This window comes from Nonomuraea sp. NPDC049480 (assembly GCF_044465905.1).
Taxonomy (GTDB): domain Bacteria; phylum Actinomycetota; class Actinomycetes; order Streptosporangiales; family Streptosporangiaceae; genus Nonomuraea.
This window is the reverse complement of record NZ_JBITMD010000035.1, coordinates 1-55,242: the sequence shown is the minus strand read 5'-3', so window position 1 is coordinate 55,242 and position 55,242 is coordinate 1. Positions and strand designations below refer to the sequence as shown.

At 71.3% G+C, this 55,242-nt stretch carries 50 protein-coding genes and 1 tRNA gene (1 of these 51 only partly in view); 23 read left to right on the top strand and 28 right to left on the bottom strand.

Going from position 1 to position 55,242, the window contains the following annotated elements:
• The 3 genes in view from ACIBX3_RS53750 to ACIBX3_RS53740 are tightly spaced (each overlapping or abutting the next) and all read left to right on the top strand, a layout consistent with a single transcriptional unit that may run on beyond the window.
• Positions 1 to 1,490: the 3' portion of a dipeptide/oligopeptide/nickel ABC transporter permease/ATP-binding protein gene (locus ACIBX3_RS53750; protein ID WP_397128550.1), read on the top strand. It extends 445 nt beyond the left edge of the window; only the last 1,490 of its 1,935 coding nucleotides appear in the window; its start codon lies off the left edge, out of view; it ends in the stop codon at positions 1,488 to 1,490.
• A complete protein-coding gene (locus ACIBX3_RS53745) occupies positions 1,483 to 2,475 on the top strand; it encodes an ABC transporter ATP-binding protein (RefSeq protein WP_397128548.1) in 993 nt (330 codons plus the stop codon). Before ACIBX3_RS53750 ends, ACIBX3_RS53745 begins: the two co-directional genes overlap by 8 nt.
• Entirely contained in the window at positions 2,472 to 3,404 is a 933-nt protein-coding gene (locus ACIBX3_RS53740) for a dihydrodipicolinate synthase family protein (RefSeq protein WP_397128547.1), read from the top strand. Before ACIBX3_RS53745 ends, ACIBX3_RS53740 begins: the two co-directional genes overlap by 4 nt.
• Positions 3,405 to 3,423: 19 nt before the next feature.
• Here ACIBX3_RS53740 and ACIBX3_RS53735 read toward each other — a convergent pair whose 3' ends face one another.
• Complete coding sequence (locus ACIBX3_RS53735; RefSeq protein WP_397128546.1) at positions 3,424 to 3,681, bottom strand: DUF1876 domain-containing protein; 258 nt, start codon at positions 3,679 to 3,681, stop codon at positions 3,424 to 3,426.
• 52 nt (positions 3,682 to 3,733) lie between these two features.
• Positions 3,734 to 4,789, bottom strand: coding sequence for a hypothetical protein (locus ACIBX3_RS53730; RefSeq protein WP_397128545.1), 1,056 nt, complete (start codon positions 4,787 to 4,789; stop codon positions 3,734 to 3,736).
• A 365-nt stretch (positions 4,790 to 5,154) separates the two neighbouring features.
• On the opposite strand from ACIBX3_RS53730, the gene ACIBX3_RS53725 reads away from it, so the two are divergent.
• A complete protein-coding gene (locus ACIBX3_RS53725) occupies positions 5,155 to 5,676 on the top strand; it encodes a phospholipase (protein WP_397128544.1) in 522 nt (173 codons plus the stop codon).
• A gap of 12 nt (positions 5,677 to 5,688) precedes the next feature.
• On the opposite strand, the gene ACIBX3_RS53720 is transcribed toward ACIBX3_RS53725, so the two are convergent.
• The 3 genes from ACIBX3_RS53720 to ACIBX3_RS53710 form a co-directional block, all read right to left on the bottom strand.
• The gene (locus ACIBX3_RS53720) at positions 5,689 to 6,789 is read right to left on the bottom strand and encodes a winged helix DNA-binding domain-containing protein (protein ID WP_397128543.1); all 1,101 of its coding nucleotides are present in this window, start codon (positions 6,787 to 6,789) and stop codon (positions 5,689 to 5,691) included.
• Positions 6,790 to 6,870: 81 nt separating this feature from the next.
• The gene (locus ACIBX3_RS53715; RefSeq protein ID WP_397128542.1) at positions 6,871 to 8,451 is read right to left on the bottom strand and encodes a clostripain-related cysteine peptidase; all 1,581 of its coding nucleotides are present in this window, start codon (positions 8,449 to 8,451) and stop codon (positions 6,871 to 6,873) included.
• Positions 8,421 to 9,203, bottom strand: a complete 783-nt coding sequence (locus tag ACIBX3_RS53710; RefSeq protein ID WP_397128541.1) for a hypothetical protein — start codon at positions 9,201 to 9,203, stop codon at positions 8,421 to 8,423. The genes ACIBX3_RS53715 and ACIBX3_RS53710 overlap by 31 nt, the downstream gene beginning before the upstream one ends.
• Before the next feature lie 354 nt (positions 9,204 to 9,557).
• Here ACIBX3_RS53710 and ACIBX3_RS53705 point away from each other — a divergent pair, with 354 nt between their 5' ends.
• The 3 genes from ACIBX3_RS53705 to ACIBX3_RS53695 all read left to right on the top strand — a co-directional run bounded on the left by ACIBX3_RS53705 (position 9,558) and on the right by ACIBX3_RS53695 (position 17,469).
• Positions 9,558 to 12,365: an AAA family ATPase gene (locus ACIBX3_RS53705; protein WP_397128540.1), complete on the top strand. Its 2,808-nt coding sequence runs from the start codon at positions 9,558 to 9,560 to the stop codon at positions 12,363 to 12,365.
• 28 nt (positions 12,366 to 12,393) lie between these two features.
• Entirely contained in the window at positions 12,394 to 15,621 is a 3,228-nt protein-coding gene (locus ACIBX3_RS53700; RefSeq protein WP_397128539.1) for a BTAD domain-containing putative transcriptional regulator, read from the top strand.
• 84 nt (positions 15,622 to 15,705) lie between these two features.
• Entirely contained in the window at positions 15,706 to 17,469 is a 1,764-nt protein-coding gene (locus ACIBX3_RS53695) for a protein kinase (protein ID WP_397128538.1), read from the top strand.
• Here ACIBX3_RS53695 and ACIBX3_RS53690 read toward each other — a convergent pair.
• The 3 genes from ACIBX3_RS53690 to ACIBX3_RS53680 all read right to left on the bottom strand — a co-directional run bounded on the left by ACIBX3_RS53690 (position 17,466) and on the right by ACIBX3_RS53680 (position 22,151).
• Entirely contained in the window at positions 17,466 to 18,122 is a 657-nt protein-coding gene (locus tag ACIBX3_RS53690) for a hemerythrin domain-containing protein (RefSeq protein ID WP_397128536.1), read from the bottom strand. The two genes, ACIBX3_RS53695 and ACIBX3_RS53690, sit on opposite strands and share 4 nt — an antisense overlap.
• Before the next feature lie 58 nt (positions 18,123 to 18,180).
• Complete coding sequence (locus ACIBX3_RS53685; protein ID WP_397128535.1) at positions 18,181 to 21,543, bottom strand: protein kinase; 3,363 nt, start codon at positions 21,541 to 21,543, stop codon at positions 18,181 to 18,183.
• A 95-nt stretch (positions 21,544 to 21,638) separates the two neighbouring features.
• On the bottom strand, positions 21,639 to 22,151 hold the full coding sequence (locus ACIBX3_RS53680; RefSeq protein WP_397128534.1) for a shikimate kinase: 513 nt from the start codon (positions 22,149 to 22,151) through the stop codon (positions 21,639 to 21,641).
• A 38-nt stretch (positions 22,152 to 22,189) separates the two neighbouring features.
• On the opposite strand from ACIBX3_RS53680, the gene ACIBX3_RS53675 reads away from it, so the two are divergent.
• Positions 22,190 to 22,471 (top strand): hypothetical protein, encoded by a 282-nt coding sequence (locus ACIBX3_RS53675; RefSeq protein ID WP_397128533.1) that lies wholly within the window; start codon positions 22,190 to 22,192, stop codon positions 22,469 to 22,471.
• Positions 22,472 to 22,484: 13 nt separating this feature from the next.
• Positions 22,485 to 22,868, top strand: coding sequence for a ChaB family protein (locus ACIBX3_RS53670; protein WP_397128532.1), 384 nt, complete (start codon positions 22,485 to 22,487; stop codon positions 22,866 to 22,868).
• Positions 22,869 to 22,892: 24 nt separating this feature from the next.
• On the opposite strand, the gene ACIBX3_RS53665 is transcribed toward ACIBX3_RS53670, so the two are convergent.
• Together ACIBX3_RS53665 and ACIBX3_RS53660 are read right to left on the bottom strand one after the other, a co-directional pair.
• On the bottom strand, positions 22,893 to 24,722 hold the full coding sequence (locus ACIBX3_RS53665; RefSeq protein WP_397128531.1) for a transketolase: 1,830 nt from the start codon (positions 24,720 to 24,722) through the stop codon (positions 22,893 to 22,895).
• A 73-nt stretch (positions 24,723 to 24,795) separates the two neighbouring features.
• Positions 24,796 to 25,749, bottom strand: a complete 954-nt coding sequence (locus tag ACIBX3_RS53660) for a TIGR03557 family F420-dependent LLM class oxidoreductase (RefSeq protein ID WP_397128530.1) — start codon at positions 25,747 to 25,749, stop codon at positions 24,796 to 24,798.
• A 71-nt stretch (positions 25,750 to 25,820) separates the two neighbouring features.
• Here ACIBX3_RS53660 and ACIBX3_RS53655 point away from each other — a divergent pair, with 71 nt between their 5' ends.
• Positions 25,821 to 25,970, top strand: a complete 150-nt coding sequence (locus tag ACIBX3_RS53655) for a GPGG-motif small membrane protein (protein WP_020543887.1) — start codon at positions 25,821 to 25,823, stop codon at positions 25,968 to 25,970.
• 210 nt (positions 25,971 to 26,180) lie between these two features.
• Here the strand turns inward: ACIBX3_RS53655 and ACIBX3_RS53650 are convergent, their stop codons facing one another.
• Genes ACIBX3_RS53650 through ACIBX3_RS53640 form a run of 3 tightly spaced genes read right to left on the bottom strand, consistent with a single transcriptional unit; the run spans position 26,181 to position 28,200 of the window.
• Positions 26,181 to 26,906 carry a metallophosphoesterase gene (locus ACIBX3_RS53650; protein ID WP_397128529.1) on the bottom strand — a complete coding sequence of 242 codons (726 nt, stop codon included), beginning with the start codon at positions 26,904 to 26,906 and terminating at the stop codon, positions 26,181 to 26,183.
• Positions 26,899 to 27,147 (bottom strand): BON domain-containing protein, encoded by a 249-nt coding sequence (locus ACIBX3_RS53645; RefSeq protein ID WP_397128528.1) that lies wholly within the window; start codon positions 27,145 to 27,147, stop codon positions 26,899 to 26,901. Before ACIBX3_RS53645 ends, ACIBX3_RS53650 begins: the two co-directional genes overlap by 8 nt.
• Before the next feature lie 45 nt (positions 27,148 to 27,192).
• Complete coding sequence (locus ACIBX3_RS53640) at positions 27,193 to 28,200, bottom strand: DNA topoisomerase IB (RefSeq protein ID WP_397128527.1); 1,008 nt, start codon at positions 28,198 to 28,200, stop codon at positions 27,193 to 27,195.
• Positions 28,201 to 28,254: 54 nt separating this feature from the next.
• Between ACIBX3_RS53640 and ACIBX3_RS53635 the strand changes: the two genes are divergently transcribed.
• Together ACIBX3_RS53635 and ACIBX3_RS53630 are read left to right on the top strand one after the other, a co-directional pair.
• Entirely contained in the window at positions 28,255 to 28,512 is a 258-nt protein-coding gene (locus ACIBX3_RS53635) for a hypothetical protein (RefSeq protein WP_397128526.1), read from the top strand.
• A gap of 7 nt (positions 28,513 to 28,519) precedes the next feature.
• Positions 28,520 to 29,527, top strand: a complete 1,008-nt coding sequence (locus ACIBX3_RS53630) for an SDR family oxidoreductase (protein WP_397128525.1) — start codon at positions 28,520 to 28,522, stop codon at positions 29,525 to 29,527.
• Positions 29,528 to 29,571: 44 nt separating this feature from the next.
• Here ACIBX3_RS53630 and ACIBX3_RS53625 read toward each other — a convergent pair whose 3' ends face one another.
• Positions 29,572 to 30,057, bottom strand: a complete 486-nt coding sequence (locus ACIBX3_RS53625; RefSeq protein ID WP_397128524.1) for a DUF1360 domain-containing protein — start codon at positions 30,055 to 30,057, stop codon at positions 29,572 to 29,574.
• A 70-nt stretch (positions 30,058 to 30,127) separates the two neighbouring features.
• Here ACIBX3_RS53625 and ACIBX3_RS53620 point away from each other — a divergent pair, with 70 nt between their 5' ends.
• Entirely contained in the window at positions 30,128 to 30,724 is a 597-nt protein-coding gene (locus tag ACIBX3_RS53620) for a nucleotidyltransferase (RefSeq protein ID WP_397128523.1), read from the top strand.
• On the opposite strand, the gene secA2 is transcribed toward ACIBX3_RS53620, so the two are convergent.
• The 3 genes from secA2 to ACIBX3_RS53605 form a co-directional block, all read right to left on the bottom strand.
• Positions 30,721 to 32,904, bottom strand: a complete 2,184-nt coding sequence (gene secA2, locus ACIBX3_RS53615; RefSeq protein WP_397128521.1) for an accessory Sec system translocase SecA2 — start codon at positions 32,902 to 32,904, stop codon at positions 30,721 to 30,723. The two genes, ACIBX3_RS53620 and secA2, sit on opposite strands and share 4 nt — an antisense overlap.
• A gap of 163 nt (positions 32,905 to 33,067) precedes the next feature.
• The gene (locus ACIBX3_RS53610) at positions 33,068 to 33,937 is read right to left on the bottom strand and encodes a DMT family transporter (RefSeq protein WP_397128520.1); all 870 of its coding nucleotides are present in this window, start codon (positions 33,935 to 33,937) and stop codon (positions 33,068 to 33,070) included.
• Positions 33,938 to 34,101: 164 nt separating this feature from the next.
• Positions 34,102 to 34,917, bottom strand: a complete 816-nt coding sequence (locus ACIBX3_RS53605; RefSeq protein WP_397128519.1) for an SAM-dependent methyltransferase — start codon at positions 34,915 to 34,917, stop codon at positions 34,102 to 34,104.
• A 231-nt stretch (positions 34,918 to 35,148) separates the two neighbouring features.
• Between ACIBX3_RS53605 and ACIBX3_RS53600 the strand changes: the two genes are divergently transcribed.
• From ACIBX3_RS53600 to ACIBX3_RS53590, 3 genes are all read left to right on the top strand, one after another.
• Positions 35,149 to 35,493, top strand: a complete 345-nt coding sequence (locus tag ACIBX3_RS53600) for a PRC-barrel domain containing protein (protein ID WP_397128518.1) — start codon at positions 35,149 to 35,151, stop codon at positions 35,491 to 35,493.
• A 103-nt stretch (positions 35,494 to 35,596) separates the two neighbouring features.
• Entirely contained in the window at positions 35,597 to 35,971 is a 375-nt protein-coding gene (locus ACIBX3_RS53595; protein ID WP_397128517.1) for a VOC family protein, read from the top strand.
• A gap of 154 nt (positions 35,972 to 36,125) precedes the next feature.
• Positions 36,126 to 37,016, top strand: a complete 891-nt coding sequence (locus tag ACIBX3_RS53590; RefSeq protein ID WP_397128516.1) for a DMT family transporter — start codon at positions 36,126 to 36,128, stop codon at positions 37,014 to 37,016.
• A gap of 43 nt (positions 37,017 to 37,059) precedes the next feature.
• Here the strand turns inward: ACIBX3_RS53590 and ACIBX3_RS53585 are convergent, their stop codons facing one another.
• On the bottom strand, positions 37,060 to 38,271 hold the full coding sequence (locus ACIBX3_RS53585) for an FAD-dependent monooxygenase (RefSeq protein WP_397128515.1): 1,212 nt from the start codon (positions 38,269 to 38,271) through the stop codon (positions 37,060 to 37,062).
• An 83-nt stretch (positions 38,272 to 38,354) separates the two neighbouring features.
• On the opposite strand from ACIBX3_RS53585, the gene ACIBX3_RS53580 reads away from it, so the two are divergent.
• Positions 38,355 to 38,909 (top strand): TetR/AcrR family transcriptional regulator, encoded by a 555-nt coding sequence (locus ACIBX3_RS53580; protein ID WP_397128514.1) that lies wholly within the window; start codon positions 38,355 to 38,357, stop codon positions 38,907 to 38,909.
• Between the two features lie 73 nt (positions 38,910 to 38,982).
• On the opposite strand, the gene ACIBX3_RS53575 is transcribed toward ACIBX3_RS53580, so the two are convergent.
• A complete protein-coding gene (locus ACIBX3_RS53575; protein ID WP_397128513.1) occupies positions 38,983 to 41,496 on the bottom strand; it encodes a hypothetical protein in 2,514 nt (837 codons plus the stop codon).
• A gap of 21 nt (positions 41,497 to 41,517) precedes the next feature.
• Entirely contained in the window at positions 41,518 to 42,096 is a 579-nt protein-coding gene (locus ACIBX3_RS53570; RefSeq protein ID WP_397128512.1) for a GNAT family N-acetyltransferase, read from the bottom strand.
• Positions 42,097 to 42,202: 106 nt separating this feature from the next.
• On the opposite strand from ACIBX3_RS53570, the gene ACIBX3_RS53565 reads away from it, so the two are divergent.
• The 3 genes from ACIBX3_RS53565 to ACIBX3_RS53555 are packed head-to-tail and all read left to right on the top strand — an operon-like array spanning position 42,203 to position 45,605.
• Positions 42,203 to 43,405, top strand: coding sequence for an acyl-CoA dehydrogenase family protein (locus ACIBX3_RS53565; RefSeq protein ID WP_397128511.1), 1,203 nt, complete (start codon positions 42,203 to 42,205; stop codon positions 43,403 to 43,405).
• Complete coding sequence (locus tag ACIBX3_RS53560) at positions 43,402 to 44,565, top strand: acyl-CoA dehydrogenase family protein (RefSeq protein ID WP_397128510.1); 1,164 nt, start codon at positions 43,402 to 43,404, stop codon at positions 44,563 to 44,565. The genes ACIBX3_RS53565 and ACIBX3_RS53560 overlap by 4 nt, the downstream gene beginning before the upstream one ends.
• Positions 44,562 to 45,605 carry an acyl-CoA dehydrogenase family protein gene (locus ACIBX3_RS53555; protein ID WP_397128509.1) on the top strand — a complete coding sequence of 348 codons (1,044 nt, stop codon included), beginning with the start codon at positions 44,562 to 44,564 and terminating at the stop codon, positions 45,603 to 45,605. Before ACIBX3_RS53560 ends, ACIBX3_RS53555 begins: the two co-directional genes overlap by 4 nt.
• Here ACIBX3_RS53555 and ACIBX3_RS53550 read toward each other — a convergent pair.
• Positions 45,576 to 46,175: a TetR/AcrR family transcriptional regulator gene (locus ACIBX3_RS53550; RefSeq protein WP_397128508.1), complete on the bottom strand. Its 600-nt coding sequence runs from the start codon at positions 46,173 to 46,175 to the stop codon at positions 45,576 to 45,578. The genes ACIBX3_RS53555 and ACIBX3_RS53550 overlap by 30 nt on opposite strands.
• 155 nt (positions 46,176 to 46,330) lie before the next feature.
• On the opposite strand from ACIBX3_RS53550, the gene ACIBX3_RS53545 reads away from it, so the two are divergent.
• Positions 46,331 to 47,122, top strand: a complete 792-nt coding sequence (locus ACIBX3_RS53545) for a nuclease-related domain-containing protein (protein ID WP_397128507.1) — start codon at positions 46,331 to 46,333, stop codon at positions 47,120 to 47,122.
• A 119-nt stretch (positions 47,123 to 47,241) separates the two neighbouring features.
• On the opposite strand, the gene ACIBX3_RS53540 is transcribed toward ACIBX3_RS53545, so the two are convergent.
• Together ACIBX3_RS53540 and ACIBX3_RS53535 are read right to left on the bottom strand one after the other, a co-directional pair.
• Positions 47,242 to 48,609 (bottom strand): VWA domain-containing protein, encoded by a 1,368-nt coding sequence (locus ACIBX3_RS53540; protein ID WP_397128506.1) that lies wholly within the window; start codon positions 48,607 to 48,609, stop codon positions 47,242 to 47,244.
• Positions 48,602 to 49,441, bottom strand: coding sequence for an AAA family ATPase (locus tag ACIBX3_RS53535; protein WP_397128505.1), 840 nt, complete (start codon positions 49,439 to 49,441; stop codon positions 48,602 to 48,604). Before ACIBX3_RS53535 ends, ACIBX3_RS53540 begins: the two co-directional genes overlap by 8 nt.
• 110 nt (positions 49,442 to 49,551) lie before the next feature.
• On the opposite strand from ACIBX3_RS53535, the gene ACIBX3_RS53530 reads away from it, so the two are divergent.
• Positions 49,552 to 49,625: transfer RNA gene (locus ACIBX3_RS53530), tRNA-Lys, on the top strand.
• Between the two features lie 59 nt (positions 49,626 to 49,684).
• Here ACIBX3_RS53530 and ACIBX3_RS53525 read toward each other — a convergent pair.
• From ACIBX3_RS53525 to ACIBX3_RS53510, 4 genes are all read right to left on the bottom strand, one after another.
• Complete coding sequence (locus ACIBX3_RS53525) at positions 49,685 to 51,547, bottom strand: esterase-like activity of phytase family protein (protein ID WP_397128504.1); 1,863 nt, start codon at positions 51,545 to 51,547, stop codon at positions 49,685 to 49,687.
• Positions 51,544 to 51,885, bottom strand: a complete 342-nt coding sequence (locus ACIBX3_RS53520; protein WP_397128503.1) for a hypothetical protein — start codon at positions 51,883 to 51,885, stop codon at positions 51,544 to 51,546. The genes ACIBX3_RS53525 and ACIBX3_RS53520 overlap by 4 nt, the downstream gene beginning before the upstream one ends.
• Before the next feature lie 257 nt (positions 51,886 to 52,142).
• The gene (locus ACIBX3_RS53515) at positions 52,143 to 52,637 is read right to left on the bottom strand and encodes a hypothetical protein (RefSeq protein WP_397128502.1); all 495 of its coding nucleotides are present in this window, start codon (positions 52,635 to 52,637) and stop codon (positions 52,143 to 52,145) included.
• 164 nt (positions 52,638 to 52,801) lie between these two features.
• Positions 52,802 to 53,566, bottom strand: a complete 765-nt coding sequence (locus tag ACIBX3_RS53510; RefSeq protein WP_397128501.1) for a hypothetical protein — start codon at positions 53,564 to 53,566, stop codon at positions 52,802 to 52,804.
• A 246-nt stretch (positions 53,567 to 53,812) separates the two neighbouring features.
• Here ACIBX3_RS53510 and ACIBX3_RS53505 point away from each other — a divergent pair, with 246 nt between their 5' ends.
• Positions 53,813 to 54,445 (top strand): hypothetical protein, encoded by a 633-nt coding sequence (locus ACIBX3_RS53505; protein ID WP_397128500.1) that lies wholly within the window; start codon positions 53,813 to 53,815, stop codon positions 54,443 to 54,445.
• Positions 54,446 to 54,488: 43 nt separating this feature from the next.
• Here the strand turns inward: ACIBX3_RS53505 and ACIBX3_RS53500 are convergent, their stop codons facing one another.
• Positions 54,489 to 54,779, bottom strand: coding sequence for a type II toxin-antitoxin system VapC family toxin (locus tag ACIBX3_RS53500; protein ID WP_397128499.1), 291 nt, complete (start codon positions 54,777 to 54,779; stop codon positions 54,489 to 54,491).
• Positions 54,780 to 55,242: the final 463 nt, after the last annotated feature.

Below are 55,242 nucleotides of genomic sequence, written 5' to 3'. Positions count from 1 at the left end.
TGGCCATGGCCTTCCTCTTTATGCCGTCCGTGGCACGGGTCGTGCGGGCCAACGTCCTCGCCCAGTACGGCGAGGACTACGTGGCGGCGGAGCGCATCATCGGCGCCCGCACCCCGCACATCGTCGTCCGGCACGTGGCGATCAACTGCGCCGCCCCGGTGCTGGTGTTCTGCACGGTGATGGTGGCCGACGCGATCGTGTTCGAGGCGTCGCTGTCGTTCATCGGCGCCGGCGTACGCCCGCCGAACCCGTCCTGGGGCAGCGTCATCGCCGACGGCAAGAACATGGTCCTGCTCGGCGGCTGGTGGGCCACGGTCTTCCCTGGCCTGCTGATCCTCATCACCGTGCTGGCCCTGAACATCCTGTCGGAAGGCATCTCCGACGCCTGGGCCGCCCCCGCCGCGCGCAAGGCCGTCCCCAAGAAGGACGACGCGTTCGAGCAGGCCCAGCCCGGCTCCGGCGAGATCGTCCAGCTGCCCGGCCTGGCCGAGGCCGCGCGCAGGCTGGCCGAACGCGCCCGCCCGCTCCCGCAGGGCCCGCCGATCCTGTCCGTGGAACGCCTGCGCATCGGGTTCCCCAGAGGTGTGGACATCGTCGACGGCATCGGCTTCGAGGTACGCCCCGGCGAGGTGCTGGGCCTGGTCGGCGAGTCCGGCTGCGGCAAGTCGCTGACCGCGCTCACCATCATGGGCCTGCAGCCCCGCGACGCCCGCGTCAGCGGCCACATCCGCTTCGACCAGCGGGAACTGCTGGCGGAGTCGCGTCGCGCCCGCCGCCGCCTGCTCGGCCACGAGATGGCGATGATCTACCAGGACGCGCTGTCCTCGCTCAACCCGGCCATGACCATCAAGGCCCAGCTCAAGCAGCTCACCCGGCGCGGAGGCCGGCGCACCCCCGCAGAACTGCTGGAACTGGTCGGCCTCGACGCTCGCCGCACCCTGTCGGCCTACCCGCACGAGCTCTCGGGCGGGCAGCGGCAGCGGGTGCTGATCGCCATGGCGCTGTCGCGTGAGCCGAAGCTGATCGTCGCCGACGAGCCGACCACCGCGCTCGACGTGACCGTCCAGGCGCAGGTCATCGAGCTGCTGCTGCGGCTGCGCGAGGAGCTCGGGTTCGCGCTGATCCTGGTCTCGCACGACCTCGCGCTGGTGGCCGACGTCACCGACCGCGTGGTCGTCATGTACGGCGGCCAGATCGTCGAGACCGGCGCCACCGCGACCCTGGTCGGCGCGCCCGCCCACCACTACGCCCGCGGCCTGCTCGGCTCGGTGCTGTCGCTGGAGTCGGGGGCCGAACGGCTGACGCAGATCCCCGGCGTGGTGCCGTCCCCGGCCGACTTCCCGGCCGGCTGCCGCTTCGCCGACCGGTGCCCGATGGCCACGGACGTGTGCCGTACCAGCGCCCCGGTGCTGGAGGGCGACACCGACCGGCACGCGGTGGCCTGCCACCACCCGGCCGTGAACCTCGCGAGGAGCGAGCAGCATGCTTGAGCTCAAGGACGTGCACGTCGTGCACAAGGCCCGCTCGGGCGGGGTGTTCTCACGCGACCGCGTCTTCGCGCTGACCGCCGCGAACCTCACCGTCGGCCCCGGCGAGACCGTCGGCGTCGTCGGCGAGTCGGGCTGCGGCAAGTCCACGCTGGCCAAGGTCCTCGTCGGCCTGCAACGGCCGACCGCCGGCACCGTGACCTTCCGCGACCGGGACCTGTGGGCGCTCAAGGAGACCGAGCGGCGGGCGCTGATCGGGTCGAGCGTCGGGATGGTCTTCCAGGACCCCTCCACGGCGCTCAACAGGCGCCTGCCCGTCCGGCAGGTGCTGCGCGACCCGCTCAACGTGCACCGGCGCGGCACCCCGGCCGAGCGCGACGCCCGCGTACGCGAGCTGCTCGACCTGGTCGGCCTGCCCGCGAGCGCCGGGGACGCGCTGCCGGGCCAGCTGTCCGGCGGGCAGCGCCAGCGGGTGGCCGTGGCCAGGGCGCTCGCGCTGGAGCCCGACCTGCTCATCGCCGACGAGCCGACCAGTGCGCTCGACGTGTCCGTCCGCGCCCAGATCCTCAACCTGCTGCTCGATCTGAAGGAACGGCTCGGGCTCGCGCTGGTGTTCGTCTCGCACGACATCCAGACCGTACGCAGGATGAGCGACCGCGTGGTCACCATGTACCTCGGGAGGATCGTCGAGCAGACGCCCGCCCAGGCCGTGCCGATGCGGGCACGGCACCCGTACACGAGGGCGCTGTTCTCGGCCACGCCCGGGCTGATCTCACCCATCAACCCGATCCCGCTCGTCGGCGTCGTACCCTCGGCCACCAGGCCGCCCAGCGGCTGCCCGTTCCGCACCCGGTGCTGGCGGGCAGATGACGTCTGTGCCGCGGAGATGCCCGCCGCGCGGACCGACGACGACCACCACCTCTTCCACTGCCACCACCCGGTGGCGGCGGGAGCGACAGATGTAGAGCTGATCCAGGAGCGCGCATGACGATGTCTGATCTCGCCGAGTCCGCGAGGGTGACCGGTGTCATCCCTCCGGTGTGCACCCCCATGACCCCCGACTGCCAGGTGGACGCCGCCTCGCTCGTCCGGCTGGTCGACCACCTGGTGGCGGGCGGGGTGGACGCGCTGTTCGTGCTCGGCTCGTCGTCGGAGGTGGCGTACCTGACGGACGCGCAGCGCCGGACGGTGCTGGACACCGTGGTCGGGCACGTCGGCGGGCAGGTGCCGGTGCTGGCCGGGGTGATCGACATGACCACGCCCCGCGTGCTCGAACACGCCAGGGCCGCGATCGAGGCCGGGGCGTCCGGGCTGGTGGCGACCGCGCCGTTCTACACGCGCACCCACCCGGAGGAGATCCGCACACACTTCCGCACGATCGCCGCCCGCGGCGGGCTGCCGGTCTACGCCTACGACCTGCCGGTGTCCGTGCACACCAAGCTGAGCGTGGAGCTGCTGCTGGAGCTGGCCGCCGAGGGGGTGCTGGCCGGGGTCAAGGACTCCAGCGGCGACGACGGCGCCATGCGGCAGGTCATCATGGGGCGCGAGGCTCCGTTCAGCGTGCTCACCGGGTCCGAGGTGACCGTCGACTCCGCGCTGTGGATGGGCGCCGACGGCGTCGTGCCCGGGCTGGGGAACGTGGACCCGCACGGCTACGCCGAGCTGTACCGCTGCGCCTCCCGCGGTGACTGGGAGGCGGCCAGGGCGGAGCAGGAACGCCTGGTCAGGCTGTTCGAGATCGTCCGGGTCGGCGGCACGCGCATGGGCGGCAGCTCGTCGGGCCTCGGGGCGTTCAAGGCCGCACTCCACCTGCGCGGTGTCATCGACTGCCCGATCACCGCGCTTCCCCAGATCCCGCTGAACGACGACGAGATCGGCCGGATCGGCAAACTCCTGGCCACCGCCGGCCTGCTCTAGGCCGGCCGGCGGCCGCTCCTCAGGCCGTACTGGCCAAATCGGCGACGTCCTTCGCGCCGTCCTCGATCAGTTTCGCCGCGAGGTTGGACAACGCCCGCCCGGCGGCCAGCTCGTCCCCGATCCCGGGCACGGGCCGGTCGTGCGGGTTGCGGCGGGCGTGCGCCACGCTCTCGTGCCGCTTGCCGTCCGGTGTGAACAGCACCGCCGTGGCCGTGGTCAGGGCGTCGTCATCGTCCTCGCTGATCCAGATCTGAATGTTCCACTGCTTGTACTCCATGACGACCACCTCCCTACCTTCAACCCTTCCCCAGGACGGCGCAGCCGTAAAGTCACCGCCCGGCGCCGCCCTCAGGCACGACCTTGGCCAGCCACTCCGCGGCCTCCTCGGCGGGCAGGACCCGCCGCAGGCGCACGGCGGGCCGCATCATCGGGTACATCCGGCCCGGGCTCCACGACCGCTCGTACGGCGGAGGGTCGAGGACGACGACCCGCGCCCCGTCCAGGCGGGGGATGTCGGCAGGGCGGCCCTCGTTCCAGATCCACTTGCCGTTCGCGTCCACCAGGTTGAACTGGCCGCGCACCGGCGGCGCGCCGGGATCCACGGGCCCGTCCGTGGCGGACCGCACCCAGTCCGGGTCCGGCCGGACCCCGTCGAGCAGCCCGTCGGCCTCCGGACCGCTGAGCGCGTCGGCCAGCAGCGTGTGCAGCTGGAAGTTGTCGCCGATCCCGCCGATCACGACCTCGTAGCCGCGTCCGCTCTCGCGGTGCAGGACGATCAGCCGCTCGTCGTCGAGCACCCGCAGCAGCCCGGCGAGGAACTCCAGGTCGGGACGCTCGTCGAGCACCGTCCCGAGCGCCGCGATCAGTCGCTCGCGGCCCGGCAGCGCGGCTCTGACCCGCGGCGACAGTTGCAGGATCGACATGACGGGCAGGGCGCGCAGGTGCGCGAGCGACCACGCGTCGGTCAGCTCGATCGCCTGCTCCCGGGTGAGCGGCCCGGCCGTCAGGCGATCGGCCGTGGCCTCCGTCCACGCGTGGTCGTCGTCCACGGGCTCCGGCGGCTCCTCGCCCGTGGCCGTCCGCCACGCCGCGGCGAACCCGCCGGCCAATTCCAGGACGTCGCTGAGCTCGTTCACCAGGGGCTCGGCCACCGGCGCCGGATCGCCGCCGAGCTCGGCCAGCGCGCCGCAGAGCACGCCCAGGCGGGCGCCGATCCTCAGCGGGACCCGCTCGAAGAGATCTCCGACCCGCGCCAGTGCGGCCGACAACGCCGGCTGCTCGGCGGTTTGGGCGGCGGCGTACAGCCGCGGCAGGACGGCGAAGAAGCGGGCGGGGTCCCGATCGTCCGCGGCCTGGAAGAGTTCGTCGAGAAGTTGATCGAGCATTGCGGCAGGTTACGACATTCAGGGTGACGTGCGGCGCTGTTTGGGGGTAAAGCCGGTTACGGGCGGCGGACGTTCGGGCGAAGGTTCGTCGCGGGGCAGGCGCCGCGGCGGCGCGGGCCGCGCCGCCGCGGCGGCCTTCTTGCTCGCTGAGATCCTCGACGGCACGAGGCCGAGGGCAGGGGCACGCATTGACTCGGTCGCTGACAGAAAATCGGCTCTTTGTAAAGGGCGACGCTCGGTGAAGGCCGCCGAAAAATTGAGCACAATCTGCTTCTGCGTTTTCCCGCTTTTCGCTTCATCGTGAGGGCGTCAGGTGAACCTTGCCATGACACACACCCGCTCCCGAGCAGAGAAGCAGGTTCCTCATGGTCAGACGCTCCCTCGTCATGCTCGCCCTCTCCCTCGGCGCCGTACTCGGGTTCGCGTTACCCGCCCACGCGGTGACCCTCGAGCAGAAACTCGCCGCACTCTCCGGATTCAGCCAGCCCACCGCCGCCAGCGCCGGTTCCTGGCGCGCCGCCTGGGAGAACCAGGCGTCCTGGGCCGACTACGCCTTCGACTGGTCGACCGACCTGTGTTCGAGCAGTCCCGACCAGCCGCTCGGCTTCGATTTCCGCATGTCGTGCCGCCGGCACGATTTCGGGTACCGCAATTACAAGGCCGTCAACCAATTCCCGGCGAACAAGTCACGTATCGACGACGCGTTCTACTTCGATATGCGCCAAGTGTGCGCCCGATACTCAGGAGTCTCCAAGTCCACCTGTGACGGGCTCGCCTGGACCTACTATCAGGCGGTCCGGCAGTTCGGCAGCCTGGTCGTCTCCGATGAGCAGATCCAGGAGGTCCAGCGGCAGGCCGAGCTGAACGCCCAGAGCTCCGCCGCCTGAGTCAGGCTCTGGTCAGGGTTTGGAGGGGCTGTCGAAGACCGCGATCTCGTGCCGGTCGCCCGGCGCCAGGAACTCCAGCAGCCGCAGCCCCTCCTTCTCCACCTCGTCCAGCACCCGGATCGGCTCCCACTGGTGGATGCCGAGCGTCGACACTCCCTTGGCGCGCGTCACCGTCCAGTCGCCGGCCGTGAAGCCGTCCACCAGGATCGTGCGCGGTGGCACGTTGGTGCCCATGAAGCCCCGCAGCGCCGCCAGCCCGGTCTCGGTGATGACCCTGGAGCGGTCGGCGTGCGACAGGAACAGGTTGTCGAAGTCGTACATCAGCCGCACCGGGGCCGGCACGTCGTCGGCCGGCCTCGGGGCGTCCGGCAGGTCGTACAGGATCCGGCCCGTCTCGTCCCTGAACCGCACCAGGTCCAGTGACTCCACCACCTCACCCAGCCGGGTCAGCCCCGACCACGTCTGCACGTCCATCACCGACGCGGGGCCGAACGCCGCCAGGTAGCGCAGCACCAGCTCGGCGGGCGTCATCGGCGGAGCCTCGAATCCCAGCCAGGACTCCGCGCTCGTGTGCGCGACCGGCCCGCTCCTGCCCCACAGCCCGCGCGGCGGCACCTGCACCAGCGGAACCAGCCACCGCACCCCCTGGCCGAGCGCGTGCGGGTCGTTCGACGGCCACCGCTCGGCCAGCGCCCGCCCCAGCTCGGCGAACGTCATGGGCCGCGCCTCCAGCAGCGCCCGCCCGGCCGCCGCCAGCTCGTCCAAGTCCACCCCGGCCAGCCGCTTGCCGTAGGTCGTCCGCGTCCCGCGCTCGGTGACCACCTGCAGCAGTGGCCGCATGGCCAGGCAGTCGCGGGCGCTGACCAGGTGGATGGTGGAGCGCTGCAGGGCGATGCGGACGAGCGCCCGCGACTGCAGCAGGTCGGCGGCGTGGGCCGGATCGAAGCCGGCGATGCGGTTCCACAGGCCGGTGTACCAGGTGTGCGGGGTCTGCGCCTGCAGGCCGCCGAGATGCTCCACGACGTCCACAACGCCCATGTCCGTGCGGCGCAGCAGGAGTTGCCGGTCGAGCGTGGCCCGGTTGAGCGCCCTCCGGCTGATGAGGGGATCCATGGCTCAAAGGTAGGGGCTATTGCGGCCGGTCCCGGGCCGCAATAGCCCCAGCGCCGCCGGCCGATGGCCGGCATGTGGCTCCTATCGCTTGATGGTACGCGCGCTCGCGTACTCTCTGAGGAACTCCTCCCACTCGGTGTGCTGGGCGATCTGGAGGTCCGCGTAGTAGCCCGAGATCGTGCGCTCCATCGGGAAGTACGCGCTCAGCCCGCCGCAGTCCTCCACCTTCTGGCCCTGGTGGGCCTCCTGGATCACGAATCCGCCCGGGCTGTGGATGGCCAGCAGCTTGTCGGCCACCGAGGCCAGCGTCGGATCGGTACGCGAGTCCGCGACCAGCGCCAGGCAGAGCGTACGCAGGTCGATCAGGGACCGGTCGAGATGGAACCGGGTGGCGACCGACTGGACGCTGTCCACGACGGACCGGTTGGTGAGCACCTGCTGCCGCAGGCCGCCCGCCAGCGTCTGGAACTCCCGCATGAACTCCCCGATCCGCGTCGCGTCGACCGCGCACTGGGTGACGGTCTGGCGGGTGCCGCGGTAGGAGTCGGCGTACTGCTCGACGATGATCCGCCCGAGCTCCCTGGCGTCCATGCGCGGATTCGCCGCCAGGGCGGAGACGATCTCGGTGTACGGCCAGCCCTCGTTCGGCTCCAGCTCCTCCGAGCCCACCACCGTGCCGGCGTGCTCGCGGATCTCGTAGCAGACCTCGAGGTTGCTCATCAGACAGGCGTCCATGCCCAGCAGGTCGATCGGCCGGCCGAGGTCGTCGTGGAGCCGCTCCATGACGTGACGCAGCTCGATGGTGTCCAGTGAGTGCAGCGTGCCGTCGTCACTGGCGATGGCGCGGTCCTGCGCGCCGGGCAGCTTCAGCACCTCTTCCAGCGACTTCGTGAACACCGCCTTGGTGATCTCCGGGGTCTCCGTCAGCCTGGCCAGCTCCGAGAAGGCCGGCTCCTCGTCGGCCACGGCCATGCGCGCGGTCCGCCGGACGTAGCCGCTCTCGACGTCGCGCCTGACCCGTCGGCCCCTGACCTGGATGTAGAGCTGGTCGAGGTCGTCTGGGGTCCAGCCGCCGCCGTGGTTCCAGATCACCAGCGCGTACCGCCGGGCGGGCGCGCGCCGGGCGGCCCAGCGGACGAAGTCGACGAGCGTCTGGGGATCGCCGGAGTCCGTTCTCCCCGGCAGTTCCTCGATCAGGTCGGGGGCGCCGCCCAGGCCGATCTCCATGTGCCTGGCGCGGCCGCCGGCGTCCTGCTGCTTGACGAAGGCCGTCACGCGTACCCCGTCGGACGACGGGACCGCTCGCAGCTCCGCCAGGTCGCGGCCCGCCGCGTCGGACAGGTTGTTGTTGCCTGCCATGTAGACCATGAAGGTCCACTCGGCCTGCTCGCCCGGGGGCGCCTCGGCGGGCCTTGGCCGCTCCCGCACTTCCCCGAGCGCCCGCCAGATGGTGGGGCCGGCCACGCCGTCGGCCGGGAGGCCCTCGCGTTGCTGCAGGTGGTACAGGGCGCCGTAGGTGGACGGGCCGAAGTACCCGTCGGCCGGCACGCGGTAGCCCCGGGCGCGCAGCAGCTCCTGAAGCCGCCTGACGTCTTCTCCTGTGCTGCCCAGTCGCAGCGTGGGCCCGGCCATCAGTCCGCGGCCCAGTGGAAGGTGAAGCACTTGGCGTCCGGCGACAGGTCGCCGGCCGGGATGACGTACATCGGGGTGCGGACGCCGAACAGCTGGGCCTTCCACAACACGATGTGGCCGCCGGTCTGCAGGGACCTGGAGTCGAAGCTCGCGTACGTCTCGCCCTCGGTCTCGACGAGGCAGATCCGCCGGTCGCCGTCGTCGGTGACCTCGACGCCCTTCCACCACTGGGCGTGGGGCGCCATACTGATCCGGATCTCCGTGGTGCCCGGCGGGGCGGGGGTCTCGGCCAGGTGGACGACGTCGCCGTCGCGCAGGCGGTGCGCGTTGACGAGGTCATTCCTGCCGATCCTGATGAGCTGCAGCGGGCCGCGGCCGGGCATCCGCTCGTAGCGGATCGGCGCGCGCTGGTCGCCGTGCACGATGGCCAGCAGATCGGGCAGCGCCGTGACGATCGCCGGCAGCGCGGCCTGCAGGATGGGGCCGAAGTAGCGCTGGTTGAGCTCGTGGTCGGTGACGCGTACGGGATGCTGGGCGCGGGCGCCGTGCATGGTCTGGAGCAGACCCGGCAGCACCTGCACGACGATGGGCGTGATCGTGCCGGCGAGTTGCGGCACGAACTGGGCGAAGCGGTCCTCCTCGTTCTGGTCGGTGTCCGCCTTGGGCGGTCCGAACGAGAGCAACTGCTCCACCAGCGGCGGCGTGATGGCCTGGACGACGGGCATGAGCACGGAGGCGACGTCCATGAAGGACCGGTCGGCGTAGGTCTCGAGGTGGTCCATGGGCCGGTGCTCCACCCGCGGGCCCATGGGCAGCTGCCGCGGGCGCGCGCCGAACTGGCCGGCCGCCTGATGGGTCAGCTGGAGGCCCTGGAGGATCTTGGGAAGAGCACGTTGAGGATCCGCGCCTCCGTCCCGCGCTGCTCCTCTGCGATGTAGGACGGCATGATGTTCTCCCGGTTCGAGGGCATTCATCACGCTGGACGCTATGAACGCGTTCTGCAGTGAGCATCAGGGAACGCCCTGGGGATAACCCCGGGGCGACTCCCTAATGACCGGAAGAGCTGACTCGGGTCAGACGGAGACTGGACGGTCGCCGGGCCAAGGCCCACCATGAATGGGCCAGGGGGTGAGTCCATGACAGCCCGCGCCCTTCGCAACGGACCCGAGCGCTCCCGGGACGAACAGTTCGTCGGCCGCTGCCGGGAACTGGCGGTGCTCCACGCCCAGCTCGGCCGCGCCTGCGAGGGCCGGTCGGGTCTCGTGGTGCTGGAAGGGCCGGCGGGCATCGGCAAGACCGCGCTGGCCGGGGAGTTCCTGTCCGCGATCGAGAACGCGATCGTGCTGGACGTGAGCGGGGAGGAAGGGGAGGCCGGGCTGCCGTACGGCGTGCTGGGGCAGCTCGGGGCGCAGGCCCAGCCGCTGCCCGAGGTGCTGGCCCGGCTGCCCGGTCCTGGCGCGGCCACACAGCCCGATCCGCTGATGGTCGGGGCCGCGCTGCTGGAGCTGCTCGGTCAGCTGCAGCGTGTCGCGCCGGTCGTCATCGCCGTCGACGGAGCCGGGTGGGCGGATCTGCCGTCGCTGCACGCGTTGACGTTCGCGCTGCGGCGGCTGCGTACCGATCGGGTGCTCGCCCTCCTCATCGCGAGGGAGAGCGACGATCCCCGGCTGCCCGACGGGCTGCGACGGCTGCTGCGCAGCAGCGTCGCGCTCCGGCTGCCGCTCAGCGGGCTGAACGCCCGCGAGCTGCAGGCGCTCAGCGCCCGGCTGGGACCCGTGCGGCTGACGCCGCAGGCCGCCGAGCGGCTGCACGAGCACACCAAGGGCGTCCCGCTGCACGCCCGCGCGCTGCTCCAGCAGGTACGCGCCGAGACCCTGGCCGACGTGGACGCTCCGCTGCCGGCGCCGCGCGCGTACACCACGCTGGTGCTCGACCGGCTCGGCCGGTGCGAGGACGCGGCGCAGCGGCTGCTGACCGCGGCCGCCGTGCTCGGCACCTCCGCGCCGCTGCACCTCGTGGCCCGCATGGCGGAGCTGGCCGAGCCGCTGCCCGCGCTGGAGCAGGTCGCCGGCGCCGGGCTGCTCGCCGAATGGCGCACCGGCGCCGGGGTCTCGGTCGGCTTCCCGAACCCGCTGGTCAGGGCCGCCATCTACCACGACCTCGGCCCGGCCACGCGGCGACGGCTGCACCTGCTGGCCGCCGACCTGGTGGACGACGTCGTACACCGGCTGCAGCACCGGCTCGCGGCGGCCGACCAGGTGGACGAGGAGCTGGTGCGGGAGGTGGCCAGGATCGGCCGGCGGCAGGCGGCGGCCGGGCGGTGGTCCAGCGCGTGCGGCTGCCTGACCAGGGCCGTACAGCTCACGGGGGAAGGGGCCGCCCGGGACCGGCTCATCGCAGAGGCGGTGGAGGCTCTCCTCGCCGCCGGCCGCCCGGCGGACGCGGGCGCTATGGCCGCGCAGGTGGCGCCCGGGGGCGATCCCGCGGTCCGTGACTACGCGCTGGGGTCGGTGGCGCTGGTGTCCGGGCGGCTGGAGGAGGCCGGCCGGCAGCTCGGCAACGCCTGGTCCCACGCATCCGGGGACCCGCGGCTGGCCGCGGGCATCGCGAGCCGCCAGGCGCTGGCGTCCTTGATCCATGGAGACGGGCCGGCGGCGGTGCGCTGGGCGGAACGCGCCGCGACCACCGGGCCCCCGGCACCCCGGACGTCGCGCCCGGACGCGAGTGCGCAGGCCGCCGCCGGCGGCGGTGGGTTGGTGCGGTTCGCTCGGCTCGCAGGGCTCGGGTTGGCGGGACGGGTGGACGAAGGGCTGGCGTTGTGCGGCGAGTTGCCCGCGCCCGCGCAAGGGGCGCCCGGCGAGCTCGACGCGCTGCTCGGAAGGGGGACGCTGCGGCTGTGGGCCGATGATCTGGCCGGGGCGCACGACGACCTCCTCGGTGTGCTGGCGGCCGGCGCCGACGGCGAGGCGCCGTTCCAGATGCTGGTGGCGAGCACGCTGGCGCAGGTCGAGTACCGGCTCGGCCGGTGGGACGAGGCGGCCGCGCACGCCGAGATCGGCGCGTCCATCGCCGACGACCTCGGCCAGGTGTGGCTGGCGAGCTACGCCCACGCGGTGGCCGCCCTGGTGCCCGCCGCCCGCGGCGAGTGGGACCGGGCGCTCGCCCACGTACGCGCCGCCCGCGCCGCGTGCCACCCCGACAACGTCCCGGCCCAGGTCAGTACGGCCGGCGCCGACGCGCTGACGGCGACCGCCAGGGGCGACCACGAGGCGGTCATCACCGCGCTCATGCCGCTGACCAGGGCGAACCTGCCGGACGAGCCGGCTGTCGTGCTCTGGCGCACGCTCCTGGCCGACGCCCTGGTCAACACGGGCAGGCCGGCGGAGGCCGAGGAGGTCCTGGTGCCGTGCGAGCTGCTGGCCCTGAGCAGGGAGCGCCGCAGCGTCCTGGCCGCGGCCGCCCGCGCCAGAGCCGGCCTGCTGGCGGCCAGGCATGAGCCGGCCGAGGCGGAGAGCCTCTACCAGGGGGCGCTCGGGCACTCCGCCAAGATCGACATGCCGTTCGAGGAGGCCAGGATCCAGCTCGCGTACGGAACGTTCCTGCGCCGCAGGGGACGGCGGTCGGCGGCGGCAGAGCAGCTCGAGGCCGCCCAGCTCACGCTGTCGAGGCTGGGAGCGCTGCCGTACCTGGAGCAGTGCGATCTCGAACTGGCCGCGAGCGGGCGGGCGGTGCTGCGGCCCCAGGACACCGCACGGCTGGGGCTGACGCCGCAGGAGCACACGGTGGCGGTGCTGATCAGCAAGGGGCTGACCAACCGGCAGGCGGCGCGCAAGCTGGTGCTGAGCGTCAAGACGGTCGAATACCACCTCAGCCACATCTACACCAAGCTCGGGATCGCCTCCCGGACGGCCCTCATCGGAAGGCTGAGCGATCTAGGGGAGTGAGCGGCGGCTGGCGTACCGTGTCAGCATCGTGCTGACCTTCAGCGTGCTCGGGCCGCTCGCCGCTCACCTCGACGGCGAGCCGGTCGGGCTGGGCCGGCCCCGGCAGCGTTCGGTCCTCGCCCGCCTGCTGGCCGCCGGCGGGCAGGCCGTCCCGGTGGACCGGCTCATCGACGACCTGTACGCCGACGAGGTCCCGCCCAAGGCGCTGGCCGCCGTCCAGTCGTACGTGTCCAACCTCCGCCGCGCCCTCGAACCGGACAGATCACCGCGGTCCCCGGCCGGCGTGCTGGTGACCCAGCCGCCCGGGTACGCACTGCGCCTGGCGGCCGACGCCGTGGACGCCTGGCGGTTCGAGAGCATGGTGAGCGACCCGGCCGCCACCCACGAGCGGCTGGCCGAGGCGCTGGGGTTGTGGCACGGGCCGGCGTACCAGGAGTTCGCGGGCGCCCACTGGGCCGACGCCGAGGCGTCGCGGCTGGAGGAGCTGCGGCTGTCCACGATCGAGCGGCATGCGGACGCGGTCATCAGGCTGGGCCGGGCGGCGCGGGCCGTACCGGATCTGGAGCGGCTCGCCGGTGAGCACCCGCTGCGCGAGGCGGCGTGGGCGCTGCTGGCCAGGGCGCTCTACCGGTGCGGGCGGCAGGGCGAGGCGCTGGGCGCGCTGCGCCGGGCCCGCGCGCACCTGGTCGAGGAACTCGGCGTCGATCCCGGGCCCGAGCTGCGGCGGCTGGAGGAGGACATCCTGGCGCAGGCCGCCCACCTGAGCGAGGCCGCGCCGCCGCCCGCACCGGTCGCCAGGGCCGTCGCCGTCGACCAGCCGTACGTCGGCAGGCGCGCCGAGCTCGCGGAGGTGACCGCGCTCAAGGGCGGCGTCGTGCTGGTGAGCGGCGAGCCGGGCGCGGGCAAGACGGCCTTCATCGAGCAGCTACGCGCCCGCCTGACGGAACGCGGCTGGACCGTCGGATGGGGCCGCTGTCCCGAGTACGAGGGCGCCCCGCCCGGCTGGGCGTGGGCCGAACTGCTCAGAGAACTGGCCGCCGGCTTCCCGCCCGCCGAGCCCGAGGCGCTCGCGCCCTTGCTGGTGGACGTCCCGGTGCGCGGGGACGTGCCGGGGGCCAGGTTCCGGCTGCATCGGGCGGTCAGCGCGTTCGTCACCTCGATCGGGCGGCCGCTGCTGCTCGTGCTCGACGACCTGCACCGGGCCGACGCCGAGACCCTGGCGATCCTCACACACGTGATCGGCGAATGCGCCGGGCTGCCGGTCCTGGTCGTGGGCAGCTACCGGCACACCGAGCCGAACGAGCACCTCGCCGACGCCTTGGCCGCCATCGCCGCCCGCGAACCAGTCCGCGTACGGCTCGACGGCCTGCCCGCGCCCGAGGTCGGGGAGTTGATCACCGTGACCTGTGGCCGCCGGGTCGCGCCGGAGACGGTCGCGGAGATCGCCGAGCGGACCGGCGGCAACCCGTTCTTCGTCAAGGAGAGCGCCCGGCTGCTCGACGCCGAAGGCGCGGACAGCATCCCGGCGGGCGTACGTGACGTGCTGCGCCGCCGCGTCGCCAGGCTGCCCGCGCAGGCGCAGACCATCCTGCGGCACGGCGCGGTCATCGGTCGCGAGAGCGACGTGGACGTGCTGACCGCCGTCAGCGGTGCCGACGAGGAGGCAGTGCTGGCCGCCATCGAGTCGGGCCTGGTCACCGGGCTGCTCACCGAGCCCGAGGCGGGGCGGCTGAGGTTCGCGCACGTGCTCATCCGCGACACCCTCTACGACGACCTGTCCCGCATCCGCCGCGCCCGCCTGCACCTGCGCGTGGCCAGGGCCATCGAGGAGCACGCCCCGGGCGACGTGGCCGCGCTCGCCCACCACTACGCCGCCGCGGCCGCCGACCCGGCCAAGGTCGTCCGGTACGCCAGGCTCGCCGCCGAACAGGCCGAGCGCCGCTTCGCCCACCACGAGGCCGCCGCGCTGTGGCAGCAGGCGCTGGACGCCTTCGACGGCAACCCGCGCGAACGGCTGGAGCTCACGCTGTCGCTGGTGGCGGCGCTGGCCAACACCGGGCAACTGGTCAGGGCCCGCACCCACAGGGAGCGCGCGATCCGCGACGCGCTCCCGCTCGGCGACCCCGATCTGCTCGCCAGGGTGATCGTCTCGTTCGACGTGCCGACGTTCTGGAGCAACAGGGAGTACGGCACGCTCGACACCGACCTGATCGACGCCGTCGAGGGCGCGCTGGCCGAGCTCCCGCCAGAGGACGGCGGGACCCGCTGCCGGCTGCTGACCACGCTGGCGTTCGAGCTGGAGGGGGAGGAGACCGAGCGCGGCTACCTCGCCTCGCGGGAGGCCGTCGCGATGGCCCGCCGCCTCGGCGACCGCGACCTGCTCGTGCTGGCGCTCAACGGCCGTATCCACCAGTCCTTCCGGTACGGGGGGCAGGACGAGCGCGCGGAGATCGGCGCCGAGCTAGTGAGGCTGGCGGACGGCGACGTGACGGTCGAGGTGCTCGGCCGTCTCACGCTCATGCAGGCCGCCATCAACCGGGCCCGGTTCGACGTCGCCGACCGGGAGGCCGCCAGGGTCCACCACCTGGCCGAGCTGTACGACCTGCCGCTCGCCCAGGCGGTCGCGGGCTTCTACGACGGGTTGCGTGCCGCCCTGGCAGCCGACCACGGGGAGGCCGAATCCCGCTGGCGGGCCGCCGCCGAGCTGTCGGGGCGTCTCGGGATGTGGCAGCACGAGGTGGGGTTGCTGATGCTCGCGCTGTACGGCATGCACCTGATGCGCGGCGACCCGACACCGATGCTGCCCGACCTGGTGCTCTTCGCCACCCAGGGGCCGTGGCAGGAGCAGTGCCTGGAGCTGTACGCGCTGGCTCTCTGCCACGCCGGGCGGGTGGAGGAGGCGCGGGCCGTGGTCGCCGGCCGGCTGTCGCGGATCCGGGCCGACTATTTCTGGCACATGCTGACGGCCGTGCGAGGGCTGCTCGGGGTCGCGATCGACGACCGGGTGCGCGTCGAGGAGGCGTACGAGAGGCTGCTGCCGCTCTCGGCCGAGCCGGTGGGCAGCACCGGGTACCTGGCCGTGTGGCCGACGGCCCAGGTCCTCGGCGACCTGGCCGCCTACCTGGGCCGGCCCGCGGAGTCCCACTACCGGGAGGCGCTGGCGGTGGCCGAGCGGGCGGGGGTGCGGCCGTGGATCGACGCGGCCCGCGCCGCACTCGGCGACCGGCCCGACGGGGAACGCCGCCTTCCGCATTGACTCGGGGTCGCACTCCGCGCAAGCACACGGCGGACATATCCGTGCAGATGACGGGGACAGCGGCTCGGCCCTACGCTGCTCTGCATGCACAGACGGGTGATCGACGGCCGCTTCGAGCTTGTGGAGCGGCTTGGTGGCGGGGGCATGGGCCTGGTGTGGCGCGCCCGGGACGTGGCCCTGCACCGCGAGGTCGCGCTCAAGGAGGTACGCCCGCCGGACTCCTCCATGGACGAGCACGACCCGACCCGGGCCCGGGAGCTGCGGGCCAGGGTGCTGCGCGAGGCCCGGGCGCTCGCCCGCCTGAACCACCCGCACGTGGCCACCATCCACCACATCGTCGACCCCGGCGAGCACGACTACCCGTGGATCGTCATGGAGCTGGTCACCGGCGGCTCGCTCCAGGACCGCCTGCAGCGCGGGCCGATGACGCCGGCCGAGACGGCCAGGCTCGGCCGCGAGGTCCTGTCCGCCCTGCGGGCCGCGCACGCCGTCGGCATCCAGCACCGCGACGTCAAACCCGCCAACGTTCTCCTGCGCGAGGACGGCCGGTCGGTGCTCACCGACTTCGGCATCGCGGCGGTACGCGAGTCCACCAGCCTGACGGCCACCGGGTCGTTCATCGGCTCGCCCGAGTACATGGCGCCCGAACGCATCAACGGTCACGAAGGCGACCCGGCCTCCGACCTGTGGTCGCTGGGCATGCTGCTGTACGTGGCGGTGGAGGGGCGGCATCCGCTCCGCAGGAGCACCACGCTGGCGACGCTGGCGGCCGTGCTCAACCAGGACGTGCCGCCGCCGGAGCGGGCCGGGGCGCTCGCTCCCGTGCTCTACGCCCTGCTCCAGCGCGACCCGGCGGCCCGGCCCGACCCCGAAACCCTGGACCGCATGCTGGCCGCGGCCACCGGCCCCGGCCCCGGCTTTCCTGACCAGGGAGCCGCTGGTCACGGGTTCGCCGGGAAGGGGCATCCGGCGCCGGTGCCGCTCGCCGGTCATGCGGGGCCTCCCGGGCCTCCCGGGATGGCGCCGCCCATGTCCGGACCTGCCGGGATGGCGCCGCCCATGTCCGGACCCGCCGGGATGGCGCCGCCCATGTCCGGGCACACCAAGCCGCCCGGCTACGGCCATGCGGCGTCGAAGCAGCCCGCGTGGGGTGCGGCGCCGATCTCGCAGGTGGGCACGGTGCGCTCGCACCGCCCCCGCCGCGCCGCCCGCAACGCGGTCGGCGCGGTGTCGATCGCGGCGGTCGTGGTGGCCGGCGTGCTGGTGTGGCGGTTCCTCCCGCCCACGACCACCGCCAACACCGAGCCCACCGGCACCAACCAGCCGCTGGCGGCGGACGACACCCCCACCGCGACCACCGACACCGAGACCCCGGCCGAGACGGAAACGGAGAGCCCTCAGCCCGAGAACCTCCTGACGCCCGCCGGCATGAAAGCCATGATCACCAAGGTGAAGGCGGCCATAGGCGGCAGCAAGGTCGTCGGGATGACGGTCTACCCGACCTACGCCTCCATAGAGGCGCCGCTCAAGAACGACAAGAGCCTCTACGACATGTACGCCTACCGCGACGGCGCCGTCACCCATTCCGGAAAGGGCCGCGAGGTGGACGGCCCTCTGGTGGACCTGGACAAGTTCAACTGGAACGCTCTTCCCGCGCTCATCAAGAAGGCGGACAAAGACCTGGGCGTTCCTGAGCCCACGACGCACTACGTGATCGTGGAGAACGACAACGCCTTCGTGACCCCGGGCCAGGTGCTGCTCGTCTACGCCTCGGACGACTACGGCCGAGGGGGATACCTGGTCGCCAACCTCCAGGGCAAGGTGGTCAAGACGTACCCGGACAGCTAGCCGAAGACCACGCGCTCGCGCCGGGCGTACCGCCCCTTGGTCAGGGCGACCAGGAGCCGCAGAGGCGCACCCGCGCCCGCCAGCAGCCTGGCGGCCTCCTCGGGGGTGGCGTAACGGATCAGCCACGGCGCGGTGAAGGTCAGCTGCCCGAGAGACGCCCGCCTGGCGACCTGCTTCTCCGCCCAGGCGTACGCCTCGTAGGGCACGAACCTGCTGATGATCGGGAACAGCCTGGACTCCTCCTCGGCGATGTGATCGTCGAGGAGGTCGAGCAGGTCGGCGAGTGCCCGGCCGAGTTGCCGGCGGTCGCCGTGGAGGCCGGTGTGGCAGCGGTCGAGCACGGGGGCGAGCGCCTGGTGGTCGTCGGTGTAGGGGGCGAGGTCCACGGCCTGGCTCGCGGTCCGTTCGATGATCGGCCAGAGCACGTCGTCCTCGTTGGCGTGGTGATGGTGCACCTCGGTCAGCAGCAGGGCCGTGTACTCGCGTACCGCCTCGTCCCTGGCGGGCTGGAGAGGGGTGGTGCCGCCGAGGAGGTCGGTGAGCCGCCGCAGGTCGGCGAGCATGGCGCGGTGGATGACGTACATCGAGGTGAGGTCCGGCTCGCGGTCGCTCTCCTTGCGGGGCGAGACGGCCGGGATCTGTACGGTTCGCATGCCGACAGCATGGGCGCGGCCGCTTTCCGTCCTCTGGTCGCCGACTTGTCGCCGCCCGTCAGCACACGTCCCGATAGCCGCTCTCCGGGATCAGCCGGGACCACTCCGCCCTGCTCAGCGACCCGCCCGCACGGGCGCACACCTCCTTGGCCGTCAGCACCGGATCGACCGGGCTCTCGCGCACGGTGCCGTCCAGCGCCACGCCGCGCAGCCGCTTGCCGTCCTGGCTGAAGGCCAGCCCGGCGGCCCACGAGGCGACCTGGCCGACCTCCCGCAGCGTGCGCACGTCCCACAGCGACGTGCGGCCGGCGTCGATGGCCAGCAGGTCGCCCCCCGGTGAGAAGCGCAGTTCGTCCACCGCCGACGTGCCCGTCTCGATCGTGCCCAGGCGCCCGCGCCCGTCCAGGTCCCAGAGCAGCACCCGGCCGCCGTCCAGCCCGAACGCCAGCGTGCGCCCGTCGGGGGAGAAGGCGAGCGCGGTCGGCACCGGAGCGTCCGCCGCTGCGCCGGTGCGCAGGTCGAGTGGCGTGACCCTGCCGGTGCGCAGGTCGAGCAGGTGGGCGCCGGCGGCGAGCGTGGCGCCGTCCGGGCTGAAGGCCAGCGCCAGGTCGCCCGCGCCCGCGTACGTCCGGACGCGCCGCCCCGCGCGTACGTCCCACGTCTCCAAGGTGCTGCCGCGCGTGGTGGCCAGCAGGTCGCCGTCGGGGGAGAGCGCCACGGCCAGCACGTCGCCGCCCGCGTCGATGGTGGCCACCAGCCTGCTTCCGGCCACCTCCCACACGGTCACCGGGTCGCCGGCGACGGCCAGCAGGCTGCCGCCCACGTTGAAGGCGAGGTCGCCGGCCGCGGCGATCCTGCCCAGTTTCCTGTGCCCCTCCGTGTCGGTGAGCTCGGTCGCGTCGCCGACCTCCTTGGCCGCGAACCGGCCGTTGCCGGAGAAGGCGGCGACCTCGTGCTCGTCGGCGGGCGTGGGGAGGCCGGACACGTCGAGCGAGACGACCGAGCCGGTGCCGCTCAGGTAGCGCAACGAGCGCCCGTCGGCGGAGAAGGACAGGCCGGGCTGGGGGTCCTTGAGCGGGTAGGAGCCCGCGAGGCGCCGTTCGGCCACGTTCCAGACGCGTACCTCGCCCGAGCCGGGCAGGGCGAGCAGGCGGCCGTCGGGGCTGAAGACGGGGACGTCCGACGAGGTTCCGTGGGGCGCGGCCGAGAGTTGCTCGGTGCCGGCGTTCCCGGCGGGGCGGGCAGCGGACGTCTCCAGCTCGCGGGTCCGCCCGGTCCGCCGCGGATCGTTCGCTTCCCCGCGCTCGGCGGCGCGATCGGTCTGGCGGGGCTTCCGGCCGTCCGGTGCGGCGGGGTCGAGCTCGCCGGCCGCCGCCTTCTCCGGGTCCACCAGCGTGACCCCGTTGCGTCCCGCCACGGCCAGCACGGTCCCGCCCGGGTCGAACGCCAGCGACGGCGCGGCGGCGGCCGGAGCGCGCGGCGGCCGGACCGTGACGGTCGCCGTCTTCCTCCGGCGCGCCAGGTCCCACAGCTCCACCCGCCCGTCCAGCCGGGAGATCGCCGCCCGGGCCCCGTCCGAAGCCAGGGCCACCTTGCGGCCGGAGACCTCGAAGAGTACCTGGCCGCCCCGGTACACCCTGGTCCTGTCGCCCCGGCTGATCGCGTACACGCCCGCGGCCGGCGTCCGCCCCGTCGCCACCTCGAACGGCCGGCCGTCGACCCCCTCCGCGAAACGCCCGTCGTCGCTGAGCGCCGCGTTGCCCGGCGGCAGCCCGTACGAGGCCACCCGCCGCCCGTCCGCGACGTTCCACACGGTGACCGCGTCGGCGTCCCCTTTGACCAGCTCGTCGCCGCGCAAGAGGTACCGGGCCCGCGAGTCGGGCGCGGGATCGGTGAACACGCCCAGCTCCGGTTGCACGAGCGAGGCCTGGAGAGCGGCCCGCGCCTCGAACACCGGCGACAGCCGCCAGGCGGCCACGCTCAGGCGCATCGCCGTCCGCGGGTCGGACGTCCGCAACGCCTCCGCCCGCGCCGCCACCGCCCGCGCGTTGGCCTCGACGAGCTGCTCGCGCAGCTCGTTCTGGCCCTGCACGGTGACCACCGACATCGACACGGCGACGGCCAGCACCGCGCCCAGCGCCGCCAGCGACGGCCACAGCACCTTCCTGCGCTGCTTGGACAGGGTCACGCTGTCGTTGATGAAGTCGCGTTCGAGCTGGTTGAGCCGCAGGTGGCGGCGCTTGGTCGCGGCCCAGCCGAGCGCCGTGTCCAGCTGCTCGCCGCGCAGGAGGCGGCTCCGGTCACGCCGGTGCTCCGACCAGTGCCTGGCCGCCTCGCGGATGGCCCGGTGAGCCCGCATGCTCTCGCGCTCGTCCGCCACCCAGCCACGTAGCCGGGGCCAGGCGCGGTACAGCGCGGCGCTGGCCGGCGCCACCCGGCCGTCGCTGACGGCCACCAGCTTGCCGACCGGGGTCTCGGCCGGCGGCACGCGTACGCTGCGGCGTACCAGCAGGCCGGCGTTCAACAGCGGGGCGAGCACGGCGCCCTCGTCGTGCGGGCTGTCGCCGTCCAGCAGGCGCAGCAGCAGCCCGGGCACCTCCTCCTGCTGACGGGGGGTGAGCGCCAGGTACGCCTCCTCGGCCACCTCGCCGAGCGAGCGCGGCCCCGCGTGCCCCTCCGGCGGCCGCAGCCCGGCCGTGTTCTCGATCCTCAGCTCGCCGGCCGCGGGCCGGTGCGCGGGATCCTTGGCCAGCGCGCGCCCGACCAATTCCAGCAGCGGGTCGGGCAGGCCGCTCAGGTCGGGGTCCACGGCCAGCACCCGGTGCATGACCCCGCCGAGGCTCTCCCCGCGGAACGGGTCCCGGCCGGTGGCCGCGAACAGCACCACCGCGCCCCACGCGAACACGTCGGCCGCCGCTCCGGCCTCCTGGCCGGTCAGCACTTCGGGGGCCAGGTACGTGAACGTGCCGTCCACCGATCCGGCGGCGGGCAGGCCCAGCTCGATCACCTTGGGGCCGCCGGCGGCCAGCAGCACGCTCTCCGGGTTCAGCCCGCGATGCGTCAGCCCGGCCTCGTGCAGCGCCCGCAGCGCGGCGGCCAGCGCGCCCGCGAGCGCGACCAGATCGTCCCCCTTGTACGGTCCGTGCAGCTCGACCGCCCGCCGCAGGTCGGGCCCGTCGACGTACTCGCTCACCACGTAGGGCACGCCCTCGTCGGCTCCGACGGCCACCACCTCGGCCAGATGCGGGCAGGTCACGCGCTCGAACCGGCGCCGCCCGGCCACCTCGCCGCGCGGGACCGTGACCGCGTACCTGCGGCCCTCGTCGTCGTAGGCGTCGTAGACCACGCCGCGTCCGCCCGCGCCGAGGCGGGCCGCCAGCCAGTAGCCGCCAAGCCTTTCGGGATCGCCGGGCACCATCATCACTGATGCTTAGATGCATGGCGCGGGTGGTTGGTTGTCCGGAATGACACCACAGGTCCCCCCGCGTGTCTCGGGGGACCCACGCGTGGTGATCATTATGCCGGATCGCGGGGAGCGGGCCGGCCCAGCTCCCGCAGCACCGTGTCCCGGACCTGCTCGGGCCGCATGACACCGACGTCGCACACCAGGTCGGCCACCTCGCGGAAGTAGGGCTCGCGGCGGGCCCGCATGGCCGCGGGGTCGAAGTCGGGGCGATGGTCGCTGGATTTCATCCGCTCGGCCAGCACCTCGTCGGAGGCGTCCACCCAGACCACGAACGCCGCGCGCAGCGCCGCCCGCACCAGGGGATCCTCGATCGTGCTTGCGGCCGCCGCGATGACCCGGGGCTCCCCGGCCAGCTCGTGGAGCACGTGCTCGGCCTCGTACCGGTGCAGGGTGTCGGCGCCCTCGCGGGCGGCGATCTGTGCGGCGCTGCCGCCGTACTTCGCCTTGAGGAACGGGTCGCTGTCACTGAAGTCCAGGCCCAGCGCCTCCGCGATCAGCACGCCGGCCGTCGTCTTGCCCGAGCCCATGAGCCCGATCACCACGACTGGTTTGTTTTTCGACATGTGGATAGAGGTTCCTTCGTGTCAAGGAGGTAAATCTGATGACCATCGCCGGAAGCATCATCCTCATCATGCTCGGCGCGATCCTCACCTGGGCCGTCGAATTCGATCTCGCCGGCCTCGACATCAACGTGGTGGGGGTCATCCTCATGCTCGGGGGCCTGGTCGGACTCGGGTTCGGGCTCTACCGGATCAGCGTCACCCGCAGGGCGGTCGGCCCGATCGACGAGCCTGTGCACCGCCATGAGATCTACGAGGAGCCTGAAACCCGCAGGACCACCGTGTACGAGGACCGCCGCCACTACGACGAACCACCGCTGTAGGAGGTGAATCGGCATGCCCGCCGTCGAAGAGCTGCCGTCGACCATCAAGCGTTCGCCGAAGAAGGCGCAGAACACGTGGATCAAGGCGCACGACAATGCCGTGGAACAGTACGGCGAGGGTCGGCGCGCCCATATGACCGCGTTCGCGGCGTTGAAGCACTCCTTCGAGAAGGTCGGCGACCACTGGGAGCCGAAGTCGAAGAAGGGCCCTTCCGACAAGGGCGCGACGGACCGCTCCGGTCGCACGGCCGAGGGCGTGGACGCCAACGCCAGCAAGGAGCACCTGCAGGGCGTGGCCGCCAGGCTCGGCATCCGCGGCCGGTCGAAGATGACCAAGCAGGAGCTGGTCGACGCCATCAAGAATGCCAACAGGAAGGCCACCGCCAAGGCGCGGTGACGCCGCCCGACATCACGGACGCCGTCACAACAACCGCTTGACCGCCGCGACAATCGCGCGGCGGTCAATGCGTGCGTCGGCCAGTTGCTCCTCCGGCGTCGCCGAACCGGGCAGCCCCGTCACCCCCAGCTTGACCATCCGGGGCCCGAGCTCGCTGACGGCGTCCATCACCGCGTCGCCGAGGCCGCCCTCCAGGCGGTGGTCCTCCACCGTGATCAGGTTGCCCGTGGTGGTGGCCGCCTCGGACAGGGCCGCCGCGTCGACCGGCTTGACCGAGTACAGGTCGATGACGCCCACCGGGATCCCCTCCGCGGCCAGCTCGTCGGCCGCCGCCAGCGCCTCGTGCACGGTCACCCCGGCCGCCACGACCGTGACCCGGTCACCGGGGGAGTGCCGCAGCACCCGCGACCCGCCGATGGGGAAGCGCTCGCCCGGCTCGTAGATCACCGGCGTGCTCCCGCGCGTGGTCCGCAGGTACGACACGCCGTCGGCGTCCGCCATCTCGGCGATCAACGCCGCCGCCTGGTTGGCGTCGCACGGGTAGAGCACGGTGCTGCCGTGCACGGCCCGCATCATGGCCAGGTCCTCCAGCCCCATCTGCGACGGCCCGTCCTCGCCGATGGCCACGCCCGCGTGCGAGCCGACCAGCCGGATCGAGGCCCGGCTCACCCCGGCCATCCTGATGAAGTCGTGCGCCCTGGTCAGGAACGCCGCGAACGTGGCCGCGTACGGTTTCCAGCCCCGTACCTGCAGCCCGACGGCGGCGGCCACCAGCTGCTGCTCGGCGATGTACATCTCGAAGAACCGCTCGGGGAACGCCTCGCCGAACGTCTCGGTCTTGGTCGAGTCCGCCACCTCGCCGTCCAGCGCAACGACGTCGCCCCGCGCCGCGCCGAGCGCCGCCAGCGCCTCCCCGTACGCCGTCCGCGTGGCCACCGACTCGCCCACCACGTACCGCGGCAGCTCCAGCTTCCCGCCCTCGAACCGGTACGGCGCGGGCGCCTCGTCGGGTGTGCGCACGTCGACCCGTACGTTCCGCGGCCCGCCCAGCTCCTCGACGGCCTTGTCGGGGTCCTTCAGCGCCTTGCCGTGCGCGCCCTCGCGGTTCTCGACCTCCAGGACCCCTTCGCCCTTGCGGGTCTTGGCGAGGATCACCGTGGGCCGCCGGCGCGTGTTGCACGCGTCCGACAGCGCGAAGTCGATCTGCCCGGGATCGTGCCCGTCGATCTCGATCGTGTGCCATCCGAACGCGCCGAACCTGCGCGCGTACGCCCCGGTGTCCCACCCGTGCCGGGTGGGCCCTCGCTGTCCGAGCCGGTTCACGTCCACGATGGCAGTCAGATTCGCCAGCCCCTCGTCCCCGGCGTGCTCGGCGGCCTCCCAAATCGACCCTTCGGCCAGCTCACTGTCGCCGCAGAGCACCCAGACCCGGTACGGCAGCCGCTCCAGCCGCCCCGCCATGGCCACCCCGACGCCGATCGGCAGTCCTTGCCCGAGCGACCCGGTGGCCACGTCCACCCAGGGCAACCGGGGCGTCGGGTGACCTTCCAGCCGGCTGCCCCGCTTCCTGAACGACAGCAGCTCCTCGTCGTCGACAACCCCCGCCGCCTTGTAGAGCGAGTAGAGCAAGGGGGAGGCGTGTCCCTTGGAGAAGATCAGGTGGTCGTTGGCCGGATGGTGGGGATCGGTGAAGTCGTAGCGGAGATGGCAGGCGAACAGCACGGCCATCAGGTCGGCCGCGGACATGGACGAGGTCGGGTGGCCGGAGCCGGCCGCGGCGGCGGCCCGCACGGAGTCGACGCGTAGCTGCGCGGCCAGCTCGGCCAGGTATTGAAGATCGCGCTCGGGCATCATGACCCTCCTCGAGACGGTTTCAGGCCGCCTACCCCCACCGCTCCGCTTAACTCGGCTCGGCGAGGCCGTCTCGCTAGCGCACTCTGGGCAGGACCTCACGCGCGTAGAAGTCGAAGAACGCGTCCTGCTCGTCGCCGATCTGGTTGACGTAGACCTCGTCGAAACCGGCGTCGACGTACTGCCTGATCGCCTGGGCGTGGACCTCGGGGTCCGGGCCGACCGGGCTGCCGCCGACGGCCTCCTCCTCGGTGACCATCTGCGCGAGCTGCTCGAAGTGCCGCGGCAGCGGCAGGAGCTGTGACGCCTCGCCCTTGATGCCCTGAGTGGGCCACAGGCGGTGCACGGTCTTGCGGGCCGCCGACTCGTCAGCGGCGTAGCAGGCCTTGAGCCCGCCGAGCGCCGGCTTGCCCGCGCCGCCCGCCTGGCGGAACCGCTGGACGGATTCGGCGCTCGGGCCGGTCGAGATGTAGCCGTCGGCGATGCGGCCGGCCAGTTCGATGGACTTCTCGCCGAATCCCGACATGAGGATGGGGGCGGGCTCGTCCGGCAGGGTGTAGAGCCGGGCCGTGTCCACCCGGTAGTGCCGGCCCCGGTGCGTCACCAGCTTGCCGGTGAACAGCTCCCGCATCAGGCCGACGGCCTCCTCCAGCATCTCCAGCCGCTCGGCGAGCGGGGGCCAGCGGGACTCGATGACGTGCTCGTTGAGCGCCTCGCCGGTGCCGACGCCGAGCCGGAAGCGGCCGTCCGTGAGCGCCGCCGTGGTGGCGGTGGCCTGGGCGATGACGACCGGATGGGTGCGGACGAGCGGGCAGGTCACGGCCGTGGTGATGGGCAGGGACGTGGCCTCGGCCAGGGCTCCGATCACGGACCACACGAACGGGGACTCCCCCTGCTCGTCGAGCCACGGGTGGAAGTGGTCGGAAATCCAGAGCGCCTCGAAGCCGGCGCGTTCGGCGGCCTTGGCCTGCCGGACCAGCTCTTTCGGGCCGTGTTCCTCGCAAGACAGGAAATAACCGAATGTCGTCATACGCTGGCTCCTGCCCCTTAGGGCGGGGAAAAACATGTTATGTGGCTGGCCCTGAGGGCAGTTGCGAAAGCATGGCTACTTTGCTCTGGATCATCGCGGTAATACTCGTCATCGCCGGGATCTACGTGATTCTGGCCCGGCGCGACCTCCTCTGGGGGATCGTGCTGATCGTCCTCGGATTCCTGGTCGGGCCCGGCGGCGTCAGCATCTTCAATGTCTAGGGATATCGATCACGCGAATCCCCGTCCGACTACGCCGCTGGACCGATCCCTCGAGAACGGTCCAGCGGTTCCATAGTTGTGCTGATATATCGTACAAACCCGGCGCGGTCATGATCTGGAAAGAAAAGGCCTGGACCCTCTGGTCCAGGCCTCGCGCTTTCGCGTCGGCGACGATCCGGAGGAACTGATCGACCCGGCGCGGGTGCTCTGTCAGAACTCTTCGCCCAGCCAGTAGACGCCGTACGAGCGGCCGAGCACCGGCAGGGCCACGTTGCGCACCCTGATGCCGCCCGGCGTCATGCCCTTCTCGCTGCCCTTGTGCGCGTGCCCGTGGAGGATCAGATCGGCGCCGGCCGTGTCGACCGCCTCGGCCAGCAGGTAGCTGCCGAGGAAGGGGTAGATCTCCGGCGGCTCGCCCTCAAGCGTCTCCTTGATCGGGGAGTAGTGCGACAACACCACGCGGTGGTCGGCCACGATCTCCTTCAGCGCGACCTTCCACGCCTCGGCGATGTAGCGGGTGTGGGCCACGAAGTTCTTGATCTCGCGCTCGCCGAACTCGCTCGCGCACTTGCCCGCGTACCCGCCGCCGAAGCCTTTCCCGCCGACCACGCCCACCTTCTTGCCACCGACCTGGATGACCACGCCGTCATCGTCGAGCACGATGACGCCGGCGTCGCGCAACTCAGCGGCGATCTCGTACTGCAGGTCGGAGTGGTAGTCGTGGTTCCCGAGCACGGCTACGACGGGGATGGGCAGGCCGCGCATCTCGTCGGCCACCAGCTTGCCCTCCTCCAGCGTGCCGTGCCTGGTGAGGTCCCCGGTCAGCATGAAGACGTCGGCGCGGTCCTCGATGCCCTCGAGTCTCTTGCGGTATTTGCCGCGCATGTCCTCACCCAGGTGGATATCTCCCACGGCTGCTATGCGCAGTTCAGTCAAGGTGCTCATCCTCCCCGGGCTCGGTGGCGTCCACGACTTGGATCTCGTTGTGCACGCGGAGCTCGGGAGCGGCCTCGTGAGCCACCTGGCCGAGCCGTTCGCGCTGCTCGGCCCCGCTCACCTGACCACGCAGGAACAGCTGGTCGCCTCTTATGTCCACGCGAATGCCGAGCTCGTGCGTACGTGTGTCCTCGGCCAGCGCCTGCTGGACGCGGGCCGCGACGTACTGCGGAGCTTCCATCGCTCGCCTCCTTCTTCTGTCGCCGCATGCCCGGGCACGAACCGCTCAAACGGTGCGGATGAGGTCGATGACCGCCCGCTCGACCGTGCCCGCCGTGGCGAGCTGGCCGAAGTCCGCGTCCGCTCCAAGCTCGGTCAGCACCGCGGCGATGGTCTTGTCCTGGTCGTACGCCTCCACGACGCGCGGGTCCACGTACGACGCCCGGGCCACGGTGGGGGTGTTGCCCAGGTACTCGGCGACCTCCCGCATGACACGGGTGACCGCCCGTTGCTTCTTGGCCGGTCCCTCCGCGCCGGCCGGGCGGGAGACCGCCAGCCCCACGGCCGCCAGGACCGTGGCGTGCCAGGTGCGGAAGTCCTTGGCCGTGACCTCGTACCCGATGATCTCGCGGAGATAGTCGTTGATCTCCTCGCTCCTGACGTCGGCCCAGCCGCCCTCGTGCCGGTAACGCAGCAGCTCGCCGTCCGTGCCGAGCGCCTTGAGCGAGCGCACCACCGCGCACGCCCCCGGGTCGGCCACCTCGACCTCTCGCATGACGTCGCCCTTGGCCTGGTAGGAGCAGATGATGGTGCCGTTCTGGCAGGTGACGTGCTCCATCCTGAGCGTGGCCAGGCCATAGGTGTCGTAGCTCTCGCCGCCGACGCGGAAGAAGCCGATGTCGAGCAGGCGCGCCGCCGCGGCCAGCACCCGCTGCCTGGTCAGGCCGCGCCCCTGGAGCTGGTCGTCCACGGCCTTCCTGAACGCCGGCAGCCGCTCGGCCACCTCCAGCACGCGGTCGAACTTGGCCCGGTCCTGCTGCTCGCGCCACACATCGTGATAGCGGTACTGCCTGCGCCCGGCCGAGTCCGTGCCGGCCGCCTGCAGGTGGCCGTACGGCGACGTGCAGATCCACACGTGGGTCCAGGCCGGGGGGATGGCGAGGGACTTGATCCGCGCCAGCGTGGCGTGGTCGCGCACCGGGCGGCCGTCCGGACCGATGTAGCCGAACCCGCGCCCGCGGCGCCGCCTCACGATTCCCGGCTCGCTCTGGTCACTGGGATGCAGCTCGGGCACGGAGGGCGGCTACCCAGGACGTTAGGTGACAAACAGGTGGGGCAGATGGGCGCCATGTCTGAAAACGGAAGATGGCACGAGGAGCGGGACCGCAAGGGCCACGCCATGGTGCCCGCCACACCGCGCGACGTGGTGCACATCAGGGTGGGGTCGTTCTTGCTGGTGTTCCTGTTCGCGTTCACAGTGCTGGGCATCCTCACCCAGGCGCCCGTGATGACGGGTGTCGCCGTCGCATTCGCCGTGGTCACGGTGGTCGACATCGTGCTGGCCATACGACGCCAGAAGCAGCGGAGCGACGGAGAGGCGGGCTGATCTCGACATGGCACCACTTCGTGGGCGGGTCGTGGTGGTGACGGGCGCCAGTGGCGGGGTCGGGCGCGCCGTCGTACGTGAGCTCGGGCAGCAGGGCGCCAAGGTCGCCCTGATCGCGCGGGGGACGGCCGGGCTGGGAGCCGCGGCCGTGGACGTGGGCGTCGCGGGCGGCACCGGCCAGGTCTATGAGGCGGACGTGGCGGACTACGAGCAGGTCAGGCGGGCGGCCGAACAGATCGAGACGGAGCTGGGGCCGATCTCGGTCTGGATCAACATCGCTTTCTCCAGCGTCTTCGCCAAATTCACCGACATCACCCCGGACGAGTACGAGCGCACCACTTCGGTGACGTATCTCGGCTACGTCTGGGGCACCAAGGTCGCCCTGGACCTCATGAGACCGCGCAACGCGGGTGCGATCGTGCAGGCGGGCTCGGCGCTGTCCCAGCGCGGCATCCCGCTGCAGTCGGCGTACTGCGGTGCCAAGCACGCGATCAAGGGCTTCACCGAGTCGGTCCGCACCGAGCTGCTGGCCGACCGGAGCAACATCCACGTCACCCTGGTCCAGCTGCCCGCGCTCAACACCCCGCAGTTCGACTGGGTGCTGTCCAAGCTCCGCCGCCACCCGCAGCCGGTGCCGCCGATCTACCAGCCGGAGGTGGCGGCCGGCGCCATCGTGTACGCGGCCGAGCACCCGGAGCGCAAGGAGTACTGGGTGGGCACTCCCACGGTCGCCACTCTCCTGGCGCAGCGCGTGGCCCCGGCGCTGGTGGACCGGTACGTGGCCCGGACCGGCATCCGCTCGCAGCAGACCGACGAGAAACCGCCGAACGACGCGGCGAACCTGTGGGAGCCGGCGGACGAGACCACGGACTACGGCGCCCATGGGGCGTTCGACCGGCGCTCCCACGGGCGCAGCCCGCAGGTGTGGTTGTCCCAGCACCGCCGCGGGGTCCTCCTGGCCCTGGCCGGGGGCGCGGCCGCCGCCACCGTCGCCGCGTTGCGCCGCCGGGCCTGATCCGTCCGATGCGCTCCGGTGCCGCCCGGCCTGGGACCACCTGCCTAGGACGCCGACTTCATGAGTTTGGCGTAGGCGAGCTGCAGCCAGTCCGAGATCGCCACCGCCGTCATCGTCGCCCCCACGAGCCGGGTGACCTTCGGCGCCAGGACCAGGCCGGCGGCGTATCCGGTGGCCACCCACTGCGAGACGCAGAACGGGCAGGCGAGCAGCTCGCCGATCGGGCCGCGAGGGCTCTCCTGGACCTCGGAGGGGCCGCCTTCGCCTTCGTACCGGGTGAAGGGGGCGCGGAGCGGACTGGTGACGGGATCCTTGGCGACCAGCCGCGACACCTTGTGCGTGCACGCCGCCATGAGCAGCAGATCCATCACCCCGACGTGGTCGGGAGCCCGCCGCCCGGCCAGCGCGGCCGCGGCGGCGGCCACGGCCACCGTCCCGCCGTAAGCGCCGAGGATTCCGGCGTAACCGCCGAGCGGCCGGTCGTGCTCACCCTCGTAGGTTCGTTCCGTTTTCTCCGCGATTTCGGTCATAGCCCTTGGCGCTACCCTCAGGACCTCGTCATCAACGCCTACTCGACCATCGGCTGGGTAGCCCGATTTTATGAGTAGCCACGGCCATGCGGTCACCGACGCCATCCTCGACACGCTGAAGCGTGCCAGCTCCGGGCTGAAGGATGCCGGAGTGAAGTTCGCGCTGGCCGGGGGCTGTGCGGCGTACGCCAGAGGCGCGGCGCCCTCGCTGCACGACGTGGACTTCGTGCTCACCGAGCACGACGTGCCGGCCGCGCTGGAGGCGCTGCGCGGCATCGGCTTCCAGACGGCCAAGCCGCCCGAGGACTGGCTGGTCAAGGCGTACGACGAGGGCCGGCTGGTGGACCTGATCTACCGGGTGTCCGACCTGCCGATCACTGACGAACTGCTCGACCGGGCCGAGCCGCTGAAGGCGTCGGCGGTGATCGTCCCGGTGCTGGAGGCCACCGACCTGGTCATCTCGTGGCTGCTGCCGCTGTCGGAGCACGCCTGTGACTACGGGGCGCTGCTGGCCCAGGTGCGTGCGCTGCGCGAGCAGGTCGACTGGCCGCGCGTGGCCGCCGTGGTCGAGGACTCGCCGTACGCGAGCACGTTCATCACCCTGCTGGAACGCCTCGGCGTGCTGAACGGGCCGGTCGAGCCGTCCGGCGACCCGAAGTGGCCCTAGCCGCGCCGCGTGGCGTTCTTGACGCGTCTGAGGATGCGGTCCCACTCCGTGCCGAACGGGTTGTCCTGCACCAGGTAGGTCCACGTCGCCGCCGGCCGCTTGAGATCAGGCTCCGGCGCCTCGAACGCCGCCAGCGACCGCCGCTCCACCTCGGCCAGCAGCGATTTGTACTCCGCCACCGCCTCACGGTGGAATTCGTCGATCGGGCTCATCCGGCCCAGCGCCCGCAGGTGGATGCCCTCGCGCAGGTCCGTCAGGAACGCCAGGTGCTCGGTCCAGCAGGTGTCGATGGCGTGCAGGACGATCTGCCGGGCCGTCTCGTCCCTGGTGTCCTCGGGAAGCGACTCCCAGCGCTCGGGGTCGGCCGCGGCCAGGGCCTTGGCGGCGGCGTCGCCGTGCAGGACCTTGTCGCGCCACTCCAGGATCAGCTCCCGCTGGTGCTCCAGCAGGCGGGTGTAGCGCCACGTGTTGCGGTGGATCTCCAGGTTGACGCCCTCGGCGACACGCTGCGCGTGGCCCACGATGTACGCGCCGCGCCGGTGGCGTACGAGCCCGTCGGGGTCGGCGGCGGGCGGTCGCTCGTCGGGCACGAACTGGGTGATCAGGTCGTCCTGCGTGCTGACGAAGAACACCGAGCCGCCCGGGTCGCCCTGTCGGCCGGCGCGGCCCCGGAGCTGGTCGTCGAGGCGGCTGCTGGCGTGGCGTCCCGAGCCGATCACGTAGAGGCCGCCCAGCTCGGCCACGCCGTCGCCGAGGCGGATGTCGGTGCCGCGCCCGGCCATCTGGGTGGAGACGGTGATCGCGTCGCGCTCGCCGGCCTTGGCGATGATCGCGGCCTCCTCGGCGTCGTTCTTGGCGTTGAGCACGACCGGCTCCAGGCCGCGCCGCTGCAGCAGCATGGCGAGGTTTTCCGACTCGGCCACGTCGAGCGTGCCGATGAGGATGGGCCGGCCGGTCGCGTGGACCTCCTGGATCTCCTCCACCAGCGCGGCGTCCTTGTCGGGGACGGTCGGGTAGATGCGGTCCGGCTCGTCCTCCCTGACGCAGGGGCGGTTGGGCGGGATCACCGCGACCTTGAGCCCGTAGAACTCGCCGAGCTGCTCGCTGACGGCCACGGCGGTGCCGGTCATGCCGCAGATCTGCGGGTAGCGGCGGATCAGACCCTGCACGGTGATCGAGTCGAGGATCTCGCCCTTCTCGCTGGGCGAGAGCGCCTCCTTGGCCTCCACGGCCGCCTGCAGGCCGTTGGGCCAGCGCTGGAGCACCGCCACCCGGCCGCGCGAGGGGTTGATCAGCTGGACCTTGCCGTCGCGCACGATGTAGTCGACGTCGCGGGCCAGCAGCGCGTGGGCGTGCAGAGCCAGGTTGAGCTCGATGAGGGTGCCCGGCTCGTGCTCGTCGTAGAGCTCGACGCCCAGGAGGTTTTCGACGCTGTCGGCGCCCTTGGGGGTGAGGTAGACGTTGCGCGCCTGCTCGTCGATCTCGTAGTGGTAGCCCCTCACGAGCTGCCTGACCAGCGCCGCCATCTCGGGCACCGCGTCGCCGGGGTCGGCCGCGCCGGCCATCACCAGCGGCACGCGGGCCTCGTCCACCAGCACGGAGTCGGCCTCGTCGATCAGCGCGACCTCGGGCGCGGGCACGATGATCTCGCTCGCGTCGGTGCGCAGCCGGTCCCGCAGCACGTCGAACCCGATCTCGCTGACCGGCCCGTACGTCACGTCCTTCGCGTACGCCTCGCGCCGCTCGTCCGGCGTGGAGTTCTGCCCGACCCAGCCCACGCTGACGCCGAGCGCCTCGTAGAGCGGCCCCATCCACTCGGCGTCGCGCCTGGCCAGGTAGTCGTTCACGGAGATCACGTGAACCCGCTTGCCCTGCAGCGCGTAGCCCGCCGCGGCCATGGCGCCCGACAACGTCTTGCCCTCGCCGGTCGCCATCTCGGCGACCTTCCCGTCGAGGAGCGCGAGCGTGCCGAGCAACTGCACGTCGTACGGCCGCAGTCCCAGCGTCCGGTCGGCGGCCTCCCGCGCGACGGCGCAGAACTCGGCGAGGTCGTCCATGCCCGGCTTGGGCAGCTTGTCGAGCTCGCGCACCTGGTCGGCACGCGCGCCGGCCGCCGTGACGACCTTCTGGTAGGAGGTCAGGGGCACGCCGCCCGGACGGTCCAGGAGATTCCTGAACATTCCCTTGATTGAGGCCACAATTCCTCCAACGCACGCTTCGCCGACACCGTTCCCTCGACTCCCTCGACGGAAGGACAGGAGCGGAGCGACGATACGGCAAGCGCCGCCGTAGGGGAGGTTAGCCCATCCGGCGCTCTGAACCGTCACACCGCTCCTGCCCGAGTCAGCCCGCTTCGGCCCGTGCCGCCAGGACCGCGACCGCCAGGAGCAGCAGGACGCACCCGCACCAGGCGAGAGGTGTGAGCCGCTCGCCGAAGATCGCGACACCGAGCAGGGCCGCGCCCACGGCCTCACCCAGGGAGATGATCGAGACCGTGGTGGCGCGCAGCGCGGTCAGAGCGCGGAAGAACAGCCCGTACGCCAGCGCCGTCGGCACCGCGCCCAGGTAGAGCAGCAGCGCGACGGAGGCCACGCCGGCCTCCGGCACCACGCCCTCCGCCAGCGCGAACGGCGCCAGGCACACGGCCCCGACGACGAACCCGCCGATCGACATGCCCCCCGGGTCGTCCCGGTGGCGGCGGGAGAACAGGGTGACCCCGGCGTATCCGGCCGCCGAGACCAGGGCGAAGCCGATGCCGGCGATGGAGGACGCGCCGGCCTGCAGCACGCTCTCGGCCGTCAGCAGGGCGAGCCCGGCCAGCGCGGTGGCCAGCGAGCCGAGCGCGACCCCGCCGAGGCGCTCGCGCAGGAGGAAGCGGCCGCCCAGGGCGGTGAAGACCGGTGTCGCGCCCATCGTGACCACCGTCGCGACGGCCACGCCGGAGTGGGCGATCGCGGCGAAGTACGCGGTCTGGTAGACGGCCATCCCGGCGCCGACCGGCAGGACGCGCCAGCTCAGCCGGGTGAGATCGGCGGGACGGGGAGCGAGGACGAGGAGGAAGGCGGCGCCGATGAGGTAGCGCCAGAGGGACACGCCGACGGGGCCGAGGCCGCCGGTCTCGAACAGGAGCGAGCCGGCCGCGCCGCCGGTGCCCCAGGCGGTCGCGGCCACGGACACGTACACGGCGCCCCGCCGGGCGGAGACATGGGTCATGACAGGAGCTCTCCGGGTGGAGTGGTGGGAATGGGCCCGGTACGCGGGCAGCAACCACCCCCGGATCGGTCAGACCCGGAGAACTCGTGAAAGGCCGCCCGCTACTGGGCGGGCGGCGGAGAGCAGATCAGTCGTCGCGGCACGATCATCACCTTAGCCCGATGTCATGGCTTGCGGGCGACGCCGCCCAGCACGATCTCCTCCCAGGGCGCCAGCGGTCCCGGGAGGCGCTCGTCCGGCCGCCATTCGGGGAAGTGCACCACGCCCGGCTCCACCAGCGTCAGGCCGTCGAAGTAGGCGGCGATGACAGCCGGGTCGCGGAAGTACCCGGTGCCCATGGTGATCTGGAGCATCGTCTCCAGAGCCTTGGCCTTGGGGCTGGGGGAGCTCATGAAGTTGGAGGCGGCGAGGTAGCTGCCCGGCGCCAGCGCGGCCATGTACCGCCTGACCAGCCCGTGCGGGTCCTCCTGGTGAGGGAACAGGTGCAGCAGCCCGATGGCCAGGATCGCCGTGGGCTGTGACAGGTCGATCAGCTGGGTCAGGGTCGGGTGCCCGAGTACGGCGTTCACGTCGCGGGCGTCGGCGGTGAGGGCGCCGGCGTTCGGGTTGCCGTTCAGGATCGCGCGGGCGTGCGGCTCCACCATGGGGTCGATGTCGACGTACACCACCCGGCACCTGGGGTCGGCGAACTGCGCGACCTCGTGCGTGTTCTCCACCGTGGGCAGCCCCGCGCCCAGGTCGATGATCTGCCGGATGCCCGCCTCGCGGACGAGGAAATCGACCACCCGGCCGACGAAGGCCCGGTTGCACCAGACCAGGTCCACCACCTCGGGGACCGCGTCCTTCAGCCTTCTGGCCACCGAGCGGTCAGAGGCGAAGTTCTCCAGGCCGCCGAGCAGGGCGTCGTGGACGCGGGCCACGCTGGGCTGCTCCGGATCGACGCCGGGAGGAGCCCACTCGTGTGCGCTGTGCAGAGTCATCTGGCCCCCTTCGCGATAGGGTCCGTTGACGCGGATGGTATCCGCACCTGGGGCTCCCAGGAGCACCTGGCAGGCGGTTGTCAGGAGAGTCAGGTCAGCGTGTCGGGTGTCCCGCCACCAGCACGCCGAGCGCTGCGCCTGCCTGCAAGCTCTTTGCAATGGGTTTACGCGGCCGTGCCCGGGTAGCGGGAGCTGTGCCCGAGAAGACGGAAGAGAGAGGAACGAGCCCCTATGGAGCTCTGGGACTATCGACCTGACGTCTACGACCGCGGCCAGAGCCTGGACCTCGTGGGCTACCACGTCCAGGCGACGGATGGGCGGATCGGGTCCGTCGACGAGGCGACGTACGAGGTCGGCGAGAGCTACATCATCGTCGACACCGGTCCGTGGATCTTCGGTAAGAAGGTCATGCTCCCGGCGCAGGTCGTCACGAGCATCGATCCTCAGGAACGCGTGGTTCACGTCGCGCGTACCAAGGCCGAGATCAAGGACGCGCCTGAATTCGACGCGGGCACGTTCAAGGAGCCCGAGTACCGCGCCCGGATAGGGGACTACTACGGCCGGTTCCCCGGGTGACCTCCACGTGCCCTGAAAGGAGGGCCGCGCCCCTGGCTGGGCGCGGCCCTTCTCGTTTCGGTACCTGACAGGAGGTGGCAGGTACGCCTGGAACGATGAGGTCATGACGACGAAAGCGAAGCTCCTGGCTGTCACCCTCGACTGCGCGGAGCCCAAGAAGCTGGCCGCGTTCTACCACGAGATCACCGGCTGGGAGATCCAGTATTCGGAGGACGAGTACGCAGCCGTGGGCGACGGCACCACCAATATCTACTTCGGCCGCGTCCCCGAGCGCACCCCGGTCACCTGGCCCAGCCCGGACAAGCAGTTCCACTTCGACTTCCGCGTCCCGGACGTGGAGAAGGCGGCCGAGGAGTGCATCGCGCTCGGCGCCACCAAGCCCGAGTTCCAGCCGGGGGTCACGGAGGAAGGGGTGCGCTGGATCGTGATGCAGGACCCGGAGGGCCACCTGTTCTGCCTGTGCCCTGAGGCGTCCTGACCTGCGGCGGGGGCCTGCGCCGGGGCTACATGCCCGTACCGGTCGCAGGTCTCAATTAGCCAATGATCAGCCTAAAGTATGATTCCGCCGCCCCGCTCGCCCCATAGGCTGGAGCAATGCTCTTGGAAGGATCCATGGCCCTTGGGGGGCGATCATGACCTGGGTCGGCCTGATCATCGCCCTGGCGGGGGCGCTTGGATACGCGCTCGGCGCGGCTCTGCAACAGTACGAGGCCGTGGCCGAAGGCGCCTCGCTCAAGCTGGTGAGACGCCCTCGCTGGTGGATCGGCGGGGCCATCGGGTTCACCGGCGCCTGCCTGCACGCCGTGGCGCTGAGCTTCGCGCCGCTGGTCGCCGTCCAGCCGATCAGCGTGGCCACGCTGGTGTTCGCCGTGCCGCTGGCCGCGTTCATGTACGGGCGAAAGCCGTACAAGGCTGAGATCTTCGGCTCGATCGCGGTGGCCGTGGGGCTGCTCTGGCTCATGCTGCTGGTGCCGCCGCACCACGTGACGCCGCGGCTGAGCGACGGGGCCGCGCTCGTGTTCCTGGCCGTGATCGGCGTGATCGTCCTGATCACGCAGCTGTTCGCGACCCGCGTCCACGGCCCTGGCCGGGCGTTGCTGCTGTCCGTGGGCGCGGGGGTGGTCACGGCCAGCGTGTCGACGTTCGTGCGCGTGGTGGGCGGCGGCATGGAGGGGGACTGGGGGCGGCTCGTCCACTGGTTCACGCTCGCGGTGCCCGTGCTGCTGGTCTGCGCGGTGGTGCTGCTGCAGCGGTCGTACGCGGTGGGATACTTCGGGATCGCGTACGCGGGCGTGCAGGTCATCGACCCGATCACCTCGGTCATGGCCGGCGCGATCCTGCTCGGGGAGCCACTGCCGACCAGCCCGTCCACCGCGATCCCGGCTCTGCTGGCCGGCGCCCTGACCATCGGTGGCACCATCACCCTGGGCCGCCTGGCCCCGGACCACAGCCTCCCGGCGCCCGTCGAGCTCGCCCCCGCCGCCCCGCCCCGCCCGGTGACGGCTTCCTCAGAAGCAAGCTGACTGCGCTCTCAGGCGTCCGCGGACGCCGTCGGACATCGGACCGTCAATTCCTCCTGGGCCGGAGGACAGCAGGGCCCTGATCCTGGTCGCTCCCATCAGCCGTCACCGGCGGGTGCCAGCGCAGGACCTCGTCCATGGACTTCAGCATCATGTCCGGCAGGGCCCTGGCGGCCACGGACATTCCGAGGTCACGCAACCAGATCGCGACCGGATTGCGGAGTTTGGTCATCCTGCAGATGCTCATCGACTGCCGCATCACCTTGGACGTCCGCTCCAGCCGGGCCGCGGTGTAGGCGGCGAGGTAGCCGTGGCCGGGATCGGCCGTTCCGCGGGCGCGGCCGGCCAGGTGGGCGAGGACCACCGCGTCCTCGATCGCCTGGCACGCCCCCTGTCCGAGATTCGGCGTCATCGCGTGCGCGGCATCGCCCACCAGCGCCACTTTCCCGCGATGGAAGGCAGGGAGCGGCGTGTCGAAGGAGTAGACGTCGTTCCTGATGATGTCCGCGGGATCGGCCGCCCGCAGCAGGCCGGGAATCGGTTCATGCCAGTCACCGAACCTCCGCAGCAACTCCTCCCTCTCGTCCCCGAACACGGTCCCGGCGGGCAGCACATCGGTCGCGTACACGTACACGACGTCCCCGTTCAGCGGGTGGACCCCGAAGATGAGCCCCCTGCCCCAGCTCTCCATGCTCCGGACGTCCAGATCCCCCCGAGGTATGAGCCCGCGCCAGGCCGTGACCCCTGAGTACGCCGGACCGGGGTGCTGCGGAAAGAGCATGTGCCGGGTCTTCGAGCGGATGCCGTCGGCGGCCACGACCAGATCGGCTTGGAGATCCCCCTCGTCCGTGTGCACGACACCGCTGTCGGCGTCCACTCCCGACACGCTGACGCCCAGTCGCAGATCATCGTCCCCCAGCGCGCCCGCGAGCACCTCCATCAGCGTCGCCCGGAGCATGACGACCGCAGAGTCCCCGTAGCGGGCCTCCGCGGCATCGGGAGTGGTGTGCACCAGCCACCGCCCGTCCCGCCGGCGGATCCCCACCTGCCCCTGGATCTTGGAGAGTTTTCGTATGCGGTCGCCGAGACCGACCGTGTCGAGAGCTTTGAGGGCGTTGGCCGCGATCCCCAGCCCCGAACCGACCGGATCGATCTTCGGCGCCCGCTCCAGCACGGTCACGTCCCAGCCTTGGCCGCGCAGCGCTATCCCGCTGGTCAGCCCGCCGATACCGCCGCCGATCACTACAGCTCTGGGCATCTCGGAACCCTTCTCACTACGTCTGTAGTGTCACCATACTACGCCTGTAGTCGGGTTGCACTACCCCTGTAGTATCGAGTTCCGTGAAGCGCTCTGAGACCGTTGCGGACACGGCCATCACGCTGCTGGCCGAGCGAGGCATGCGCGGCCTCACCCACCGGGCCGTCGACGAGGCGGCGGGCCTGCCACCGGGATCCACGTCCAACCTGGCCCGCACCCGGGCAGCCCTGCTGGAGCTGACCTTGGCGCGGCTCACGGAGCTCGAGATGCGGGCCCTGGCGCCGGCGTACCAGAGTGAGGCGCTGGAGCTGTCCCACCTTCCCGGCCGGATGGCGGAGGGGCTGCACATCCAGTTGCAGGACCGCAGACGCACGCTGGCCCGCTACGAACTGGCGCTGGAGGCGACGAGACGCCCCGAACTGCGCGAGATCTACGACGCGGCCGGCCGCCGCTTCCGCGACCCCGCCGTCGCGATGCTGGCCGCGCTGGGGTCGCGTGATCCGGTACGGCACGCACGCCAGCTCGTGGCCTTCGGCGAGGGTCTCATGTTCGACGCCATAGCGGGCGCCGGCGCCGTGCCCACCCTGGAAGAACTCAACGAGGCCATACAAGATCTCCTGGCCGGCATGCTCCGCTGACTTGTCCTCGGCACCAGCCCGCCGTGGCCGGTGGTGGCCGTCATGGCTTCGCCATTGTGCCCGCGTCCCAGGCTCAGCACACGTCGCGGTACGGCAGCTCCGGCAGGTGCCTGGCCCACTCCTGCGGGGAGAGGCCGCCGTACCGGGTGCAGATGTGCGTCGCATGGTCGGCGGGCGGTGGCTCGGGGGCCAGGTCGATGGTGAGAACGACGCCACGTCCGGTCAGCACCCGCAGCAGGCGGCCGTCCGGTGTGAAGACGGCCTGCGCGCGGCGATCCACACCGGCGGCCGTCACCGGGCGATCGACGATCAGCATGCCGCCGCCAGGTGTGGCGCCGTCGTCGAGCCCCGCGCCGCCCTCCGGTTCGGCCGCGTCGTCCGACCGGATGCCGTCGGCGAGGCGCCAGACCCGTACACGATCGCTGTCCGTGCCGGCCAGCAGCCGCCCGTCCTCGCTGAAGCGCAGGTAACCCGGCGACGGCCGCAGCCGCCCGTAGTCCGTGGGCACCCCGTCCAGCCCGTAGATCTGGATGCCGCTCTCCTCGGCGATCGCGACCCGCCGCCCGTCCGGTGCGAAGGTCGTGTACTCCCACGGCATCCTGTCCAGCCACGCCGCTCTCGACTCCCGGCCGCCGGACCGCCTGATCTCGGACCGGGTGCCCGCGAACACCAGCGACACACGATCGTCCGGCCCGACCACCGCGTACTCACCCACGAACGCCGCCCGCCGCGCCCGCAGGTCCCACGCCCACCGCTCGCCCGACTGCCTGGCCGCCGCGAACAGCAGGCCGCCGCCCGGGCTGAACCACGCCGCCTGCTCGCCGGGCGCGCCGAGCCCTCGGCCGAAGGGCGGGCCCACGTTCGGGGACCGGATGTCCCACAGGTACGAGCGATCGACCCCCACCAGCGCCAGCGTCCGATTGTCGGGCGACCACGCCATGGCCCGTACGCTCTGCGCGGGTCCCGCGGTCTTGGCGATCTCGCGGCCCGACGCCACGTCGTACACCCGCAGTGTGTTCTCCTCCAGTGCCGCCAGCTTGGAGGCGTCGTCGCTGATGGCGTGCAGTGAACGCGACCCCGCCCAGGGATCCGTGAACACCGCCACCGCCGTGTCCGCCGCCGTCAGCGCCCGCCGCGCCTCCGGGATCGGCGCCAGCCGCCAGGCGGCCAGGCCGAGCTTGCGCGCCGTGACCGGGTCGGTCAGCCGCATCGCCTCCGCGCGCGAGGCCGCCACCTTGGCCATCGCCTGGTCGAGCCGCCCGTCGGCGTCGTTGCGCTGCGAGAACGCCTGCCAGAACGCCAGGAGCAGCACCACCGGCAGCAACCCCGCCACGGCGGCCCAACGCCGGCGTGACCGCCTGCGGCCCCGGGCCATCGCCGCGTCGAGGAACGTCTGCTCGCCGGTGCTCAGCGTCATCCGCCGACGCCCGCCGGTCGCCCAGGCCAGCGCCCGGTCCAGCGGCTCGCCCTGCAACAGCTCGGACTCCCGCCGCCCGCCGGCCTCCCACCGCCGCGCCGCCCGCGCCAGCTCCCTGTGCACGGCCAGCCCGTTCCGCTCGCCGTCCAGCCACTCACGCAGCCGCGGCCAGGCCCGTAACAGCGCCGCGTAGGTGATCGTCACCCCGTCCGCACCCACACCCGCCGCACCGGCCTCCCCGACCGGCCCCTCCCGACTCCGGCGATCCGTGATCAGGCCTTCCTTCGTGTACGCCTCCAGCACCCGATCGATGGCGCCTGCTTCATCCGCGTCCCGCCCGCCCACCAGGTCCTCCCGTGCGGCAGGCGTCACGGTGTCGGCGCCCTCGGCGTCCGGCCCCACCAGCCGCAGGAACACATCAGGCACCTTGTCCTGGTCGGCCGGCCCGAGGAGCAGGTACACGGCCTCGGCCCGGGCGCCGAGCGGCGGGTCGTCGATGGGCTCGGGGGGAAGCAGGCGGCCCTGCTGGGACTGCGGGGCGTCGAGCAGGGACATCAGGAGCTGGCGGGCGTTCGGGCGGCGTTCGGGGTCTTGGTGGAGGGCGGCGGCCACAAGCCCGCGTAACGGGCGGTCCAGCCGCTCGCCGTGGCCTAATCGGTCGTCGGACCCGTACGCGGCGAAGACGAGCAGCCGCCCCCAGGCGTGCACGTCCGCGGCGGTCCCGTCGCAGCCGTCGGCGAGGCCCAGGCCGACCAGCCGCGGCCCCTCGGCTCCCAGGACGACCTTCGCGGGGGTGAGCGCGCCGTGGACCGCGCCGGCCTCGTGGACGGCGGCCAGCGCGGTGGCGGTGGCGGCGGCCAGCCGGTAGAGGTCGTCGCCCGCGTACGGCCCGTGCCGGTCCACGACCTGGCGCAGGGTCGGGCCCTCGATGTACTCGCTGACCAGGTACGGAGGATCCCGGTCCAGGCAGGCCGCCACCAGCGTGGCGACCGACAGCGAACGCACCTGGGCGGCGGCCGCGGCCGAGGCCACGAGAAGGGCGCGGTCCGGCGAGAGGGGCATAGCCAGGGCGTGGCGAACACCCGACTCGTCGTAGGCCTCGCGGACGATGGTCCGCCCGCCGCCGTCGAGCCGGGCACCCAGCCAGTAGCCCCCCAGCCGATCAGTCATGCGGGATCGGACGCCGCCTCTCTAGGAATGATTCAAGCGAGCCCGGTGCTCTGGCCATTCCTCTTCGAGGATGCCGAAATAGACGGTGTCGCGCCAGGTGCCGTCCGGCCTCTTTCGGTGCCGGCGCAGAGTGCCCTCGTGCACGCCGCCGATGCGCTTGATGGCGTTCTGGGAGCGCAGGTTCAGGTTGTCGGTCTTGAGCAGCGCCCGGTTGTAGCCGAGTCCGAAGGCGTGGTCGAGGAGCAGCAGCTTGCAGTTGGTGTTGACGGCGGTACGCCAGTACGCACGCCCGTACCAGGTCCAGCCGATCTCGACGCTCGCGTCGAAGCCGGGCACGCCGGCGTAGGTCGTCCAGCCGACGGCCCGCCCGGTCTCCTTGAGCACCACCGCGAAGGGGATGTGCTGATCGTCGTGGATCAGCCCGAGCGCGACCTTTCCCAGTTCCTCCTCCGACCGCGGGGCCGCGACGGGCATCCACTGCCACAACTCGTCGTCCCCGCCTCCGGCGGCGAACAGGTCTGGGATGTGGTCGAAAGTGAGCGGCTCGAGCCGGACGACGTCGTTCTCGAGCACCACAGGAGCAGGCAGCTTCGCGGTCATGGCGACCACCTTAGAGAGAACGCGAAATCACGATTATGGCCACATGCCCTTTTTTGTGGGGAACCACCTGTCGACACTCATACCGGCCGGTCGGTAGGCTCGCGTCATGGACTTCGCCTTTGACAAGGTCACCGAGGACCTGCGCGAGCGACTGCTGCGCTTCATGGACGACTGCGTCCACCCCGCCGAGCCCGCCTTCGAAGAGCAGGCGGCGACCAGCGGCTGGAGTTCGCCGCCGCTGATGGCCGACCTGAAGGACGAGGCCAGGAAGCGCGGCCTGTGGAATCTGTTCCTGCCGGGCGAGCAGGGGGCGGGGCTGACGAACCTGCAGTACGCCCCGCTGGCCGAGATCATGGGCAGAAGTCCCACCATCGCGCCGACGGCCACCAACTGCGCCGCGCCGGACACCGGCAACATGGAGGTGCTGTCGATGTTCGGCAGCGAGTGGCAGCGCAAGGAGTGGCTGCGCCCGCTGCTCGACGGCGAGATCCGCTCCGCGTTCGCGATGACCGAACCCGACGTGGCCTCCTCCGACGCCACGAACATCGCCACCGCCATCGTCCGCGACGGCGACGAGTACGTCATCAACGGCCGCAAGTGGTTCATCTCCGGCGCGATGAACCCCAACTGCAAGATCTTCATCGTCATGGGGAAGACGAACCCCGACGCGCCCACGCACCGCCGGCAGAGCATGGTCCTGGTGCCCCGCGACACACCCGGCCTGAACATCAAACGAGGCATGCACGTCTTCGGCTACACCGACGCCGACCACGGCGGCCACGCCGAGATCGAGTTCCAGGACGTCCGCGTACCGGTGGAGAACCTGATCGGCGAGGAGGGCGGCGGCTTCGCCATCGCCCAGGCCAGGCTCGGCCCCGGCCGCATCCATCACTGCATGCGCCTGATCGGCATGGCCGAGCGGGCGGTCGAGCTGATGTGCAAGCGCGCGCTGGCCAGGACCACGTTCGGCAAGCCCATCGCCCAGCAGGGCGTCGTCCAGGACTGGATCGCCGAGTCCCGCATCAGGATCGAGCAGCTGCGCCTGCTCGTGCTCAAGACGGCGTGGCTCATGGACACAGTCGGCAACCAGGGCGCCCACACCGAGATCCAGGCCATCAAGATCTCCACCCCGATCACCGTGGAGTGGATCCTCGACAAGGCCGTCCAGGTGCACGGCGCGGGCGGCGTCTCCCAGGACTTCCCGCTGGCCGGCCTGTGGGCCGGAGCCCGCTCGCTGCGCCTGGCGGACGGCCCCGACGAGGTCCACAAGCGGTCGCTGGCCTATCGCGAGCTGAAGAGGTGGATGTGAACGAGGCGGAGATCAAGGAGCGGGTGGCGGCGTTCCTGGCCGGGCACGACCCGGACGGTGACCGGCTGGAGTTCCTGCGGGCCAGGTTCGACGCCGGGCTGGCCTGGGTGTGGTTCCCTGAAGGGCTCGGCGGGCTCGGGGTGGGGAGGGAGCTGCAGCAGGTCGTCGAGCGCGAGCTGGCCGGCACGCCGCAGATCAACATCGGCGTGCAGGGCATCGGGCTGGGCATGGCCGCGCCGACGATCCTGGCGTTCGGCACGGAGGAGCAGAAGCGCCGCTTCCTGCGCCCGCTGTGGACGGGGGAGGAGATCTGGTGTCAGCTCTTCAGCGAGCCCGGCGCCGGGTCGGACCTGGCCACGCTCGGGACCAGGGCGGTCAGGGACGGGGACGAATGGGTCGTGGACGGCCAGAAGGTGTGGACGTCCGGCGCCCATCACGCCCGGTGGGGCATCCTGGTCACCCGCACCGATCCCGGCGTGCCGAAACACCGCGGGATGACGTACTTCATCTGTGACATGCACGCTCCCGGCGTCGAGGTGCGGCCCTTGCGGCAGATCACCGGCGAGGCCGAGTTCAACGAGGTCTTCCTCACCGGCGTGCGCCTCTCCGACGATCTGCGGCTGGGCGAGGTGGGCGACGGGTGGCGGGTGGCGCAGACCACGCTCATGAACGAGCGCGTCGCCATCGGCGGTGCGCCCGTGCGGCGGGGCGGCGGCATGGTCGGCATGGTGCTCGACGCCTGGCAGGAGCGGCCCGAGCTCCGCACGCACGACCTGCACCAGCGGCTCCTGTCGCTCTGGGTGGAGGCCGAGGTCACCCGGCTGTCCGGGGCGCGGCTGCGGGAGCAACTCGCCGCGGGGCACCCCGGGCCCGAGGGCTCCGGCATGAAGCTGTCGTTCGCCAAGCTCAACCAGGCGCTGTCCGGCTTCGAGGTCGAGTTCATGCGCGATCTCGGCTACGACGACTGGACGTTCCGCCGTTCGGAGGACGTCGACTTCTACGGCCGCGGTCCCGGCTACCGCTACCTGCGGGCCAAGGGCAACTCGATCGAGGGCGGCACATCGGAGATCCTGCGCAACATCATCGCCGAGCGGGTGCTCGGCCTGCCCTCGGAACCCCGCGTCGACAAGGACGTGCCCTGGAAGGACCTGCCGCGATGACCCTGCTGTACTCGGAGGTCGAGGAGGAGCTGCGGGCGACCGTGCGCGGGCTGCTCGCCGATCGCTGCCCGCCCGCCGCGGTGCTGAAGCGGATCGAGTCCGACCCCTACGACCTGGACCTGTGGAAGACCCTCGCCGGCGAGATCGGGGTGGCCGGGCTGCTCATCCCCGAGGAGCACGGCGGCGCGGGCGCGTCGGCCAGCGAGGTGGCCGTGGTGCTGGAGGAGCTGGGGCGGGCGGTGGCGCCGGTGCCGTTCTTCACCAGCTCGGTGCTGGCCACGTACGCATTGTTGCCCACCGGGGACGCGCTGCTCGGCGAGCTGGCCGAGGGGCTGAGGACGGCGGCGCTGGTGGTGTCGTTCGCGGCCTCGCCGTACCGGCCGCTGCGCGGGTCGTCGGTGCGGCTGGAGGACGGGCGGCTGTCCGGGACCGTCACCGGCGTGGCCGGGGCGGACGTGGCCGACGTGCTGCTGGTGCCGGTGGACGGCGACCTGTACGTGGTCGAGGACGCCGCCGTCGAGGTCGTGCCCTCGCTCGACCTGACCAGGCCGGTCGCGACCGTGACGTTCGAGCGGTCGCAGACCCGCCGCGCCGGGGCCTGCGACCTGGCTGACGTGCTGCGATCGGGGGCGGCGCTGCTGGCGTCCGAGCAGCTCGGGGTCGCCGAATGGTGTCTCGACGCGACGCTCGCGTACGTGAAGGAGCGCCACCAGTTCGCCCGGCCCGTCGGCTCCTTCCAAGCGATCAAGCACCGGCTGGCCGACCTGTGGCTCGACGTGGTCAGGGCCAGGGCCGCCGCCAGGAACGCGGTCGCCGACCCGTCGCCCGTCTCCGCGGCCGTGGCCCAGGCGTGGAACGCGGGCGTGGCCGTGCACGCCGCCGAGGAGGCGCTGCAGCTGCACGGTGGGATCGGGATGACATGGGAGCACCCCGTGCATCTCTATCTCAAGCGCGCCAAGGCGGCAGAGATCGCGCTGGGCACGCCCGGCGACCACCGCGAGGCGCTGACCTCACTCGTCGACGTCCCCGGCCCCGAGTGAGGCGAGCAGCAGGTCGGCGAAGTGCCTGCCCACCTGGGCGCCGGTCAGCGGCCCGTCCGCGTGGAACCACGTGCCCAGGTGGTGCACCGAGCCGAAGAAGAAGTCCACGACCAGCTCGGCCGGGACCGTGTCGCTGAAGACGCCCGCGCGCTGCCCCTCGGCCACCAGGGCGCGGAACCGCTCGTGGTAGCGGCGGCGCTCGGCGCGCACGGTCTTCTGCGTCTCGGGGGCGAGCAGGTGCATCGACCTGAAGAAGATCTTGGAGTCGTCGAGGTTCGCGGTCGTGGTCTCCACGACGTCGGCCGCGGCCTTGTGCAGGCGCTGCTTCAGCGTGCCCGCCCCGTCGGCGATCTGGCTGAGCCGGTCCATCTGCATGCGCAGCACGCGTGCGTAGATCTCGTGCAGCAGGTCGTCCTTGGAGTCGAAATAGTGGTACATGGCGCCCTTGGTGACGCCGGCCGCCACGACGATCTCCTGCACGCTGGTGCCCTCGAACCCGCGCTCGGCGAACAGCCGGGTTGCCTCGGCCAGCAGCCGCTGTCTGACCGGTTCCTCTTTCACATGACTCACGGTGACATCATACCGACTGGTCGGTTGCCCATCTTGCCGGTTGGGATCCTGTCACCTTAGGCTTGCCTTGGTTGAGGAACGGGTATCCCTTGACCGGCGAGGGATCTTCGGCGTGGCAGATCCTGTGATTCATCAACTCATTCGGGGAGTTTGCCGTGCCCGGTGGCTCTATCTACGTGCAGCAAAGCGAGAAGTACACAGGGAATTCCCCGCAGTGGTGGTACGAGAAGTTCTGGCGCGAGGACGCCCAGAACCGGCGTAGGTCCAGGTACATCAAGGCCGCTGTGGGGTTCGTCATCGGCGTCGCGTTGGGGGTCAGATTCGATCTCACCGGCGCCGCACCGCTGTTCGGCCTCCTTCTGGCCGCCCTGATCGCCGGCGGTGACTGGTTCCTCGACTGGCGGTCGTTTCACGCGACGGCCGTCTGGCGCGGGGCCAAGCGCGGCGAGGCGGTCACGGCGAGGATCCTGCGCAGGTCGCTCGGCCGGCAGGGTTACACCGTGCTCGACGGCCGCGCCATCCGCGGCGAGGCCTCCATCGACCACCTGGTGATCGGCCCGGCCGGCGTGTGGGTCATCGACAACGAGTCCTGGAGCCCCGACACCGAGATCGCCTGCTACGCCGGGCGGCTCTTCTTCGGCGAGAAGTACGGCTCCAAGACGGCCAAGGGCCTGGTGGACGCCGCCGAGGCGTTCGCCGAGCGGCTGACCCGCGAGACACGCATCCCGGTGTCGATCTCGCCCATGCTCGCGGTCCACTGCGGGGACATGCCCAAGGGCGGCATCCTGGTGGCCGAGGGGCTGACGCTGCTCAAGCCGCGGCTGACGGCCAAGGTGATCAAGGCCTCCGAGGACCGCCTCTACACCGACGAGCAGATCGAGGTCCTGACCCGCACGGCGACCAGGGAACTGCTGAAGCTGCAGGCGGCCGGAGCGGCGAACGGTTAGGCCCGAGAGCGGTAGTTCGCGTGACCAGCGAGGGCCGAGTGAGCGCGACCATTCAACACAGGGCGGCGAACGGTTAGGCCCGAGAGCGGTAGTTCGCGTGACCATTCAGCACGCCTGGTTCAGGCGAGGGTCTCGATGAAGGCGGTGAGCTGGGCGACGTTGCGGCACTCGTACATCGGGACCACCGTGCCGTAGTCGCCCGCCACCGAGTCGCCCGTGTCCCACTGCCGCCGCGGCTCCGGGTTGAGCCAGTATGCGTGGCGGGACCCGGACACCAGGGACTTGAGCACGTCCAGGGCGGGCGGCTGGTAGTTGGACCGGGCGTCGCCGAGGATCAGCAGCGACGTCCTGGGGCCGATGGCGTCGCCGTAACGCTCGGCGAAGCGCTCCAGGGCGTGGCCGTAGTTGGTGCGGCCGAAGCGGACCATGTCGGCTTCGTTCGCCAGTCTCGTCATGGCCTCGACCACATCGGTGCCCGGCACGAAGAACCTGGTGATCTCGTCCACCGTGTCCACGAAGCCGAACGCCCGCACCTTGGTGAACTGCTCCCGCAGCGCGTACGTCAGCAGCAGCGTGAAGTGCGCGAACGACGAGACCGAGTCGCTGGTGTCGCAGAGGATGACCAGCTCGGGCTTGTGCGGGCGGGGCGGCCTGAAATGCGTGGTCAGCGGCACGCCGCCGCTCTGCAGCGAGGCCCGCATCGTCCTGCGGAAGTCCAGCCGCCCGCGCCTGCCCTTCCTGTGTTTGATGGTGAGCCGCGCCGCCAGCCGCCTGGCCAGCGGATGGACCTCCCTGCGCAGCCGGGCCAGGTCGGCCTTCGTGACGCGGAGGAAGTCGAGCTGGTCGAGCGGAGGGCGTACGGCGGAGCGGGCGATGCGCTCGATCCCGGAGTCCTCGGCGATGCGGCGGCGCACGTCGGTGGCGACGGCCTCCTCGAAGCGCCGGACACCGGTGTTGACCCGCTGGCGGACAGTCTTCTCGGCCAGGCCGCCGCGCTCCCGGCCGGCCAGGACCTCGCGCAGGATGCGGGCCATCAGGGTCTCGGGGGACAGGGCCCGCATGACGCTGTAGGAGAACCAGTTCTGCCGGCCGGGACTCGCGGACTGGCGGCCGAAGCGCGCGACCATGGCCTGGGCGAACTCCCGCATCTCCGGGTCGGTGCCGTCGGTGAGGAGGCGGGCGAGGTGGTCGCGGAGCTCCTCGACGGTGGCCGTCTCCGGATCCACCGGCCTTTCCCGGCGTTCGGCGTGCAGGCCGGTGGTCGCCGCCGGGAACCACAGGTCGAACAGCACGTCGAACCCCGGCCGGTACGCGGGCTTCTTGACCAGCGTCGCCGCGTACGCGGCCCGCAGCGACTCCCGGTCGGCCAGCTCGATCACCCGCAGCGCGTTCGCGGCGTCCAGCCCTTCGGCCACCGACACCGGCACCCCGGCCTCGCGCAACGCGCGCACGAAGCCGACGTGCCGGTCCACCAGCGAGTCAGGCATCCGGCAGCCCCAGGTCCTTGATCGCCCGCGCCTGGTCGGAGGCGTGCTTCAGCACCACGCCCAGCGTGCCCGCCACGGTCGCCTCGTCCAGCTCCTCGCGCCCCAGGGCCAGCAGCGTGTTGGCCCAGTCCACGGTCTCGGCCACCGACGGGGCCTTCTTCAGCTCCAGCGAGCGCAGCGTCGCCACCGTCCTCGCGAGTTGCTCGGCCAGGTCGGCCCGGATGGTCGGCACCTGGCTGAGCACGATGTCCCGCTCGCGCTCGGGCGTCGGGTACTCGATGCGCAGGTAGAGGCAGCGCCGCTTGAGCGCCTCGGACAGCTCGCGGGTCGCGTTGGAGGTCAGGACGACGTACGGCTTGCGCGTCGCGGCGATGGTCCCCAGCTCGGGGATCGTCACCTGGAAGTCCGACAGCAGCTCCAGCAGCAGCCCTTCGACCTCCACGTCGGCCTTGTCGGTCTCGTCGATGAGCAGCACGGTCGGGTCCGCCGACCTGATCGCCTTGAGCAGGGGCCGCTCCAGCAGGAACTCCTCGGTGAAGATGTCGTCGTCGTCGCTGGTGGCCTGGATCCTGAGCAACTGCTTCTTGTAGTTCCACTCGTACAGCGCCCTGGCCTCGTCGAGCCCTTCGTAGCACTGCAGCCTGATCAGCTCGGCGCCGGTGGCCAGCGCCACCGCCTTGGCCAGCTGCGTCTTCCCGACCCCGGCCGGTCCTTCGACCAGCAGCGGCTTGCCCAGCGCCGCGGCCAGGAACACCGAGGTGGAGATGGCGTCGTCGGAGAGGTAGTCCACGGCGGCGAGCCGCTCCATCACGTCGGCGGGCGAGTCGAACATCGATGATCCTGTCTGCCGGAGCTTGGAGGCGAACTTTATTCTAGCCGTACGGGTCCGCCGGATACCGATTCGACCAGGATGGGGATCACCGGTATATTCCTCTCTGCAAGGCGCCGCTAGCTCAGTTGGTTAGAGCAGCTGACTCTTAATCAGCGGGTCCGGGGTTCGAGTCCCTGGCGGCGCACAAGATCCAAAACCCCAAGCCGGCCTCGGCCGGCTTGGGGTTTTGTCGTTCCGAACGCCTCATCCCCATTCGGGTCCGGGAGGCAACTCCAACCTGAGCTTGTAGAGGCGCGTGACCTGATTCGTGGCCGAGTTGTCGTCGGAGAGCAGATAGAGCGCCTTTTCGTTCTCCACGTAGGCCATGGCCTCGATATTGTCCAGCAGCGGGTTGGCCTGCGTCTGCGGAGTCGTCGCGCCCAGATCCGGGCAGCCCTTCAGGTCCGCGAGCAGCCTCTTCTCCGGGTAATACGCATGCTCTTGATCCCGTAGCGTCCGATCCCGCAGTGTCGCGCCCTCCGGAATCGGCTGCACGCCCTTCAGCGAGAAATAGAAGAGCCTGATCGTGTTTCCCTGGTCTTCGATCCAGTATCGCTCCAACGCCAGGAAATTCTGATCATCGACCGCGACCAATTCGGTCAGCTTGAGACCGCCGTCGGCGCGATAGGCGTACTGCGCCTTGAGCTTCTTGGACCTGAGGTCGTAGTGCAGAATGCGCAGCCTGCCGCTGTCGATGGCACCATCCCGGTCCAGCGCGACCTCCGTGCCGGCGAACAGCGACTCCTTGTTCGGCGTGGCGGTGAGCGATTCCAAGGAGGCGTCCGTGATGCCGTCCCCGTCGGGCGGATGCGTGATGGCCTTCGGCACCGGCAGTTCACCGACCTCGTGACCCGACGTCGCGTCGAACATCTTGATGGCCGGACCTGACTCCGAGGCCACGATCCACCGGTTGCCATGCACGGCCAATCCTTCCCCGTCGAGCGTCCCGTCTGGGAAGGAATCGCCGTTTTCCTGCTTCAACTCCATCGGCCGGCCGATCTTCGGGCTCAGCCCGTCCTCCCCGAGCGCGAGCGGGTAGACCCTGGGAACGTCATGGTCCGACAGGGCCACCGCCTCGTCCGGCGGTGTCACCATCGCAAGCGCCGAAAGATCCCCCACCTGCCCCAATTCGGTGGACTTGGAGTCCAGATCATCGGAGAAGTCGACCAGGGACACCCCGGCGGAGCACTGTCGCTGGTCAGGCCAGGCGACGTATGCGCCGATCCCGGCGGCCAAGGCCACCACCACCGCACCTGAAGTGATCCGTACAGCGTGCCGCTTCCCCCACACGGGAGTGCGGCCCGTCGGACGGCGCACATCGGTGCTCACCAGTGGAACCCGCTGGTTGCGGACGAAGGGCAGGCGGCCGATGTCGTTGATGTCCTTGAACCGCGGCACCGGCCGCGCCCTGGCCTCCAGGCTCTGCCGGACGTCGCGATAGATCTGGTCCAGCGTGAGGTGGTCGCCACCGCCGTCGATCCCGCGCAGAAGCGTGTTGAGCAACGTCCCGGTGAACGCCGTGTAGTCCTCGCCGCTGGGCGACAGGGCCTGGGCGTCCCTGGCCGACGCCGTCAGCAGGCACGTGCCTTCCACGACCGCCGCCTCCTGCAGGCTCGGCCCGCTCATCTGGCCGATGCTCCGCCCGCTGTAGCAGCAGTCGAGGATGAGAATGCGACGCTGGGCCCGGTGGTTGTCGGCGATGGCGCGGCGCACCCAGTCGTAGGGCACACCGGTGTAGGCCTTGTCTCCATCCGAACTCGGCAGGGTGAGCAGGAGCTTCAGATCGCCGTCGAGCATGCCGTGGCCGGCGTAGTAAACGATCAGTGTGTCCGTGGCCTCCGCGGCCGCCCGCGCCACGGGATCGATCAACTCGGCGGGTGTCATCGGATTGGCGACCATGACGCAGTGCTCGGGCGGCAGCCCCAGAATCCGCGGATCGCGCAGCGCCCCCGTGAGCGTGGTGATGCCGTTCCAGACCGCGGGCAGGGGAGCGAACGCCTTTCCGTCGTAGTCGCTCACCCCGATGATCACGCAGCGGGAGGAGGCGGGATCGGGCAGCGTGGTCATGAGCGGGCCTTCTCCAACGCGGCCAGCACCGCCTCGCCGTCGGCCGCCTCGGACGCCGGCATGGTGATCGTCACCTCGTTGTAGGTGATCGTGAGGGGCTCGCGTGAGCGGCGCGCCTGCCGGTAGGTGGCGATCGCGATCGCCAGGTTGGCGAGCGCGAAGCCGCTCTCGATGACGATCTTGATTGCTTCGAACGACGCGCCCATGGCATCGGGCGCCTGCTCGACGCGCGTCATGCCGATTCCGCTGTTGGCGCGCAGATAGGAGTCGTCACGGATCCAGGAGAAAAGCTCTCGGAGATCCTCATCATTGTCCATGCGCAGGGTGATGCGATCCATTGGCGCTCCAATGGGGGGTCGGGGAATTGCCGACTCTATAGCAAGCGCTAATGTCGCGGAATATGTACGGCGCGGCGTGCGTATATTATGCGTTTAATTGTTTTGCTTGGCTTTCATCCCGATTCTGTCAAGGGTGAAGTGCTTGTTCCATTAAGGTTAGGCTAACCTTTGCTAACATCTCCATGGCGGGGCGCTCTTTGCTCCGGCGTGGCGGGAGGGCCGGTCGCGCGCGGCGGCCGGCCCTCTGGCCGATCAGGTCAGAACGGCTGGTTGTCCAGCGTGTTCACCTTGACGGCGGTGATCTTGACTTGCTTCATCAGCACCTGGGACGAGCCCGCGGGCTTGGTGCAGCCGAAGCTGAGCGGGCCCGTGCTGGGGTAGTGGTGCACGACGTTGAGGAAGATGCTGTGCCTGCTGTGCGGCGCCAGCGTCACCTCGGTGATGTCGCTGTCCGAGTTGGGGCCCGTCCCGATCGTGCACAGATAGTTGATCGGCTGTGAGCCGGTGTTCTCGGCGTAGAGCTTCGCGGTGACCGTGTACGAGCCGGTGCTCATGAGCCGGCTGAAGCCGGGGCTGATCGAGTTGGAGTGGACCAGGTGGTCGTTCCATCGGCTGATCACCTCCGGTGGAACCGCCTCGGCCGAGGTGACGTTCCCCGCCAGCAGCGTGCCCGCGGCCGCGACGGTGGCCAGCAGCGCGGACACGCGCAGGCCACGGCGACGACGTGATGGGGCCGTTGAGGGCATGGTCATGTGGTTTCTCCTGGTGTGAGTCGTGTTCTCGCGCGGGACGCGCGAGAAGCCGCACGCCTCTCGCCGGCCGAGGCGGTTCACCGGCTCGCGTGCACCTGGGGAAACCTAGCCCTCGGAGGTCCCGGGGAACCGCGCAGAAGTACCCACACCTGCTGTGCCTGTCGTCATCGCGGAACGCGCCTGGGCCTGCGTAGCCATAGGCCGGCGCCCGCGGTGAGGATCAGCAGGGAGCCGGCCAGCATCAGCGTCCGCCCGTCCTGCCCGGCCTCGCCGCCGCCTCCGGTGTCCGCCCCTCCCTCGGGGGTTCTCGTCTCCGTGGTCGTGACGGTGGCGGTCGCCCCCGGCGTCGAGGTGGCGTCCTCGTCGTCTTCGTCGTCCGTCTCGGAGGTGTCGGGGCTGGGAGAGGTCGTGCCATTGCCCGTGCCGACCCTGAGGGGGTACTCCGTCAGGGCGCCCCTGTTCTGGATCTCGCACTCGATCACGGGCTCCTGAGGGCTGGGGCCGAAGTTGATGGCAGCCGCGTGGACCGTCCCCTCATCCTCCTTCTCGGGCGTTGTCGTCGTCAGATTGACGGTCGTCGTGGGGAGGGGGATGGGCGCTCCAGCGGTGACCGTGCCGAGCTGGGCCACGCCGGTGGCCGAGGTCAGCCCCGTGATGCCGCTGATGCCGGCGTAGGCGTACAGGTTGAGTCCGTCGTCCAGGCCGGTCGTGGGCGCGAGCAGCTCGTCGCCGCCGGCGTACGAGCCGGTCCAGCCGATCGTCAGGTTCTCGCGCATCCCGGCGCCGGCGGGAACCTTGAGGACGACGTCGAACCTGACCTGCTGCTTCTCGCCCGTCGCGACCGTGGTGCATTCGTACGGCACCACGGTCGCGGCGTGGGCGTTCGATAACAGCAGGGCGACGAACGGGGCGACGAGGTGGACGCGCACGGCGGTTCTCCTAGGGGGAATGGTGCCCAGGGCGGCACGGGCTCCCAGCCGTCGACCGTGACGGGGGAGGAACGGTGACGGGATAAGAGGGACTCCACGTCGGCCGGTCGGCCGATCTCTTCCGCGGTCACCTGTGCAGCTTACGATTCTTGCCGGGGCCTGTGGTGCCGGCCGCGTCGAGAAGATCCAACTCCGGCAGTTCAAAACTTGCGCCACTCTGGGTAATGCGTCTGCCACAATTCGTGCATGGCAATGTTGCAGTCGGCTAACAGCTTTCCCGATCACGGGAGTGGAGGACTGGGACGGGTGGCGCACGGAGCGCTGACCCACCCGTCGGGCGGCCACGATGGACCGAGGCTCTTCCTCGGCTACAACACGCTGCCGGATCCGCCGTTCCCGCTGGTCGGCTACCTGCAGTACGACATGGATGCGTGCGCGGCGGACCTCGACCCGGCCGCCCTGCTCCGCGCTGCCGCGGACTCCATGCGGGCGCAGCCGGTGCCGCCGAAGGAGGCGTTCGACGAGTCACGCAGGCGGGTGGCGACCGCGATGCGGGTGGACGCGCTGGTCATGGTCGTGGCAGCGCGGGCGCTCGCTCCGGAGCGGAGCCAGGCCGCCCGCGCCCTGTGGGCGAACCTGGTCGAGGGCTACTACCGGGACGGGGACGTCGAGGCGTGCGTGGACGCGCGGGAGGCGGCGGTGGCGCTGGGGGTGGACCGGGAGGGCGCCCAGGTGCTGCTGCTGGCCGAGCGGGATCCGTCCGGCGGATACGCCGCGCCGGCGCGGGTCGAGGGAGAGCCCGAAGGGGAGCTGTTCGACCTGCTGGGCGAGGTGCTGGACGCTCAGTACATGTGGACCAAGGCCGCCTTCGCGCTCTGAGCCCAGCACCGCACTCACTCGGCACGAAGCGTCTCGGCGACGGTCAGCCTGGCACGCCCAGCCGGCTATCGTCCTTCAGGTTGAGGATGTGGCGGAGCAGGTCCGTCATCTGGTACCGCTGGATCCGCAAGGCGGTGAAGTCCTCGGCCGCCTCGTCGAGCCGGAACTGATCGAGCTTCCCCGCCAGGCAGTGTCCGCGTAGAGCGCTGATCACCTCGAAGTCCGGCAGCGCGGGCGCATGTGGCTCCTCGTTCGCATTGAGCGCCAGAAGCGCAGGGTTGACGGGGTGGTCAATGAGCGCGTCGACCATGGCGGATGAGTCGATGATGATCACGATGCCTCGCGGATCCGCCGGATCTCGGACACGGTGTCCTCCGTCGTCGGTCCACCGCGTCTGTCGCGGCGGGCCCTTCTCTCGATCACCTCGGCGTTCGTCGGCCTGGCGGCGAGGCGGTCGAGCTCCGCTCGGAGGTACGCGGTAAGGGGCAATGGATCCGCTGGTGTCGTCGGAGACGGGCGATGGTACGAATGCCGCGAAAGAGGCGTGGTCAGCCTGGTACAGCGTCATCGGGATGCCTTGGCTGGAGAAGGCGACCCCGGCGTTCTCGATGCGGAAGCCTCGTAATGACCGAGGATGCGATGGCACACTGTGACCATGCGGCCACCCCGAGCGAAGTACTTCAACACCACCGGCCCCTGCGGCAAGGCCACGTAGTTAAGTGGCGGGGGTGGGCTGTCAAGTCGGAGATACGGCTAGTTGTGGTGCCCGGTGGGGAGGTCTGGTATGCCGAGGGCGG

Excerpts from the sequence above, each read along its gene's own strand:
- ACIBX3_RS53590 (WP_397128516.1), top strand. The coding sequence starts at position 36,126 with ATGACCTGGGTCGGCCTGATCATCGCCCTGGCGGGGGCGCTTGGATAC.
- ACIBX3_RS53635 (WP_397128526.1), top strand. The coding sequence starts at position 28,255 with ATGTCTGAAAACGGAAGATGGCACGAGGAGCGGGACCGCAAGGGCCAC.
- ACIBX3_RS53730 (WP_397128545.1), bottom strand. The coding sequence starts at position 4,789 with ATGCTCGATCAACTTCTCGACGAACTCTTCCAGGCCGCGGACGATCGG.
- ACIBX3_RS53605 (WP_397128519.1), bottom strand. The coding sequence starts at position 34,917 with ATGACTCTGCACAGCGCACACGAGTGGGCTCCTCCCGGCGTCGATCCG.
- ACIBX3_RS53585 (WP_397128515.1), bottom strand. The coding sequence starts at position 38,271 with ATGCCCAGAGCTGTAGTGATCGGCGGCGGTATCGGCGGGCTGACCAGC.
- ACIBX3_RS53680 (WP_397128534.1), bottom strand. The coding sequence starts at position 22,151 with ATGTCGAAAAACAAACCAGTCGTGGTGATCGGGCTCATGGGCTCGGGC.
- ACIBX3_RS53575 (WP_397128513.1), bottom strand. The coding sequence starts at position 41,496 with ATGACTGATCGGCTGGGGGGCTACTGGCTGGGTGCCCGGCTCGACGGC.
- ACIBX3_RS53705 (WP_397128540.1), top strand. The coding sequence starts at position 9,558 with ATGACAGCCCGCGCCCTTCGCAACGGACCCGAGCGCTCCCGGGACGAA.
- ACIBX3_RS53665 (WP_397128531.1), bottom strand. The coding sequence starts at position 24,722 with ATGATGCCCGAGCGCGATCTTCAATACCTGGCCGAGCTGGCCGCGCAG.
- ACIBX3_RS53535 (WP_397128505.1), bottom strand. The coding sequence starts at position 49,441 with ATGTTCGACTCGCCCGCCGACGTGATGGAGCGGCTCGCCGCCGTGGAC.
- ACIBX3_RS53555 (WP_397128509.1), top strand. The coding sequence starts at position 44,562 with ATGACCCTGCTGTACTCGGAGGTCGAGGAGGAGCTGCGGGCGACCGTG.
- ACIBX3_RS53520 (WP_397128503.1), bottom strand. The coding sequence starts at position 51,885 with ATGGATCGCATCACCCTGCGCATGGACAATGATGAGGATCTCCGAGAG.
- ACIBX3_RS53565 (WP_397128511.1), top strand. The coding sequence starts at position 42,203 with ATGGACTTCGCCTTTGACAAGGTCACCGAGGACCTGCGCGAGCGACTG.
- ACIBX3_RS53505 (WP_397128500.1), top strand. The coding sequence starts at position 53,813 with ATGGCAATGTTGCAGTCGGCTAACAGCTTTCCCGATCACGGGAGTGGA.
- ACIBX3_RS53695 (WP_397128538.1), top strand. The coding sequence starts at position 15,706 with ATGCACAGACGGGTGATCGACGGCCGCTTCGAGCTTGTGGAGCGGCTT.
- ACIBX3_RS53610 (WP_397128520.1), bottom strand. The coding sequence starts at position 33,937 with ATGACCCATGTCTCCGCCCGGCGGGGCGCCGTGTACGTGTCCGTGGCC.
- ACIBX3_RS53525 (WP_397128504.1), bottom strand. The coding sequence starts at position 51,547 with ATGACCACGCTGCCCGATCCCGCCTCCTCCCGCTGCGTGATCATCGGG.
- ACIBX3_RS53625 (WP_397128524.1), bottom strand. The coding sequence starts at position 30,057 with ATGACCGAAATCGCGGAGAAAACGGAACGAACCTACGAGGGTGAGCAC.
- ACIBX3_RS53645 (WP_397128528.1), bottom strand. The coding sequence starts at position 27,147 with ATGGAAGCTCCGCAGTACGTCGCGGCCCGCGTCCAGCAGGCGCTGGCC.
- ACIBX3_RS53710 (WP_397128541.1), bottom strand. The coding sequence starts at position 9,203 with ATGGACCACCTCGAGACCTACGCCGACCGGTCCTTCATGGACGTCGCC.
- ACIBX3_RS53740 (WP_397128547.1), top strand. The coding sequence starts at position 2,472 with ATGACGATGTCTGATCTCGCCGAGTCCGCGAGGGTGACCGGTGTCATC.
- ACIBX3_RS53685 (WP_397128535.1), bottom strand. The coding sequence starts at position 21,543 with ATGATGGTGCCCGGCGATCCCGAAAGGCTTGGCGGCTACTGGCTGGCG.
- ACIBX3_RS53745 (WP_397128548.1), top strand. The coding sequence starts at position 1,483 with ATGCTTGAGCTCAAGGACGTGCACGTCGTGCACAAGGCCCGCTCGGGC.
- ACIBX3_RS53600 (WP_397128518.1), top strand. The coding sequence starts at position 35,149 with ATGGAGCTCTGGGACTATCGACCTGACGTCTACGACCGCGGCCAGAGC.
- secA2 (WP_397128521.1), bottom strand. The coding sequence starts at position 32,904 with ATGTTCAGGAATCTCCTGGACCGTCCGGGCGGCGTGCCCCTGACCTCC.
- ACIBX3_RS53725 (WP_397128544.1), top strand. The coding sequence starts at position 5,155 with ATGGTCAGACGCTCCCTCGTCATGCTCGCCCTCTCCCTCGGCGCCGTA.
- ACIBX3_RS53620 (WP_397128523.1), top strand. The coding sequence starts at position 30,128 with ATGAGTAGCCACGGCCATGCGGTCACCGACGCCATCCTCGACACGCTG.
- ACIBX3_RS53720 (WP_397128543.1), bottom strand. The coding sequence starts at position 6,789 with ATGGATCCCCTCATCAGCCGGAGGGCGCTCAACCGGGCCACGCTCGAC.
- ACIBX3_RS53595 (WP_397128517.1), top strand. The coding sequence starts at position 35,597 with ATGACGACGAAAGCGAAGCTCCTGGCTGTCACCCTCGACTGCGCGGAG.
- ACIBX3_RS53660 (WP_397128530.1), bottom strand. The coding sequence starts at position 25,749 with ATGACGACATTCGGTTATTTCCTGTCTTGCGAGGAACACGGCCCGAAA.
- ACIBX3_RS53515 (WP_397128502.1), bottom strand. The coding sequence starts at position 52,637 with ATGACCATGCCCTCAACGGCCCCATCACGTCGTCGCCGTGGCCTGCGC.
- ACIBX3_RS53675 (WP_397128533.1), top strand. The coding sequence starts at position 22,190 with ATGACCATCGCCGGAAGCATCATCCTCATCATGCTCGGCGCGATCCTC.
- ACIBX3_RS53655 (WP_020543887.1), top strand. The coding sequence starts at position 25,821 with ATGGCTACTTTGCTCTGGATCATCGCGGTAATACTCGTCATCGCCGGG.
- ACIBX3_RS53570 (WP_397128512.1), bottom strand. The coding sequence starts at position 42,096 with ATGACCGCGAAGCTGCCTGCTCCTGTGGTGCTCGAGAACGACGTCGTC.
- ACIBX3_RS53540 (WP_397128506.1), bottom strand. The coding sequence starts at position 48,609 with ATGCCTGACTCGCTGGTGGACCGGCACGTCGGCTTCGTGCGCGCGTTG.
- ACIBX3_RS53670 (WP_397128532.1), top strand. The coding sequence starts at position 22,485 with ATGCCCGCCGTCGAAGAGCTGCCGTCGACCATCAAGCGTTCGCCGAAG.
- ACIBX3_RS53690 (WP_397128536.1), bottom strand. The coding sequence starts at position 18,122 with ATGCGAACCGTACAGATCCCGGCCGTCTCGCCCCGCAAGGAGAGCGAC.
- ACIBX3_RS53630 (WP_397128525.1), top strand. The coding sequence starts at position 28,520 with ATGGCACCACTTCGTGGGCGGGTCGTGGTGGTGACGGGCGCCAGTGGC.
- ACIBX3_RS53735 (WP_397128546.1), bottom strand. The coding sequence starts at position 3,681 with ATGGAGTACAAGCAGTGGAACATTCAGATCTGGATCAGCGAGGACGAT.